This window comes from Brenneria tiliae (assembly GCF_023347575.1).
GTDB lineage: Bacteria > Pseudomonadota > Gammaproteobacteria > Enterobacterales > Enterobacteriaceae > Brenneria > Brenneria corticis.
Window position 1 is genome coordinate 56,524 of the sequence record NZ_JAKPCB010000091.1, and the last position, 57,671, is coordinate 114,194.

Genomic DNA, 57,671 nt, shown 5'->3' on the forward strand with positions numbered 1-57,671 from the left:
CGTGGTTCAGGGCGACAAGGAGGCGGTGGATGTGCTGTTGAGCGACCCCCGCGTACAGGCGGTAAGTTTTGTCGGTTCGACCCCGGTGGCGGAATATATCTATCAAACCGCCAGCGCGCACGGTAAGCGATGTCAGGCGCTGGGCGGGGCGAAAAACCACTGCATCCTGATGCCCGACGCCGATTTGGAGATGGCCGCCGGCGCCATTATGGGCGCCGCCTATGGCGCGGCGGGCGAGCGCTGCATGGCGCTGTCGGTGGTGGTGGCGGTGGGGGATGATAGCGCGGAGGCGCTGTGCCGGCGGCTGGAAAAACAGATCGCCGCGATGCGCGTGGGGCCGGGCCTGGTTGAAGGAGAGGAAAACGAAATGGGGCCGGTTATCAGCGCCCAGCATAAGGCTAAAATCGCCGATTATATTCAAAGCGGCGTGGATCAGGGGGCGGCGCTGCGGGTGGACGGCCGCGCGCTGGTGGTGAACGGCCATCACCAGGGGTATTTTATCGGCCCGACGCTGTTTGACGGCGTTACGCCGGAGATGAAAATTTATCGTGAAGAGATTTTCGGTCCGGTGCTGGCGGTGGTCAGAGTGCCGGACTACCAGACGGCGCTGACGCTGATCAACAGCCATGAATACGGCAACGGCACGGCGATTTTCACCCGCGACGGCGAGACCGCCCGCCAGTTCAGCGAGGATGTGCAGGCCGGCATGGTGGGCATTAATGTGCCGATCCCGGTGCCGATGGCGTTTCACAGCTTCGGCGGCTGGAAACGCTCCATCTTCGGGCCGCTGAACGTACACGGCAACGACGGCGTACGCTTTTATACCCGGATGAAAACCGTTACCAGCCGTTGGCCGGCCAGCGTTCGCCTGGAGCAGCACGCCAGCAGTTTTGTTATGCCGACGCTGGAGTAACTCCGGCTTACTTTCTTTGCGGGAGCAAAATGATGGATACGCGACGAATGACGATGGCGCAGGCGCTGGTTCGCTTTCTCAATCAGCAATATATCAGCGTGGATGGCGAGGAAGCGCCGTTTGTGCAGGGCGTGATGACCATTTTCGGCCACGGCAACGTGCTGGGCATCGGTCAGGCGCTGGAACAGGACGCCGGACATCTCCGGGTGCATCAGGGATGCAGCGAGCAGGGGATGGCGCATATCGCCATCGGTTTCGCCAAGCAGCATCAGCGCCGCAGGATCTACGCGGTGACCTCGTCGGTGGGGCCGGGGGCGGCGAATATGGTGACGGCGGCGGCGACCGCCACGGCAAACCGCATCCCGCTGCTGCTGCTGCCGGGAGATCTGTTCGCCTGCCGCCAGCCGGACCCGGTCTTGCAGCAGGTCGAGCAGTACCATGACGTTTCCGTCAGCACCAACGACTGCTTCAAACCGGTGTCCCGCTACTGGGATCGCATCAACCGGCCGGAGCAACTGATGAGCGCGCTGATCAACGCCATGCGGGTGCTTACCGATCCCGCCGATACCGGCGCGGTGACGCTGTGTCTGCCTCAGGACGTACAGGGCGAGGCGTGGGATTATCCGGCTTCTTTTTTCCGCAAGCGGGTCCATCATCTTGAGCGTCGCCCGCCCGATCCCGTCCGGCTGGAAGAGGCCGTGGCGCTGATCCGCCGCAAACGGCGGCCGCTGCTGATTTGCGGCGGGGGCGTGCGTTATTCCGGGGCGCACCAGGCGTTGCGGCAGTTTGCCGAGCGGTTCGCCATTCCTTTCGGGGAAACGCAGGCGGGTAAAGGGGCGATTGTCTCATCCCATCCGCTGAATTGCGGCGGTATCGGGGTCACCGGCGGGCTGGCGGCAAATCAGCTGGCGCGGGAAGCGGATCTGGTTATCGGCGTCGGCACGCGCCTGACCGACTTTACCACCGCCTCGAAATCGCTGTTCCAGCATCCCGAGGTGGAGTTTCTGCTGCTTAACGTCGCCGAGTTCGATGCGCTGAAGCTGGATGCCGTCCCGCTGATTGCCGATGCGCGCGCGGGGTTGCAGCTATTGTCGCAGCGTCTGGCGGCGGAGGACTACCGTAGCCGCTATCGCCACGAAATCGACGCGGTGCGCACCGCCTGGGAGGCGGAGCTGCGGCGCCTGGGCGCGGCGCGCGACGAAGGAGCGTTTGTGCCGGAGGTCGCCGACCGGCTGGAGTGCGAGCTGGATGAATACCGGGCGGTTCTCGGTACGCATCTGACGCAGACCAGGGTGTTGGGGCTGCTGAATCAAGAGTTGGAGGACGACGCCATTGTCGTCGGCTCCGCCGGCTCGCTGCCGGGCGACCTGCAGCGTCTGTGGCAGGTAAAAACGCCGGACGGCTACCATCTGGAGTATGGCTACTCCTGTATGGGGTATGAGATCGCCGCGGCGGTCGGCGCGCGTCTGGCCGCCCCCCATCGGCCGGTGTATGCGATGGTGGGGGACGGCTCGTATCTGATGCTGCATACCGAGTTGCAGACCGCGGTGCAGGAGGGGATAAAAATCACCGTGCTGCTGTTCGACAACGCCGGGTTTGGCTGTATCAACAACCTGCAAATAAGCCAGGGAATGGGCAGCTTTTGTACCGAGAATCGCCGGCGCAGCGCCGAATCGGGCTTGCTGAACGGTCCGCTGGTGGCGGTGGATTTCGCCAAAAACGCCGAAAGCTACGGTTGCCGGGCGTGGCGGGTGCATGACGAAGCGTCGCTGTTGCAGGCGCTGGAGGAGGCGCGGCAACATCCGGGGCCGACGCTGCTGGACATTAAAGTCCTGCCCAAAACCATGACCCACGGTTACGACGCCTGGTGGCGCACCGGCACGGCGCAGGTGGCCGACTCCCCGGAGATTGAGGAGGCGGCGGCGCAGATCCGCCGCAAGCTGGCCGCGGCGCGGCAGTATTAAGCGTTCCGATAGCAGATACGCCCAGACCCTTGACAAAGTACCGTCATTCCAGAGATCTCTGTCGTTCGCGCGGATATTCCCCGTCATCCCCGCGCAGGCGGGGATCTGCTTTACCAGACGACTCGGTGTTGCCTGAGATGCCCGCTTTCGCGGGCATGACGGAGGGCATTCGGGGATGACCATGGCCCTTGCGCTGTCAGCAATCGTTGACAGCGCAATTATTTTTTTTGAAACATATGTTTCATTTATGTTGGTTTCCCCGCTTGATCCGCCTCTCCGTTTCTTTCCCGCATGTTGCGCGCTTTATCGCCGATTTTTGTTTTTTTTTCTCATCTGTTGTGTGATTTTGATTACAAAAACGCCATTACGTGTCAAGAAAATGTTAACTGGCACTCAAAAACATAATTTCCAGTTTCTTATAAATTGAAATAAATGTTTTATTTGCTTTAATTTCACACATCAGGCGTTAGCGGTAAAAAAGCACGATGGAGGGCATGGGTCATGCCGTATCTTCTCGCCTTCCTGCCCACACCTAACCATGCACAAGATACTCAGGTATCAGGGGAGCATCTATGTTTAACATTGCCTTATTGGGTGCCGGCCGTATCGGCCAGGTCCATGCGGTGAACATTACGCAACACCAGGAAACCCGCCTTTATGCCGTGGTCGATCCCAATGCGCAAAATGCCGAAGCGTTAGCCGATAAATATCACGCCCGCATCCAGACGGCGGAAGAAGCGATGAGCGACCCGGCGGTGGACGCCGTGCTGATCGCGTCGGCGACGGATACCCACGCCGACCTGATTGAGCTGGCCGCGAAAAGCGGCAAGGCCATCTTCTGTGAAAAACCGGTCCATCTGGATATCGCCCGCGTCCGTGATTGCCTGACGGTGGTGGAGCAGCAGCAGGTGCCGCTGTTTATCGGCTTTAACCGCCGCTACGACCCGCAATTCCGCCGCGTCAAAACGCTGGCCGAGGAAGGGCGCATCGGCAAGGCGGAATCGCTGCTGATCATCTCCCGCGACCCGTCGCCGCCGCCGGCGGAGTATGTGCGCGTCTCCGGCGGCCTGTTCCGCGACATGACCATCCACGATTTCGATATGGCGCGTTTCATCATGGGCGAAGAACCGGTGTCGGTATTTGCCCAGGGCAGCAATCTGGTCGATCCGGCGATCGGCGAAGAGGGCGATATCGATACGGCGTTTGTGGTGCTGAAATTCGCCTCGGGCGCCATGGCGACCATCGTCAACAGCCGCCGCTCCGGTTACGGCTACGACCAGCGCCTGGAATTGCACGGCGCCAAAGGCGTGCTGAGCGCGGGCAATATCCGTGAAAACGCGGTGCAGCAATGGACCGACGACGGCTGTCTGGCGGCGAAACCCGAATATTTCTTTTTGCAACGCTACCGCGAGGCCTATGCCGCCGAGTGGGCGCATTTTGTCGCGGTGCTCAATGGGCGCGTGTCGCCGGAGTGCAGCGGCGCCGACGGCGAACGGGCGCTCTATCTGGCGGATAAAGCCTTTGAATCGCTGGCTCAGGGCAAAGAGATCAAGCTGTAACTTACCTGCAATTAATACCCCTACACCCTAACCCATGCAGAGAACAGACCATGAAAAAGCTAACCAACGTTACCGCTCTCTTCCTGGCGCTCGGCCTGGCCGGATTCGCTCAGGCCAAGAACGAGCCGATCGTTTTCAGTACTCCCAATCTCGCCATGCCGTTTGAGGTGCATATGCAGCGCACGGCGGTCAAAGCCGCCAAGGATCTTGAGGTGAACCTGCAGGTGCTCGACAGCCAGGGCAGTTCTCCGAAACAGGCCGCCGACCTGGAAAATGCCATTACCCGCGGCGCAAAGGGATTCGTGGTCTCGCCCAACGACGTCAATGCGGTATCCAGCGCCGTCACCGAAATTCAGCAGGCGGAGCTGCCGGTGGTCACCCTGGACCGCTCGGTGAAAACCGACGTGCCGGTGCCGCATTTCGGCGCCAATAACTACCAGGGCGGCCGGGCCATCGCCGAATATGTGAAAGCGCGCTTCCCGGACGGCGCCGACATCCTGCTGCTCACCGGGCAGCCGGGTTCCTCCTCAAATATCGAACGTACCCAGGGGATTCGCGAAAGCCTGAAGGAAGGGGGCGACAAGTACAAGATCGTCGCCGATCAAACCGGCAACTGGATGCGTTCCGAAGGGATGCGGATTGTGGAGAGCGTGCTGCCGTCGTTGCCCAAACGCCCGCAGGTGATCCTCTCCGCCAATGACGATATGGCGCTGGGGGCGATTGAAGCGTTGCAGGGGCAGGGGCTGAAGCCCGGCGAGGTGGTGGTGACGGGCTTTGACGCCGTGCCGGAAGCGCTGGCCCGCGTGCGCGACGGCTGGCTGGCGGTGACCGCCGACCAGCGTCCGGGCTATGCCGTCACCACCGCCTTGACCCAGTTGACCAACAATATCCGTAGCCAGGCGCCCATCACCGGGGCCGACTATCAGCCGACGATGATCACCAAAGATAACCTGAATGATGCGGAGCGCATCGGCGAAGCCGGCAAATAAACCACCGGTATACAGCAGGCCGTCCGCGGGCGGCCTGAAGCAAGGAGGATGGCAATGACAGAACCCTTACTGAACGTTACCGATCTGGCCAAGAGTTTTTCCGGCGTATGGGCGTTGAGCAAAGTACAGCTGACGGTACTGCCGGGGGAGATCCATGCCCTGCTGGGGGAAAACGGCGCGGGTAAATCGACGCTGCTGAAAGCGTTGGCGGGCGCGCAGCCGCAAACCAGCGGCGATATCTGGTTCGACGGCCGGACGCTGTCGGTGCAGGACACGCCGGTAGAGCGGCAGAACTACGGCATTGTGACCATTTATCAGGAGTTTAATCTGCTGCCGAATATGAGCGTGGCGGAAAACATGTTTCTCGGCCGCGAACCGCGGCGCGGCGGTCTGTTGGTCGACGCGGCGGCGGTGAACCAGGAGGCCAAAGCCGTTCTGGACTATCTGCAGCTGAATATCTCCCCGACCACCCAGGTGGCGCGGCTAAGCGTGGCGCAGCAGCAGATGGTGGAAATCGCCCGGGCGCTGACGCTCAACGCCCGGCTGATCGTGATGGACGAGCCCTCCGCGGCGCTCAGCGACAGCGAGGTGGAGAGCCTGCACCGCGTGGTGCGCGAACTGAAAGGGCGCGGCGTCAGCGTTATTTATGTGACGCATCGCCTGCATGAGGTTTTCCAGCTCTGCGATCGTTTCACCGTGTTGCAGGACGGACGCTATACCGGTTCGGGCAACGTGGCGGATATCAACGTCAAGGAGATTATCCGCATGATGGTCGGACGCGACGTGGTATTCAACCGGCGTCCGGCGACCGCCACCCACCATCAGGACAAACCGGTGCGCCTGGCGGTAAAGGGATTGACGCGCGAGAAGCCGCCTCTGGACGCGCACGGCATCGCCCTGAAAGACATCAGCTTTCAGGTCCATGCCGGGGAAGTGCTGGGCATCGCCGGTCTGGTGGGAGCGGGGCGCACCGAGATCGCCCGCTGCCTGTTCGGCGCCGATACCTTTGCGGCGGGCGAATTTATCCTCGACGGCCGGCCCTACCATCCCGTCGACCCGCGGCACGCGCTGGCGCAGGGCATTGCGCTGGTGCCGGAAGATCGCAAAAAAGAGGGGGCGGTGCTGGGGTTGCCCATCCGCGACAATATTTCGCTTTCCAGTCTCTCTTCGCTGCTGCACTGGGGCGGGTTCGTCAATACCCGCAAGGAAGACCGGCTAATCGAAACCTATCGTCAGGCGCTGCATATCAAGATGGTCGACAGCCAGCAGGAGGTGCGCAAGCTTTCCGGCGGCAATCAGCAGAAAGTCATTCTGGCCCGCTGCATGGCCCTGAATCCCAAGGTATTGATCGTTGACGAGCCAACGCGCGGTATTGACGTCGGCACCAAGTCCGAAGTGCATCAGGTGTTGTTCGATATGGCCGGCCAGGGGGTGGCCGTGATCGTCATCTCCTCGGATCTGCCGGAAATCATGGCGATTTCAGACCGCATCATCACCCTTAGCGAAGGCCGGGTGAGCGGGGAAATACACGGCGATGACGCTACGGAAGAGAAACTGATGACCATGATGGCCATCTGTCACGACGCCTTACACGCAGCATAACGGAGGTTACTCATGTCGCAGCCGCTTTCCAATACCAGCGCACCGTCCGGCAACCGCGGACGTTTTGATCCCATTGCGTTTTTCGAACGCTTTGGCGTGTTTATCTTTATGATTCTACTGCTGATTTTCTTTCAGTCGCAGAACGGCAACTTTCTGACCGAACGCAATATCACCAACATTCTTACCGAGGTTTCCATCTACGGCATCATGGCCGTGGGAATGACCTTCGTGATCCTCACCGCCGGCATCGACCTGTCGGTGGGCTCCATTCTGGCGGTGTGCGCCATGACCGCCGCCTCGGTAATCAAAGGGGATAATTTCACCACCGTCGATGCGGACGCCTGGTATGGCATGAGCTGGCTGGTCGGGCTGGCGATCTGCCTGGCGGTGGGAACGGTGATCGGGTTGCTGCACGGGCTGGGGGTGACCCGTCTGCGTCTGCCGCCGTTTATCGTCACGCTGGGCGGCATGACCATCTGGCGCGGGCTGACGCTGGTGATTAACGACGGCGCCCCCATCGCCGGGTTCGATCCCGGCTATCGCTGGTGGGGGCGGGGAACGCTGCTGGGTATTTCCATCCCCATCTGGATCTTTGCCCTGGTGGCGCTGGCGGGGTATCTGGCGCTGCATAAAACCCGCTGGGGACGCTTTGTCTACGCCATCGGCGGCAATATCGAAGCGGCCCGCCTGGCCGGGGTCAACGTGCAGCGGGTGCTGGTCAGCGTATATGTGGTGATCGGCTGTCTGGCCGGGCTGGCGGGATTTATTCTCAGCGCGCGGCTGGGCAGCGCGGAAGCGGTGGCCGGCATCACCTTCGAGCTGCGGGTTATCGCCTCGGTGGTGATTGGCGGCACCTCGCTGATGGGCGGCTACGGACGCATCGGCGGCACCATCATCGGCTCGATCATCATGGGGATCCTGATTAACGGGCTGGTGCTGATGAACGTTTCGGCCTACTACCAGCAAATCATCACCGGTCTGATCATCGTGCTGGCGGTGGCGTTCGACACCTATGCCAAGAGCCGGCGCGGCGCCATCTGACGGGGACATGAGGGGAAGCGCTTTCCCCTGAGAGGCGGATATGAAACAGGTACGTATTGGATTGATCGGATCCGGCTACATCGGGCGCGCCCACGCCGTCGCCTATGCGCAGGCGCCCGTGGTGTTCGCCTTGCAAGGACGGCTGGTGAAGGCGGCGCTGGCGGAGACGTCGCCGGAGCTGGGCGCCAGGCGGGCGCGGGAGCTGGGATTTTTACGCGCCGCCGCCGACTGGCGCGAACTGGTGGCCGATCCGGATATCGATGTGGTGGATATCTGCGCCCCCAATTTTTTGCACCATGAGATGGCGCTGGCGGCCATTCGCCACGGCAAGCACGTATACGCCGAGAAGCCGCTGGCGCTCAACGCCGCCGACGCCCGCGAGATGGCGGAGGCCGCCGGCCGGGCCGGAGTGAAAACCCTGGTCGGGTTCAATTATATGAAAAATCCCGTCGCCAAGCTGGCGAAAGAGATTATCGCCGGCGGGGAAATCGGCGAGGTGATCCATTTTTACGGCACCCATAACGAAGACTATCTGGCCGACCCGCGCACGCCGGCGGACTGGCACTGCTTTAAGCGGACCGCCGGTCTCGGCGCGCTGGGGGATCTGGCGGCGCACATCGTCAATATGGCGCACTACCTGGTGGGGGAGATCGACTACGTATGCGGCGATATGCAGACGGCGATCCCGCAGCGCCCGGCCAGGGCCGGCAGCGACGAGCTGGTGCGGGTGGAGAACGAGGATCAGGCGCACGCCATGGTGCGTTTCGCCAATGGCGCGCGCGGCGTGCTGGAGACCTCCCGCATCGCCTGCGGCCGCAAAATGGGGCTGACCTACGTGGTCACAGGCAGCAAAGGCGCCCTGAGTTTTACCCAGGAAAGAATGGCGGAACTGAAACTGTACCGGCAGGACGACCCGGCTAACCGCCAGGGCTTCCGCACCTTGCTGCTGGGGCCGCAGCACCCGGACTATGCGGCATTCTGCACCGGCGCCGGTCACGGCATTGGTTTTAACGATCAAAAAACGGTGGAAGTGCGCGACCTGATCGACGGCATCGCCGCCGATCTGCCGCTGTGGCCGGATTTCGCCGAGGGATGGAAGGTTTCGCGGGTGCTGGATGCCATTGTCTTGTCGCATCAGGCGTCGCGCTGGGTGGCGGTCGATGAGATTGGCTGAGCCGGGCGATTTAATTTCTTTTTTGTCTATAGGACGTGGTCGTTATGAGTCAGGAAAAGGCATTTGACGTGATTTGCATGGGGCGGGTGGCCGTCGATCTTTACGGTCAACAGATTGGTTCGCGACTGGAGGATATGGGCAGTTTCGCCAAATACCTGGGAGGATCGTCCGGCAACGTGGCCTACGGCGCCGCGCGGCAGGGATTGCGTTCTTCCATGCTGGCGCGCGTCGGCGATGAGCATATGGGACGCTTTCTGCGCGAGGAGCTGCAACAGGCGGGGTGCGACACCAGCCACCTGATCACCGATAAAACGCGGCTGACGGCGCTGGTGCTGCTGGGCATCAAAGACCGTGAAACCTTCCCGCTGATTTTCTACCGCGATAACTGCGCCGATATGGCCATCACGGCGGAGGATTTCAGCGAAGCCTATATCGCCTCGTCCCGCTGTCTGGCGGTCACCGGCACCCATCTGTCCCACCCCCGCACGCGGGAGGCGGTGCTGACGGCGCTGCGCTACGCCAGGCGCAACGGGGTGAAAACGGTGCTGGATATCGACTACCGCCCGGTGCTGTGGGGGCTGACCGCGCTGGGGGACGGCGAAACGCGCTTTATCGCCGCCGAGGAGGTGACCGCGCAGCTGCAGCAGGTGCTGGAACTGTTCGATGTGATTGTCGGCACCGAAGAGGAGTTTCATATCGCCGGCGGCAGCACCGACACCCTGCAGGCGTTGCGGCGGGTGCGGGAAAACAGCCGGGCGGAGCTGGTGTGCAAGCGCGGCGCGCTGGGGTGTTCGGTATTCAGCGCGGCGATCCCCGGCTCGCTGGATCAGGGGCTGACGATCCGGGGCGTGCGCGTCGAGGTGCTCAACGTGCTGGGCGCCGGCGATGCGTTTATGTCCGGCCTGTTGCGCGGCTATCTCGGCGGCGAGGGGTGGGAAAAAGCCTGCGCCTACGCCAATGCCTGCGGCGCGCTGGTGGTGTCGCGCCATGGCTGCGCCCCGGCGATGCCGACCCGCATCGAACTGGATAACTATCTGGCGCGGGAGCGCGAGGTTCCCCGTCCCGATCTCGATCGCGAGCTGAATCATCTGCATCGGGTGACCACCCGGCGCCGGCAGTGGCATGAGCTGTGCGTGATGGCGTTCGATCACCGCAGCCAATTGGAGGAGATGGCGATCGGCTGCGGCGCCGATATCGGCCGTATTCCCGAGCTGAAACGCCTGATCCTGCAGGCCGGCGTCGAAACCGCGCGCCAGGCCGGGCTGGACGATAAGGCCGGGGTGCTGTGCGACGGCACCTTCGGACAGGACGCGCTGAACGCCGTCAGCGGCAAAGGGTGGTGGATCGGCCGGCCGATTGAGCTGCCGGGGTCGCGCCCGCTGGCGATGGAACACGGCAATATCGGCTCGCAGTTGATCAACTGGCCGCTGGAGCACGTGGTGAAGTGTCTGGTGTTCTTCCATCCGGACGACGACCAGCGGCTGCGGCGCGAGCAGGAGCTGAAGGTGGCGGAAGTGTATCAGGCCTGCTGCCAATCCGGCCACGAACTGCTGCTGGAGGTGATTCTGCCGCCGGGCATGCCGCACGGCGATGAACACTACCTGCGGGTGATACAGCGCTTCTACAACCTGGACGTGCGGCCGGACTGGTGGAAACTGCCGCCGCTGACGGCGTCCGGCTGGCAGCGGCTGACCCAATTGTTGCACCAGAGCGATCCCTACTGCCGCGGGGTGGTGATCCTGGGGCTGGACGCGCCGCTGGAAAGCCTGCGCCAGGGCTTCAACGCCGCCGTCGGCTTCCCCATCGTCAAAGGTTTCGCCGTGGGGCGCACCCTGTTTGCCCAGCCGGCGCAACGGTGGCTGAAAAACGACATCGACGACGCGCAGCTTATCCGGCAAGTCAAACACAACTACCTGCAGCTGATCGCCTTATGGCGCCAGCGCGGGTAGCCGAACCTTGTTATCACTATGATTAAGGGAAAAGAGTATGGCCGTTCAACTTGGTATTAATCCGCTCACCTGGACCAATGACGATCTGCCCTCGCTGGGGGCGGACACGCCGCTGGAAACCTGTCTGAGCGAAGGCAAACAGGCCGGTTTCGCCGGCTTCGAGTTGGGAAATAAATTTCCCCGCCAGTCGGCGGTATTGGGGCCGATCCTCAAAGAGCACGATCTTCGGCTGGTGTCGGGGTGGTATTCCGGGCGGCTGCTTGAACGCTCGGTGGAAGAGGAAATCGCCGCGGTGCAGGATCATCTCAATCTGCTGCGCGATCTGGGGGCCGGCGTGATGGTATTTGCCGAGGTCAGCGGCGCCGTGCACGGCGACCGGCAAAAGCCGGTGCATCTGCGCCCGCGTTTTCCCGCCGACCGCTGGCGGGAGTACGGCGACAGGCTCAGCGAGTTTGCCCGTTATACCCACAGTCAGGGGGTGCGGATCGCCTATCATCACCATATGGGAACGGTGATTGAAAGCGCGCAGGACGTGGATAATCTGCTGGAGCACACCGGGCCGGAAGTCGGCCTGCTGCTGGATACCGGGCACCTGGCCTTTGCCGGCGCCGATCCGCTGGCGGTGGCCGAACGCTGGGTCGCGCGCATCAATCACGTTCACTGTAAAGACATCCGCGCCGATGTGCTGCGGGACGTCAAAAACCGCAAAACCAGCTTTCTCGACGCGGTGCTCAGCGGCGTATTTACCGTGCCGGGCGATGGCTGCGTCGATTATCCGCCGCTCTTCCGCCTGCTGAAAGCGCACGGCTATCAGGGCTGGCTGGTGGTGGAAGCGGAGCAGGATCCCGCCGTGGCGCATCCGCTGACCTACGCCACCCTGGGCTACAACAACCTACAGCGTCTGGCGTATCAGGCCGGGCTGATCTGATGGCCGGCATTTTCCGTCGTCGTCGGCTTATCCGTTATTCCCGGGCTTGACCGTTCACCGTTATTCCCGGACTTGACCGTTCACCGTCATTCCCGCACTTCACCGTCATTCCCGCGGTCGTCGGCGGGAATCTACCTTCACCGGCGTCATCAGTTAAGGAGCGCACCATGTCTTTGCTATCTCGCTACCGCACCCCGGACGATCAAGGGTGTATACAACGCATCACCCCGGCAAGCGCCGGCTGGAGCTATGTCGGCTTTGCCGCCTATCAGCTGGCGGCGGGGAAAACTCTGTCGCTGCCGGCCACGGATAACGAGCGCTGTCTGGTTCTGCTGGGGGGAAGGGCCAGCGTCGTCACCCCCGGCGAACGTTTTGAGGATATCGGCGATCGCCGGCAGCCGTTTGAGCGCAGAAAACCCTATGCGGTGTACGTCGCCGGCGGTGAAAGCGCGACGGTAACCGCCCATACGCCGCTGGAGCTGGCGGTGTGCTCCGCCCCGGGGCGGGGAACCTATCCGACCCGGCTGATCGCCCCGGCGGATATTGACGCGGAACAGCGCGGATACGGCCATAACCGCCGCTATGTGCATAATATTCTGCCGGAGGATAAGGCGGCGGACAGTCTGCTGGTGGTGGAGGTCTACACCGACGAGGGCTGCACCAGTTCGTATCCCAGCCACAAGCACGATAACGACAATCCCCCGCATGAAACCTATCTGGAGGAGACCTATTACCACCGGCTGAATCCCGCCCAGGGGTTTTGCCTGCAGCGCGTTTACACGGACGATCGCACGCTGGACGAAAGCATGGCGGTGTATGACAAAGATGTGGTGATGGTGCCGAAGGGATATCACCCGGTGGCCGCCATCGCGGGATACGATAGCTACTACCTGAACGTGATGGCGGGGCCGAAACGGCAATGGCGTTTCAGCTGGGAAGCCGACCACCAATGGATTAATAGCGAAGCCTACGCCGGAAAAACGAAGACCGGATGAGCAAGATATGCCCGCAACGCCAACGCTACATTCCGGGATAGCAGGCGATATCTCAGGAAGAGGGCGATCTGCGGTTCCAGGGCATCTTCAGCAGCAGACGGGCCAATCCGCAGAACCCCGAAACCCCGGCAAAGATCAGCCCGGCGCCGATAAATCCCGACAGGGCGTGGAACCAGGGTGAAACCGTGGCCCCCAGAACGGCGCCCAGCAGCACGATGGCGCCGGCGGTAATCTGCACCTGGCGGTTCAGCTCCAGCGGCTGTGACTTATCGACCACCGTGGGCAGCCCCGCCTGTTTCCAGGCCGCCAGCCCGCCGTCCAGAATATAGGCGTCGCCCGGCACGCCGGCGGCGAGCCTGTCGGCATTGGCCTGGGTGCGGTTGCCGGACTGACAGTGGAAGATAACGCCGGCGGCGGCGGTCAGCGGCGGCTGCGCCGCAATGTCGTTCAGCGGAATATGCCGCGCCTGGGCGATATGTTCGCGCGCGTACTCATCGGCCGCGCGGATATCGACCAGCAGGGCGCCGTTCTCGATCAGTTCGCGAGCGTTCTGGGGCTGGATAAGCTTGATGGGCATATTGATTTCCTGGGTGGCGGCCATATAGCTTCAGTATATCTCTTTGCGCGTGGAAATGATCCTCCGCGCAGGAAGAGATTTTGCCGCCGCGCCGCCTTATCCCCGATAGCGCATGCGGCCCGCCGCCGTTTTCTCCAGCCGTTGCGCCAGACTGTGGGCGATGGCCGCGAAGTCCGCTTCGTTTTTCCCCTGCCGCGTCATAAATTGCGTGCCGACGCGCAGCGCGAATTCATGCAGCGCGCGCGGATCGGCGCAGGTGCCGACCAGAATGCCGTGCCGTTCGAGCGCGGTAATGGTCGCTTTCGCCGACATCGACGAGTCCATCGGGATCAATAGCTGATGGGTGGCGGTCTCATGCGCCTGCGCGGCAATCACCGCCACGTCCTGTGCCCGCAGCGCTTCGGCCATGGCCGCGGTGTTGCGGCAAATTTGCCGCGCATAGCCAGCGCCATGCCGTCGGGTTTCCAGCAATGTCACCAGCAGCGACGGCAGGCAGCCCGCGTCGCAGTTGGCGATCATCCTGCTTTCGATCAGCTGCGACAGAAGCCGGCGATCGTCCGCATGACGGCCGGCGATAATGCCGTGGGGACGGCCCGGGAAGGTTTTATAGGTCGAACTGGTCATGATATCGACGCCCAGCGCCAGCGGATTGGGAAACATTCCGCCGGCGATAAGCCCCAATACATGGGAGGCGTCGAAAATCACTTTGGCGCCGACCTGGCGCGCGCCGGCGACCACCGGGGCGATATCGTCGGCTTTGATCATCACCGAACGGCCCAGCATCACCAGCCTGGGCCTGACGGTCAGGATCATCTCGGCGGCGGCGACGGCGTCCAGACGGTCGCCCCGCGCGTCGTACGGCAGATCCATCACCTTCAGCCCCGCCAGTTCAGGCGTTCCGCCGCGCCGCTGGCTTAAATGACCGCCGTGGGCGGCGGCCGGCGCCAGCAGCAGATCGCCGGGTTGCGAAAACGCGTGAAATACCGCCAGATTCGCCGTGGTGCAGTTCGCCAGACGCGTTTCCGCCCATTGCGAACCGAACAGCGCGTTCACTTCGTTTTCCACGGCGATTTCCAGTTTTGACACCAGATCGGTATCCGGCTGTTCCTTGGCGAAACGGGGCCCCATGGCCGGATAGGCGCTTAGCGCCGGGGAGTAGGCGGCCATCGCCGCTTCGCTGGGTAAATTGGCGCCGGCGTAGAGCACGATGCGATCGTTTTTCAGCGTATCGAGGCGCGCGGCGCACAGGCGTAACAGCGTATCGTTGTCCGTGGCGCTGGCAACGGCGTTATCGGCCTGGTCGTTATAGTGCGTTGTGGGCATTCAATTCACCAATCGGTTTGAAAAAGAGATAGCGCTTTCATCGCCTAACGGATAATGGCGGTGCGTTTCTGTAGCAGCCGCACGGCGTTGGACGCCAGATAGGAGATGATGAAATAAACGGCGGCGGCGAACAGATACATCTCCAGCAGGCGCCCGTCGCGCTGCGCGACCTTGGCGGCCGCGCCGAGGAAATCGGTAATCGACAGGACGTAGACCAGCGATGTGTCCTGAAACAGGATAATCGTCTGGGTCAGGAACAGCGGCAGCATATTGCGCATCGCCTGCGGCAAAATGACGTACATCATGGTTTGCCGGCCGTTCAGTCCCAAAGCCAGCGAGGCCTGTGACTGGCCGCCGGGCAGCGACTGAATGCCGGAGCGGACGATTTCACAAAAATAGCAGGCTTCGAACAGCGTAAAGGTGATGACCGACGACCAGAACGGATCGACCCTGACCGGAAAAGACGCGCCGGTGATCCATTGTAGGAGATAGGGCACCAGAAAATAGAACCAGAAGATCACCAGCACCAGCGGCAGCGAACGCAACAGGTTGACGTAGCCGGCGGCCAGCACGGCCAGCGCCCGAAAGCGCGACAGGCGCATGATCGCCAGCAGCGTGCCGAAAATAATCCCCAGAACCGTGGCGCAGAAGGTGAGCTTCAGCGTAAAGCTCATGCCGGTCAGAAACAGGTAGGGCAAGGCGTTGACGATGGTTTGAAAATCGAATCCCGTCAGCATCGTTTCACCCCTTCTTCCGGTGCTGAGCGATGCCGAAACCCGGCAGCGCCGCTCTTTTTTCCATGCCGCGCATAACGAAGACGATAATCAGGTTAAGCAGCAGATAAAGCAGGGTGGCGGCGGTAAAGGCCTCAAACACCTGGAAACTGTTTTCCTGCATGGCGCGCGCGCCGCCGGTGAGTTCCATCAGCCCGATCGCCAGCGCGACCGAGGTGTTTTTGGTGCAGCTGAGAAATTCCGAGGTGATTGCCGGCGTCACGATGCGAAACGCCACCGGCAGCAACACGAACCGATAGGTCTGCGGCAGCGTCAATCCCAACGCCTGACCGGCCATACGCTGTCCTCTGGACAGGCTTTCCAGCCCGGCGCGCACCACTTCCGCCATGCGCGCGCCGTGATAGCAGCCCAGACAGAGCGTGGCGGTATAAAACTGCGCGTCAGGCAGCTGTTTCATCCAGTCGCCCGCCGATTCGGGCAGCGCCTCCGGCAGGACGAAATACCAGAGAAACATTTGCATCAACAGCGGAATATTACGGAACAGTTCGACGAACGCGCTGCCGCAGCGGTTCAGCGCGGCGATCGGCGTATTGCGGGCAATGCCGGCCAAAGACCCCAGCAATAGCGCGATGGCAAAGGCGCAGACGGCCGTGGCGGCCGTCCAGCCAAGACCCATCATCAGCGTTTGCCAGTAGGTATGAGTGCCATCCAGCGACATATCGAAAAATATGCCCCAGTTCCAGTTATAGTTCATTGTCGCCCTGGTCAATCTGTTTTTTAGCGATAAAGCTCGGGGTTCGGATCGTCGGTTGGCTGGGCGATCGCTTTCTGCAACTGCGCCGATATCGGGAAGTTCATATTGACGTTTTTCGGCGGGATCGGCTGCGTGAACCATTTGTCGTAGATCGCGGTAATGGCGCCGCTGCTGTACAACCCTTCGATGGTGGCGTTGACCAGCGCCTTGAACTGCGCGTCGTTGCGGCGCAGCATAATGCCGTACGGCTCCACCGACAGCGGTTCCGTTGAAATCTGGTAATCGTCGGGGCTTCTGGCCGTTGCCCGGGCGCCGGCCAGAGAAACGTCATCGAAAATAAAGGCCGCGGCCCTGCCGGTTTCCAGCGTCAGCATGCCTTCGGCCAGATCCTTGGCGGAAAGGATCGTCAGGCCCAACTTCTGAGCGTTATTGGCGTCATTGATGATTCTGACGCTGGTGGTGCCCGCCAGCGTGACCACCGTTTTCCCTTTCACATCCGCCATCGACGCCACCGGCGCGGATTTTTTGGACAGAATGCGGACCGCGGCGACAAAATAGGTGGTGGAGAAGGTCACCTGTTTCTGGCGTTCGGCGTTGTTGGTGGTGGTGCCGCATTCCATATCAATAGTGCCGTTGGCCAGCAGCGGGATCCGCGTGGTGCCGGTGACCGCCAAGGTACTGACCGCCAGGTCGGGCTTGTTCAGCCTGGTTTTTACCGCGTCGACCACCGCGGCGCAGATATCCATCGCATAGCCGATCGGCCGTTGACTATCGTCGTAATAGGAAAAGGGCACCGCGCCGTCGCGGTGTCCCACGGTTATCTGACCGCTGTCGGCGATTTTTTTTAATGTTCCCGCCAACTCCTCGGCGCCAGCCGGTGCAGTCGTCAGAATGAGCGTGCATAGAGACGTAGCCAATATCTGTCGTTTCATGGTTTCTCCACGGAATGCCGTCGTTGATTGCTCTTTCGTACCGATGACCAGTCTGCGTTTCGCGGCGGATATGCGGCCCGCAAAGAGAAACGCAGCGGGAGTATGGCCGGTCGATAATCGTTCAATTTTGCGAAAGCGGTCAATGAAAATTAATAATGTATAATTAATTCATTTATCAGAAAGACGGAAAGCCACCCGCCGCTTTGAATTTAATGTTTTAAATTCAAAGGGCTATTGCGGATAACGCCAGGCGGTTAATTGAGAGCGATATAAGGAAATCTTATGCTATTGATGATGGACGATCGCGGCGGCGTTGACCGAGTTACGCACGGCGTTTGCCGTGCTCATTACATGCTTACGCAGCGTCGCGGCCAGTTTCCCGGCGTTTTTTTCCCGCAGCCACCGCAGGATCTCTTCATGCTCCTGCACGGCCAACTGCCAATCCTCGGGCAACTGCCGGATGGTGTGCCGGATATTTCTGATGCGCAGTTCAAGATTGTGGTACAGCGCAATCAGCGATTGGTTGCGCGTGGCGGCAAAGAGGGCTAAATGGATTTCCCGATTCAATCTGGAATACTCCAGCCTGTCGAGCCTCTGATACGCCAGCAGCATGGCGTGATGCAACTGCTCGATATTCGCCAGCTCGTCGCCGGTAATATGCTGGCAGGCTATCTCGCCGGCCAGTCCTTCCAGGCTGGCGATAATGGGAAAAATTTCGAACAGCTCGTCATCGGTCAGCGTGGCCACGCGGGCGCCGCGCTGGGGCAGCAGGACAATCATCCCTTCGGTAGCAAGAACCTTAAGCGCTTCGCGCAGCGGCGTGCGCGATATCTCAAACTGTTCGCACAGCGTTTTTTCAGGAATGCGGCTGCCGGGCTCCAGTTCGCCGCGGACGATCATTTCTCGAATAAGATCGGCAATCTCACTATGGAGCGTTTTGCGCGAGATGGACATTCCTTTGAGCATTGGGGAACCTTCTTTCGATGAATGGGCGCGTGGCGAAAGGGAAATCATGCCGGCGAGCTAACAGTAGCATAATGCATAGCGCTTTCAGACTTCAACCGCCCCAACGGCTGCCGTCGCTCTTGCCATGCCTGAGGCGGACATGATAATTTTCCCTGCGGGTGCCGGCTGTAATACCGCGGTCGAGCAGGTTATTATCATGCGTTGGTCGGGCCGCCGCGCGGAGTTTGAAGTAATGCAGCGCGATCTTTCTCAACGTCACGTACCCCGCGTTCGTCTTTTAGCCGAGCGGACTTTCGCCGCACTGGAACGTTTTGCCCATATTGAATCCGTTAGCGGCATCATATTGCTGGTCGCCGCGGCAATCGCCTTAATCTGGGCCAATTCTCCCTTTTCCGCCAGCTACCATCATTTATGGCATACGCCGCTTTCCTTCGCCGTCGGCTCGTTCGCCTTTTCCCAGTCCCTCCATTTCTGGATCAACGACGGGCTGATGGCGATCTTCTTTTTAGTGGTCGGCATGGAAATCAGATATGAAATTCACGCCGGGGCGCTGAGCAATATCCGGCAGGCGTCGCTGCCTATCGTCGCCGCTTTCGGCGGCGTGGCCGTCCCGGCGTTAATCTATATCCTGTTTAACCAGGATCCGGCGCGGCATCACGGCTGGGCGGTGCCCACCGCCACCGATATCGCCTTTGCCGTGGGCGTTCTCGCGCTGCTGGGGCGCTCCATCCCCGGGAACATCCGGGTGTTTTTGCTGACGCTGGCGATTATCGACGACATTATCGCCATTGTGATGATCGCCCTCTTTTATTCCGCGCAGCTCGACTATAGCGGGTTGGCGATTGCCGGCGCCGGCGTGCTGCTGGTCGCCGGTATGCAATTAATCGGCATTCGCTCCGCTGTGGTCTACCTTATTCCGGGCGTCGTCATCTGGAGCGGCCTGTGGATTATGGGCATACATCCGACGATAGCGGGAGTGATACTGGGACTTATCACGCCGGTGCTGCCGGCGCGCAGCCATCAGTCCGTGCGCGACAACATTTTACGCATCACCCATGAGTTGACGGACCCGGACACATCGGCGGACAGGCTGTCGCGGCCTTTCAAACAGCTGCGCGTGGCCCGGCGCGAACTGCTTCCGCCGGTGATGAGCGTGCAGATGGCGCTTCACCCCTGGGTCGCCTTTTTCATTATGCCGCTGTTTGCGCTCGCCAACGCCGGGGTGAGCGTAGATGGCGTCAATCTCTCCGCCGACGGCGCCCACTGGGTGATGACCGGCGTGATGGCGGGGCTGGTGCTGGGCAAACCTCTGGGCATTATCGCCGTAAGCTGGCTGACGGTACGGCTGGGATTATGCAAACTGCCTCCCGATGTGTCGTGGGGCGGGGTGGCGCTGATCGGGCTGCTGGGCGGGATCGGATTTACCATGTCGATCTTTATCGCCATGCTGGCGTTCTCCAGCGAGAATCAGCTGGGCGCCGCCAAACTGGGCGTTTTAGTAGGATCGCTCACCGCGGCTATTCTGGGTCTTGCCTGGGGGAAAATCTATGCGGGCCGGATGCGGATCGCCAACGCCGGCGGCGCACCGATTGGACGTTAGCCGCTAATTCGGCATCCTGAGGTAAAACGCGGGACTAAACTATAGGCTCTGTTACAGCTGTCTCTTATGCATAAATGTAGGGACTCTGACGGGTTTTGCCGTTACCCGGCGTAAGAAATTATGCTGAGGAGATAGCAGGCTTAGGATGAGCCGCACGGACGCGGCGAAAGCTTGCGTCACGTCGGACAAAAACGCCGGGAGCGTTTTTGAACAGCGCTTGCGCTGGCCCGCCAGGGCGAGTCTCATGGATGAGACGAGTATTCCGTGTCGCAAGCGGTCCGTTAAGCCTGATACCGACGAAGGCACCTGCGCAGCAGGCATAATTTCAGCCGGAAGCCAGGGTTCTTAGGGCTGCGGCGAGTGAGCGCCCTAAGTCGGGCGCGTGCTAGGACGTGGCATAAAAATACCTTTCTTTTCGCGCACGAAATAGCACTGAGCTCACATATACCGTTAACAGTAAATATGTGACTAAGAGACATATTACAGAGGGGTAGCGGATGCACAGGCATAGGCAACGGTGCCGCACTCGATTATGGTCCGACAGGATGCGCGGGGTTGCCGTATCCGCTATCGCTCTGCTTTTCTTATCGCTCGGCGCCTATGTGGCGCAGCCGGCTGAGTCCGTCACGCGGCTTCTCGATGAGGCGGAGGCGATTACGCCCCTTGAAACGGCGATTATCGCCAGAGACGGCCAAATCCTGGCCGAACGGGGCTATCGCGGACACGCCACGACGGCGGTCACCAATATCAAATCAGCCTCGAATCGGTGATATCGGCGCTGGTCGGCCCCTTTGACGACGGCAAATACGTTAATTAAAAAATGCATATAGAAAGCAAAAATCGATGTTTTTATTTCCCCCCCGCTCCGCGTTAACTATCAGCCACTGTTTTAACAATGTGGTGACAAAAACATGGGCGCAGCAAGACTATTATCGCAACTGGAAGAGAGCATCGAAAAACACAGCGAGGAATATATTACCGTCTCCAGGGATATTCACGCCCACCCGGAAACCGGCAATAACGAGTATTACGCCAATCAGCTGCTTACCACGCTGCTGGCGAAAAATCAGTTTCAGGTCACCTCCAACGTGGCGGGGCATGAAACCGCCTTTTATGCGCTAAAGGAGAGCGGCAAACCGGGGCCGACCATTGCTTTCCTGGCGGAATACGACGCGCTGATCGATATCGGCCACGCCTGCGGGCACAACATTATCGGGGTGACCAGCGTGGCGGCGGCGGTGGCCCTCGCCGAAGTTATCGGGGAGACCGGCGGGCGCGTGGTGGTGCTGGGCACGCCGGCCGAAGAGGGCGGGCTGCGCGGCAAGGGCGGACTGAACGGCAATGTGAAAGCGCGCTTTGTCGAGCACGGTTTTCTGCGGGACGTGGACGTCGCGCTGATGGTGCATCCGTCCGGCAAAACGCGGCTCACCGGCCCGTCGCTGGCCAACAACCATCTCTATTTCCATTTTTACGGCAGGCCATCCCACGCCGGCAGCGCGCCCCATAAAGGCGTGAACGCGCTGGATGCGCTGGTGCTGCTGTATAACGGCATCAGCGTGCTGCGCCAGCAGCTGCCAGACGGCGTGCGGGTACACGGCATTATCACCAACGGCGGCCAGGCGCCGAACGTTATTCCGGAATACGCCTCGGCCCATTACTACATTCGCGCCAAAACCCGTGAGGAAGTGATCGCGCTGGAGCCGCGCATTCGCGCCATTGCCGAGGGCGTGGCGCTGGCGACCGGCGCGACGGTAAAGATCGAGCATCAGGTCGGGCCGCGCGATTTTCTGATTAACCACCGGCTGAACGGGTTGCTGCTGGAGGAGTTTACCGCGGTGGGGGAAAGCGTCGATCTGACGGACAAACAGGGCATCGGCTCGACGGACGCCGGCGATATCAGCCACGCGGTGCCCACCGCGCATCCCACCATCAAGATCGGCCCGGACGACCTGATCGGCCATACCGTGCCGTTTCGGGAAGCGGCCGACTCGCCGCTGGGCTACACGGCGCTGATCGCCGGGGCGAAAGTGCTGGCGCGCAGCGGGCTGCGCCTGTTGACGGACGCCCGGTTGTTGCAGGAAGTCAAAGACGAGTTCTCCGGCCGGCGCGACGTAACGGACGCCGCCTGACCTCGGACATTAGCGACTGCATCATTAGATAACGCCGACTACAACAATAAGGGAGTTTCCCGTCGATGAAATTGTTTACCTTTCCGCTCGCCGCGCTGTTGCTGGCGGCGAGCTTGCCCTGGGGATTCGCGCAGGCGGAAACCGCCGACCGCAACGCGACGCTGAATATTGCCTACGGCAAGCGGCCGGGCACCCTCGATCCCTACCTGACCACCAACAGCGCCACCACCGATGTGGTGCGCCATATCTTTGAACAGCTGTTCACCATCAACGACAAGTTCGAACCGGTGCCGGAGCTGGTGAAAAGCTATACCCTCAGCGACGACCGCAAAACCTACACCTTTACCCTGCGCGAGGGGATTCATTTTCACGACGGCCAACCGCTGACGGCGGATGACGTGGTGGCGTCGATGAACCGCTGGCTGACGGTCTCCACCCAGGGGAAAGCCAATCTGCCCGGCGCGCAGTTCGCCAAAGTGGACGACGGCGCGGTGCGGCTGACGGTGCAGACGCCGTCGCTGATTACCCTGAACGTGCTCGCCGACTTGAAGAATCTCGCCGCCATCATGCCCAAGCGGCTGATAGAGGAAGCCAACGCCAGCAAGAAACCGGTCAGCCAGCTTATCGGCACCGGCCCCTATAAGCTGGCGGAGTTTAAACAGGGCGAATACCTGCACCTCACCCGCTACGACGACTACGTCTCGCGCAGCGAGCCGGCCAACGGGCTGTCGGGGCAGAAAAAGGCGGACGTCAAGGATATCTGGTTTCGCTATATCACCGATGAGTCCACCCGCCTCGCCGGGGCGCTGACCGGCGAATACGACGTGATTTTCGACCTGCCGAAAGACAATATCGATGCGCTCAACAATGCGCGCGACGTGCGGCTCTACCGGCCGGAGGCGGGCGGATCGCTGATTACCTATCTGTTTAACAAGAACCGCGGGCCGTTCGCCGACCTGAAACTGCGTCAGGCGTTCAATCAGGCGCTGGACGTGCATCAGGTGCTGCTGGCGGGTTACAGCGATGAGCGCTTTTTCAGGGAGGATTCCTCGCTGGGCTTTCCCGAACAGGTGGACTGGTACAGCGAGGCCGGCAAGCCGTACTGGAATCAGCATAAGCTGGACGAGGCGCGCCGCCTGGTGAAGGAGTCCGGCTACAACGGCGAAGAGGTGGTGATTATCGCCACCAAGGAGTACGCCGAGCTGTATAACCTGGCGATTGTGGCGCAGCAGGTGCTGAAGCAGATCGGGGTGAAATCCCGTCTTGACGTCTATGACTGGGCGACGGTGCTGCAACGCCGGCAGGATCCGAACAATTTCGATCTCTGCGCGCTGGAGTTCTCGATGCGTCAGGTATTGCACCAGTATCCTTTCCTCGACTCGCGGGCCAAATTCCCCGGACTGAGCAACAGCCCGGAGATCGACGCCACGCTGGACGCCATCAAACAGGCGTCGTCGCTGCAGGAAGCCAGACCGCTGGTGGATAAACTGCACGTCGAGACCTGGAGCTATCTGCCGGTGATCGTGCTGGGACGCACCACCCCGGACGCGGTGGCGATCAAACATAATATTCACGGCTATTACGACCTGATCGGGCCGGTATTGTGGAATGTCGGCATCGCGGCGCGCTAAGCGGGGAAGATGATGGGCTGGTATATATTCCATCGGCTGCTGGCGCTGCTGCCGGTACTGTTCGTGGTCGCGGTGGTGGTGTTTTTCCTGGTGCATCTGGCGCCGGGCGATCCGGTGCTGGTGATCCTGGGGAATGACGCCAACCCGGACGATATCGCCGCGCTGCGGCGGCAAATGGGGCTGGACAAACCGCTGCCGGTGCAGTTTTTCGTCTGGTTCGGCGCGGTGCTGCGCGGCGATCTCGGCCACTCGCTATTTATGAACGCCAGCGTGCTGTCGCTGTTTCTGCAGCACCTGCAGCCCACGCTGGCGCTGGCCGTTTACGCGCAGGGCATTGCGCTGCTGCTCGGACTAGGCGGCGGCATTATCAGCGCCTGGCGCCACGACCGGCTGGCGGATCGGCTGATTATGGGGCTGGCGACGCTGGGGATGTCCATTCCCGGCTTTTTACTCGGCCTGTTTCTGATCTTTTTTTTCGCCGTGCAACTGCGCTGGTTTCCGGTGGTGGGGTACAGCTCCACCCGCGGCGATACGCTGCTGAACCTGTGGTATTTAACCCTGCCGGCGCTGGCGCTGGGGTTTCGCATCTCGGCGCTGATTGCGCGTATGACCCGCGCGGTGATGCTGGACGTGCTGCAGGAAAACTTTATTACCACCGCCCGCGCCAAAGGAGTGCCGGAAGGGCTGGTGTTGCTGCGCCACACGCTGAGAAGCGGACTGCTGCCGGTGCTGACCATCTGCGGCGAGTCGTTCGGATCGCTGGTCACCGGCGCCATTGTGATTGAAAGCGTGTTCGGCATTCCGGGAGTGGGCTCGCTGGTGGTCGACTCCATCGAACGGCGGGATTTCACCGTGATTCAGGGCGCGGTGCTGCTGATCACCCTCAGCTATGTGCTGATCAACCTGGCGGTGGATATTTTCAGCTATCTGCTCGATCCCCGCCTTTCCGTCAGCGGTAAGCCGTCATGAAAAAATTACTGAGTCAGCCACAGCTGGCATTGGGCTGCGCATTGCTGTTGATCATCGTGCTGTTCTCCCTGCTCGGCGCCCTGGCAAGCCCGTTCGATGCTTACTCCATCAGTCCGCTGAGCCGGCTAAAACCGCCCGACGCCACCCACTGGTTCGGCACCGATAACTTCGGCCGCGACCTGTTTGTCCGCGTGGCGCTGGCGGTGCGCATTTCGCTCTCGGTCGGCGTGGCGGTGGCGCTGGTTGCGGGGATTGTCGGGATGGCGATCGGGCTGCTGTGCGCCTGGTATCGCTGGCTGGATCTGATCCTGATGCGCATCTGCGACGGGTTGTTCGCCTTTCCCTCGCTGCTGCTGGCGATCGCCATCGTCGGCATTCTGGGGCCGAACGTATCGAACGTGGTGCTGGCGCTGTCGCTGGTGTACGTTCCCTCGGTGGCGCGGGTGATCCGCTCCGCCGCGCTGGTGATCAAGGAAAAGAATTATATTGAAGCCTTGCGCGCCCAGGGGGCCACCGGCGCGCGGATTATCTGGCTGCACCTGTTGCCGAACGTCGTCTCCCCGCTGATCGTGCAGGTCAGCTGGATCTTCTCGGTGGCCATTCTTACCGAGGCGGCGCTGAGCTTTCTCGGCTCCGGTATTCCGGCGCCGATGCCCAGCCTGGGTAATCTGCTGCTGGAAGGGAAAAAGGTGATTTTCACCGCCTGGTGGATGACCTTTTTCCCCGGCATCGCCATCGTGCTGCTGATTCTGGCGCTGAATATCGTCGGCGATGGGCTGCGCGACGGGTCCGATCGCGGGCTGAAGCCCCTGACGCGCCGTCTGTTTCGCCAGTTGAAAAACGAGGCCTCAGGGCGATGAGCGAGTCTATTCAGTCGGATACGCTGCTGGCGGTGGATGGATTGCAGGTGAAGTTCGCCACCGAACAGGGCGTGGTGTCGCCGGTGCGCGATGTGTCGTTTACGCTAAAGCGTCATGAAACCCTGGGCATTATCGGCGAGTCCGGCTGCGGCAAAAGCGTAACGGCGCAGGCGCTGATGGGACTATTGCCGCCGCGCTACAGTCGCGTAAGCGGCGCAATGACCTTTAACGGCCAGGTGCTGGGCAGCCTGACGCCCGCGGCGTTACAGCGCTGGCGCGGCAGCCGGCTGGCGATGATTTTTCAGGATCCGCTCTCCAGCCTCAACCCGGTGTTTAGCGTGGCGTTTCAAATTGAGGAGAGCCTGAGGTTGCACACCGCGCTGACCCGCAGGCAGCGCCGGGCGGAGGTGCTCTCATTGCTGCGTCAGGTGGGCATTGACGATGCCGGGCGCTGCGCGGCGGCCTATCCCCATGAAATTTCCGGCGGCATGCGCCAGCGGGTGATGATCGCCATGGCTATCGCCAGCCGTCCGGCGCTGCTGATCGCCGATGAGCCCACCACCGCGCTGGACGTCACCATTCAGGCGCAGATTCTGGCGTTGCTGGAAAAGGTAAAGGCGGATAGCGGGATGGGGATCATCCTGATTACCCACGATCTGTCGGTGGTGGCGCAGCTGTGTCAGCGCGTGCTGGTGATGTATCTTGGCGAGGTGGTGGAGGAAGCGGAGGTGGTCAGCCTGTTCGACAACCCGCTGCATCCCTATACCCGCGCGCTGCTGCAGGCGGTGCCCCGGCTGGACGGCGCGCGCAAGATCGACCTGCCGGAGATCCGCGGCACGGTGCCGGCGCTGTCCGTTTCCATACCCGGCTGCGGTTTCGCCGATCGCTGCCCCTACGCCCAGGCCCGCTGTCGCGAACAGCCTCCCGTCCTGCGCGCCCTGGCGGATCCGGCTCACCGGGTGCGCTGCTGGCGCGCCGAAGAGATAGGCGGCCTGTCATGAGCGCGCCGCTGCTGACCGTTCGTCACTTAAGCAAAACCTTCCAGGGCAAGGGCTGGCGCGGTAAGCGTTTTACCGCGGTGCAGGACGTCAGCTTTTATATTATGCCGGGCGAGACCTACGCGCTGGTGGGGGAGTCGGGCAGCGGCAAAAGCACCACCGGGCGCAGCCTGCTGGGCCTGACCGCCGCGTCCGGCGGGGAAGTGCTGTTCGCCGGTCAGTCGCTGCTGACGCTTAACGGCCGGCAGTGGCGCCAGGCGCGCAAAGATATTCAGATGATTTTCCAGGATCCGCTCTCCTCGCTCGATCCGCAGCGCGCTATCGGTTACAGCATCGAAGAGCCGCTGATAATCCACGGCGTGCGCGACGCCCGCCGGCGCCGGCGGCAGGTGGAGGAAATATTGACGCGCGTCGGCTTCACGCCGGCGGATGCGCGGCGCTATCCGCACGAGTTTTCCGGCGGCCAGCGCCAGCGCATCGGCATCGCCCGGGCGCTGATCCTGGAGCCGAAGCTGATAATCTGCGACGAGCCGGTGTCGGCGCTGGATGTCTCCATCCAGTCGCAGATCCTCAATTTGCTGATGCGGCTGCAGCGCGAACAGGGGCTGGCGTACCTGTTTATCGCCCACGATCTCAGCGTGGTGCACCATATCGCCGACCGCGTCGGGGTAATGTCGCGCGGCGTGATTGTGGAAGAGGCCACCGTCCCGGAGTTGTTCGCCCATCCCCAGCACCCCTATACCCGCTATCTGCTTCAGGCCATCCCGCCGGCGCATCCGCGGCTGAAAAACCAGACGCGGGAATTACAGACCGCCAGCCATGACGCGGGGTGCGACTTCCGCGACGGCGAGCGCTGTATCCGCCACCCGGAACAGTATTACTGGTTAACGGATACCCATCGGGTGCGGTGCTGTTTGCCGGGATAAGAGGGATAACGGCAGGGGTTAAGGATTTGTCGCCAAACTCGTCAATGACTATTCAACGGTAACCATCGCAAATAACGCGATCAAACTCGCTCAGCGACATCGCCTCCAGGCCAAGCTCCGGCAGGATATTATTTTGCCGGCGTAAATCTTTTTTCCATATCGCCGCGACGACGTTAATCACCGAAGAGTGCAGCGTCAGCGTGATGCCCGCTTTCTGCGCAATCGCTTCGGCAAACGCCAGGCCGTAGGGGGTGTCTTCCAGAATAAAACGCGTATCCATGCTGGTGGGGCCGGCCGGGCCGCCTCGTCGACGGTGCAGTTCGGCGGCGATATCGGCCAGCTGATTTTGCGCAACGTTAAACGACTGCTGAAAATGTTCCTCGATGCCGTGGATCTGCAATCCGAACCGGCGCGCCAGGGTTTGCCGCTCTTGCTCCAGCGCGCCGATCAAATTGGCGACGCCCGGCGTCAGATAATAGTATTGCGGCCAGCTTTCCTGTCGTTCTATCCGCGTAATATTGCACAGCGCCAGCCCGAGATGGGCGATGGGGTTGATATTGATCAGCGAGGTGGCCAGCGTGTTGCGCTGCGCCTGAAAATGGTCGCCGAACAGGGCGCTGCATAGCGTAATCGCCTGCTGGTTGGCCTGCATCGGCAGCGTGGCGACATGAACAATCCGCCTGACCGCCATAATGGCGACGCCATATCCGCCGGCCTGACGCCGGGCGGTGAGCAGGGTGGTGCCCCAGGTGATAATCGGCGCGTCGATACGGCGTTCGGCCAGCCGTTTTGACAGGTACAGCGCGCTCAGCGAGCAGGCGCTGTTGATGATCACCGGCTGTGCGCCGCGAATATGGCGAACCAGGCGGTCGATCACCGTTTTGTGCCCGTAGCCCGGCACGCAGATAAAAAGCGCGTCGGCCGCGTTAACCGCGCAGGCGATATCGGTAGTGACTTCCGGTTGGCATGCGCCGTCAATGACGCCGCTAAACGACAGGCGGCGCTGGTTGGCCTGCAACGGCGCCAGATCTTCCGCCGCGGGCGACCACAGAATCGGCTGATGACCGCCGTGGGCCAGCCAGGCGGCGCTGGCGAAGCCGATATTTCCCGCCCCCAGAATGGCGACTTTCATCGTGACTCCCTTGTTCTGTCAGACAGTGTTTTTTTTCGCGTAGTCCCTGAAGCGGCGGGCCGCCCGCAATGGCCGCAGGCCTGTATCGTTTAATGGCTTAACGACAGCATGATTTTATGGTGGTCGTCGGAATGAAACAGGGTGAAATTCGGCAATAGCTCCCTGGCGCTGTTTTCCAGCGCTTCCACCAGCTGCAAGACCAGGGTGCGCGGGGTTTTGGCCTGGGGAGTAATCACGCCGAAATGGTACGGGATATCAATATCCAGCTCGCGGATCACCATACCGGCAAGGGGCAGGCCGTAGGCGGTAACCGGTTCGGTAATCGCCACCCCCAGTCCGGCGCGGACGCAGGCCAGCACATTGGCCGAAGAGTTGGTCTCAATAATGTAGCGCGGCTGAATGTCGGCTTTTTTCATCACCTGCTCAAAACGATGGCGCAGACGATAAGGGTTATAAAGGGTGATAATTTTACGCGCCGCCAGATCCTGCAGGGTAATTTCATGCTGCCGGGCCAGCGCGTCGTCTTCGCTCAGCACCACCACACAGCGCGTTTGGCCGATCCAGTGGCGGTGGGCGTTTTTATGATCCAGCGGCAGGCTGCTGATGGCGATATCCGCGCGTCCGTCGATCACCGCGTGCAGCGTTTGTTCCGCCGAGTAGCTCAGGATCTGCAGCGGCACGCTGATATCCACTTTGGCCAGCGCCGTCGGCAGCAGGCCCGCGGCCATGGCGGGCGTGGCGGCGATCACCAGCGGTTTCTCTTCCTCTCCGGCGATCTCCTGGGCGCGCAGCTGGACCTGGCGCAGCGAGATCAGCGCATGCTCAACGGACTCGTGCAGCTGGTAAGCCTGCTCGGTGGGGGTTATCCGCGGGCCGTTGCGCTGAAACAGCGGATAGCCGATCTTGTTTTCGAATTCCTGAATCAGCCGGGTGACGGCGGGCTGCGAGCGGCGGAGATTTTTTGCCGCCGCGGTAATGCTGCCGCAGGAAATCACCGCGGAGAACGCCTCCAGCTGGCGCAAATCCAGATCCTCTAACATCGCCGTCTTCGACATGCCGTCCGTTCCTTATCTGTTAATCCGTCCGTCGAAATTTTTTAAAAGCATGCGGCATCTCTTTTGCCTTGTACACGCAATTTTCCGCATAACGACATACGTAATTATCATTAAGAATTCACATATAAAGAGGGTAATAATGCGTTTTTAACATCATTGGTTTGTCTTATCGCACGCCCCGCGTCGGGATTGCTGAGGATGCGGGTTAAAAGATTTTCACTGGAGCCGGGGACTGATGACCACGTTGCATGGAAAAGTATTAGCCGCGCTGGAAACGCGTTTGCGGGAAGACCGGCAGCGGCATTACGGCGACCTGCCGGCTTGCGGTACGCCGGAGCCGACGGGCGATGAGTGGCGCGGCGCGGAAGCGAGGAATGATGACTAACGTCGCCGCACGCCGCATTGCGCTCAACGGCGCGACCTTCGCCTACAGGCTGGCGGGGGAGGAGCATCGGGAAACCATCGTGGCGCTGCACGGCGGCCGGGGCATCGGCGACCATCGCGGCGATTTCCGCGCCTTTCTGCCGCTGGCGGCGCGCTATCGCCTGCTGGCTTACGACCAGCGCGGCTGCGGGCAGTCCAGCCTGACGCCGCCGTTTACCTTTGCGCAACTGGTCGACGATCTCGAAGCTTTCCGCCAGCGGCTGGCCGGCGGTAAAAAAATCACCCTCATCGGCGGCTCGTTCGGCGGGATGATCGCCCTGAGCTATGCGCTGAAATATCCTCACGGCCTGAAGCATCTGATTCTGCGCGGCACCGCGCCCAGCCATCATCATGAAGCGCAGGCCATCGCCAATTTCAAGGCGCGCCTGCATAAAGCCCCTTCGGCGTCGCTGGGGATGATCGACAAGCTGTTTTCCGACCGGGTGACGGACGACACCGAACTGCGGCTGATCTGGCTGGCGTTGCAGCCGCTCTATTATGAACGTTTCGACGCCGATGCGGCGCTGGAGCGCACGCGAACGCTCTCGGTGCATGCGCAGACCCACAACGCGCTGTTCGCCGATAAGGCGTATGACCTGCGCGATCGGCTGGCGAGCATCAACACGCCCACGCTGGTTATCGTCGGCGGCAACGACTGGATTTGCCCGCCGTCGCAGTCGCGGCTGATTGCCGACGCCATTCCCGCCGCGCGCTATCTGGAGGTGGCCGGGGCCAATCATCCGGTACATATCGAGGCCAATCAGCGGGTGCTGGCGGAAATCGAGGCGTTTATTGCCGGGGATGCGCCCTGATGCCGCGCTATATCCTCACCCGGTTGCTGGAGGCGCTGGTGGCGGTCTGGGGCGTGGTCACCATCGTGTTCTTTGTGACGCGGGTGCTGGGCGACCCGACGGTGCTACTGCTGCCGCTGGGGGCCGGGCAGGCCGAACTGGAGGCGATGCGCCACAGCCTCGGGCTGGATCGGCCGTTGGCCGAGCAATATTTCCATGCCCTGTGGGATATGCTGCGCGGCGATTTCGGCACCTCTTTCCAGTATATGCAGCCCGCTTCCAGGGTGGTGTTGCAGCATATGCCCGCCACCGTCAGCCTGGCGGGCACGGCCCTGCTGTTCGGGGTGATTTTCGGCGCCGTCGCCGGCACCGTCGCCGCCCTGACGCGCGGCACGCCGGCGGAATTTATCGTCATGGTCGCCGCGCTGCTGGGGCAGGCCACGCCGGTGTTCTGGCTGGGCATCATGCTGATTCTGTTTTTCGCCGTCAACCTGGGCTGGTTTCCCACCGGCGGCGCCGGCGGCGTAGCGCACCTGGTCTTGCCGGGCGCGACGCTGGCGGTGTTCGTCACCGCGTCGATCGCCCGCCTGCTGCGTTCGTCGCTGCTGGATATTCTGCGCGAGGATTATGTCCGCACGGCGCGGGCGAAAGGGCTGCTGCCGCGTACGGTGTTTGTCTGGCACGTCGCCCGCAATGCGCTGATCCCGGTGGTGACCATGGTCGGCATTATCGCCGGCGAACTGCTGGGCGGCTCGGTGGTGACGGAGACGGTTTTCGCCTGGCCGGGAGTGGGGCGGCTGATTGTGCAGGCGATACAGGTCCATGATTTCCCGGTTATTCAGGCGGGCGTGGTGCTGATGGCGGTCATTTTTGTGGCGATCAATTTTATGGTGGATTTGCTGTATGGCGTTCTCGATCCGCGCATTTCCCGACGGCGCTAAGGAAACCCGGCGATGAAAGCGTTTTTCCTGGCGCTGGGCGGAAATCGCAGCGGGATGTTCGGTTTTATTCTGCTGGTTATCCTGCTGCTGGCGGCGGCGTTCGGCCCCTGGCTCGGCCTGATGCCGCCGACCAAATCCAATTTGCTGCTGCGCATGCAGCCGCCGACCTGGAGTGGGCTGTTTTCGCCCGGCGCGCATCCCTTCGGCACCGATGAACTGGGGCGCGACGTGCTGTCGCGCATTATTCACGGCAGCCGCATCACCCTGACCATCGCCTTTATCGCCGTGGTCCTGGGGGGCATGGTGGGGGTGCTGTGCGGCATCGTGGCGGGGTATCACCGCGGCATAATCGACCGCATCCTGATGCGCATCGTCGATATCCAGCTGGCGCTGCCGCTGATGCTGCTGGCGTTGCTGGTGGTCGCCGCGTTTGGGCCGTCGATGCGCAACCTGATTCTGGTGCTGGCGCTCACCAGCTGGATCCGCTATGCGCGCATTATTCGCGGGCAGGTGTTGTCGCTGCGCGAGCAGGAATTCATCCTCTCCGCCCACGCCATCGGCGCCGGCGGCTGGCGCATTATGTGGCGCCATATTCTGCCCAACGTGCTGACGCCGGCGCTGGTGGTGGCTACGCTGGAACTGGCGCGGTTGATTATTATGGACGCGGCGCTGTCGTTTCTCGGGCTGGGCGTGCAACCGCCCGATCCCAGTTGGGGGCGGATGCTGGCCGACGGGCGCGTCTATATCTCTTCCGCCTGGTGGATCGTCACCTTTCCCGGTCTGGCCATTCTGTTTACCGTGTTGAGCGTCAATCTGCTCGGAGACTGGCTGCGCGACTATTTTGACCCGAAACTGAGGACGCAACGATGAACTCACCGCTTCACCCGGCATCCGGGACATCTTCTTCGCCGCCTGCCCGCCTCGGCCGCGTGCAACGCCTGATGGCGCGGCAGGGGGTGGAGGTGATGGTGTGTTTTAAGCCGGAAAACAGTTTTTACCTCAGCGGCTTCAACCCGATTATCTATTCGCACCCGGTGATCGCCATCGTGGCCGCCGGGCGCGATCCCATTATGTTGGTGCACGCGCTGCGCGACGATCACGGCCGGGCCAGCGCCTGGGTGGCGGATATCCGTCTATACGGCGCCTGGTCGAACAAAGTCACGCTGGGGCCGAACTGGCTGGATGCGCTGGCGTCGATACTGCGCGAGCTGGGTGTTGCGTCCGGGCGGGTGGGCATCGAAGAGGATTTTCTGCCGCTGCGGCGTTTTGCCCAACTGAAACAGGCGCTGCCGCAGGCGACGTTCAGCGATGTGACGCCGCTGATCGAGCAGGCGCGGCTGATCAAGGACGCGGATGAAATCGTTCAGGCGCGCATTGCCGCGCGCATCGCCGATTGCGGCATGGCGGCGGCCATTGAGGCGACGGTCGGCGGCGGCAGTGAACGCGAGATCAGCATTGCGTCCATGGAGGCGATGAACCGCCTGTGGCTGCGGCGCTATCCGCAGGTGGAGGTGTGCGATTTCGGCTCGCTGGAAGGGGGCGTGCAGAACGGCCTCTGGACCTGGGCGCTGGCGGGGGATCGCCTGTTCTATAACTGCGATAACCCGACGCTGCGCAAGCCGCGGCGCGGGGAGACGGTGGCGGTGTTTATCTGGAGCATCGCCAACGGCATTCATGCGGAAAATGAACGTATCATCGCCTACGGTCCGCTGCCCGCGGAGCACCGGCGCGCCATCGACGCGATTCTGGCTATCCGCGCGGAGGTGGATGCGCTGATCCGCCCCGGCATGCCTTATCGCGAGCTGTTCGAGCAGGTCAAATCCCGACTGGAAGCCCGCGGATACGGCAACTATATCCCCGGACGCATCGGCCACGGCATCGGTATCGGCGCGCATGAGCATTCGTCGCTGGACGCCCATTCGCCGCTGGTGCTGGAGCCGGGAATGATCTTCACCTTTGAGCCCAATCTGCGTATTCCCGGCGTGGGCGGCACCCAGATTTCCGACACCGTTCTGATCACCGACACCGGGCGCGAGTACCTGACGCAATCCCCCGGCGGCTACATTGAGGTATAACCCGTGACGACGCTGCTGGAAGTGAAAAACCTGTCGGTGGTGTTTGATACTCCCGCCGGGCCGGTGTACGCGGTTAATGATATTTCCTACTCGCTGCAGGCCGGGGAAACGCTGGGCATTGTCGGCGAGTCCGGCTCGGGCAAGAGCGTGCATGCGCTGGCGATGATCGGGCTGATCGCTTCGCCGCCCGGCCGGGCGGTGAGCGGCGAGGTGTGGTTTAACGGCCGCAACCTGCTGGCGCTGTCGTCACGGGAAATCATGGAACTGCGCGGCCGGGAGATTGGCTTTGTATTTCAGGACCCGATGACCTCGCTGAACCCGGTATTGACCGTCGAACGGCAGATCGCCGAACCGCTGCGCCGCCACCTGGGGCTGTCGGCCAGGCAGGCGCGCGTCCGGGTGCTGGAGCTGTTGGATCTGGTGGGGATTGTCGATCCTCATAAAAGGCTCGGACACTATCCGCATGAGTTTTCCGGCGGTATGCGCCAGCGGGTGATGATCGCCATCGGCGTGGCCTGCAATCCGGCGCTGCTGATCGCCGATGAGGCGACCACCGCGCTGGATGTCACCATCCAGGCGCAAATCCTGGATATGGTGCGCCGGCTGAAAAAACAGATCGGCACCACCGTTATCTGGATCACCCACGATATGGGGGTGGTCGCCGGGCTGGCGGATAGCGTTCAGGTGATGTACGGCGGGCGCATTATGGAGCGCGGCCCGGCCGAGGCGCTATTCGCCGCGCCGCGCAGCGCCTACACCTGGGGGCTGCTTAAGTCGTTGCCCACCAACGCCCGGCGCGGCGCCGGACGTCTGTATCAAATTCCCGGCAATCCGCCGGATCCGACCCGGCCGCCGGTCGGCGATCCCTTTGCGCCGCGGAATCCCTTCGCCACGCCGCGCTGTTTTGCGCAGATGCCGCCGCTGCGTGCGGTGGCGGACAGCGCGCCCGGTCACCAGGTCGCCGCCTGGTATGACCTGCCGGCGCTGCTGGCGCAGCAGGAGCAACGATCGTGAACGCCGGCGAGCCGTTGATCCGGGTGGAAAATCTATGCAAAACCTACGCCGGCGAGCGGCGCTGGCCGGACGGCGGCGCGGCGGCGCTCAAGGCGGTCAATAACGTCAGTTTCGCCATCGGCGCGGGGGAAACGCTGGGGCTGGTGGGGGAGTCGGGATCGGGAAAAAGCACCACCGGGCGTACGCTGTTGCAGCTTGAGCCGCCCACCAGCGGCGAGATCCTGTTTCAGGGCGTCAATCTTGCCGGTTTGTCGTCGCGTCGGCTCAAGCCCTACCGGCGCGAGATGCAGATTATCTTTCAGGATCCCTATTCCTCCCTCAATCCGCGCATGACGGTGGGCGATTTTGTGGCGGAGCCGCTGATTGTGCATCGGCTATGCGCGGCGAAACAGGAACGGGAAGCGCGGGTGGAACAACTGTTCCGGCAGGTCGGACTGGAGCCGGGAATGATGCGCCGTTTCCCGCATCAGTTTTCCGGCGGGCAGCGGCAGCGGGTGAGCATTGCCCGCGCGCTGGCGCTGAAGCCGCGTTTTATCGTCGCCGACGAACCCATCACCGCGCTGGACGTGTCGATTCAGGCGCAGATTGTGAACCTGTTTCAGGATTTGCAGGAGGAGCTGGGGCTGACTTATCTGTTTATCGCCCACGATCTGTCGATGGTGCGTTACCTGTGCCATCGGGTGGCGGTGATGCTGCGCGGCCGCATTGTGGAAATCGGCCCCACCGAGGCGATTTTCAGCCATCCCCGGCACCCTTATACCCAGGCGCTGCTTTCCGCCATCCCGGTGCCCGACCCGCGCATTGAGCGTTACCGTCGTCCGCTGGCGTTTGATGTGAACAGCAACTTACCCGCGGAACAGGCGGAATTACAGGCCGTTGGCCCGCAGCATTTTGTGCTGGGCCAATAATAATTAATCACCTTGTGGAGGCATTATGACTAAAAAAACGACCGGGCTGTTGCTGGCCTCCGTGGTCTGCACCGCCCTGGCGGCGCCGGGATTCAGCGCGGCGGCCACCGCCAATATCGCCTTGAACACCACGGTAAATACCTTCGACCCGCATATGACCGCTTCCGTCGGCAGCGATCTCAGCGTGCTCAGCCATATTTATCCCGCTCTGGTGTTGCGCGGGCCGGATCTGAAATTGCATCCCGAACTGGCGACCTCCTGGGAGGCGGTAAACGACACCACATGGCGCTTCAAACTGCTGCCGGGGGCCACCTTCGCCAACGGCGAGCCGATCGACGCCGCGGCAGTGAAGTGGAACTTGGATCGGGTGCGCGACCCCAAGGTGAACGCCCGCATCAAAGCCTGGTTTGCCCAGGTCGCCGAGGTGAAGGTGATTTCGCCCACCGAGCTGGAGGTGGTTACCTCGTCGCCCTATCCCAGCTTTGTCGATCAGATATCGATGTTCCTGCTGCTGCCGCCCAAATGGGCCGCCAGCCATAATCCGGCCACCGAAACCCTGTCGGGCGGGCGCTATATCCTGCAAGAAAACGTGCCGGGCAACCGTATTACGCTGCAGGAAAACCCCGGCTACTTCGGTAAGAAACCGGCGTTCGATACCGTGGTGTTCCGGGTGATTCCCGAACCGGCCAGCCGCATTGCCGCCTTGCTGGCCGGCGAGGCCTCGCTGATCACCGCGATACCGCCGTCCGAGCTGACGCGGGTCAACGGCAGCGGCAAGGCCAGCGCCGGATCGGTGCCTTCCATGCGCAGCGTCATGATCAAATTCAATACCGAAAAAGCGCCGCTGGATAATAAGGCCGTTCGGCAGGCGCTTAATTACGCCATTGATAAAGAAGGGATTTCTCAGGCGCTCTTTAACGGTCAGGCGGCGGTATCGCAGTGTCAGGTGCTGACGCCGTCCTACTTTGGCTATAACCCGGCGCTGCAAGGCTACGCTTACGATCCCGACAAGGCGCGCGAACTGCTGAAAAAATCCGGCGCCGACCTGGCCAAACCCATTGCGCTGGATGTGCCGACCGGCACCTATCTGCAAGGCAACGAGGTGGCGCAGGTGGTGGCCGCGCAGCTGTCGGAAGTGGGCTTAAAGGTATCGATCAATGAGATGGAGTTCAGCAGCTATATGAACAAGTACCTCAAAACCCGCGAGCTGGCCCAGACGTCGCTGCTGGCTCAGGCCTGGCCGACGCTGGATGCGGACGGGCTATTGACCCTGTTTGCTCCCGGCAACAACTATGCCTACTGGGATAACGCCGCCTTCGGGCAGGCGCTGACGGAAGGGCGCGCCAGCGTCGATCCGGCGGTGCGTCTGGCGGCGTACCGTAAGGCGACGCAGATTATGTGCGACGAGGCGCCGGCCATTTTCCTCTATACCCAGCCCGCCACATACGGCGTCGCCAACGCGGTGCGCTGGAGCCAGCGCGGCGATGACTGGGTGCGCGCCTTTGATATGATCCCGGCGGATAAGTAGGGACGAGGATGCATCTTTTCGCCAGCCATTTCGGCACCTACGAAGTGGCGCGGGACGCGCGCGGCGAGCCGGTTTTGCGGCCGTTTCGCCACGATCCCCGGCCGTCGCACGTCGGTTTGCGCTATCTGGAACTGGCGCAGAGCGCGGCGCGGATAACGGCGCCGATGGTGCGGCGCAGCTGGCTGGAGCAGGGCGCGCTGGCGTGCGACCGGCGGCTGCGCGGTCGCGAGGAGTTTGTCGCCGTCGACTGGCCTACGGTCAGCCGGCGGATTGCCGATGAAATTATCCGCGTCAGGGAACGGCACGGTAATCAGGCCATTTTCGGCGGCTCCTACGGTTGGGCCAGCGCCGGACGCTTTCATCACGCGCAGAGTCAACTCAAGCGGTTATTGAGTCTGGCGGGGGGTTTTACCTCATCGGTCAATACCTACTCCTACGGCGCCGCCGCGGTGCTGCTGCCCCATGTGCTGGGGAAGGAGTATCAGGACGCCTGCGCCACCGCACCCTCATGGAGCGATATCGCCGGCCACTGCCGTCTGCTGGTAAGTTTCGGCGGGCTGCGGCTGAGCAACGCCCAGGTGGAAGCGGGAGGCACAGGCGCCCATCGGGTTGCACCCTGGCTTGACGGCGCCAGAGCCAACGGGATGCGTCTGGTGATGATCTCGCCATCCGGCCGCGATGCGCCGCCGGGCGGGCAGGTTGAACATATTCCGCTGCGCCCCAATACCGACGCCGCCGTGATGCTGGCGCTGGCGCATACGCTGCTAACGGAAGGACGGGCCGATCGGGCGTTTATCGCCCTCTGCTGCGTCGGCTTCGCCGAATTCGAAGCCTACCTGTTAGGGCGGGACGACGGCGTGGTCAAAGACGTCGTCTGGGGGGAGGCCATTTCCGGCGTTTCCCGCGATCGGCTGTATCGGTTAGCCCATGAATTGGCCGGGCAGCCCTGTCTGATTAACGTGGCCTGGTCGCTGCAACGGGCGCGCTATGGCGAACAATCCTATTGGGCCGCTATCGCTCTGGCCTGTATGACCGGCGGCGTCGGACGTCCCGGCTGCGGTTTTTCCTTCGGCCTCGGTGCGGTGAATTCGGTGGGGCAGCCGGTGCGCAGCTTGCGCGGGCCGGCGGTGGATCAGGGGGTGAACCCGGTCAGGCGGGTGATTCCGGTGGCGCGGCTTACCGAGCTGCTGGAAAACCCCGGCGGAACGCTGCGCTATAACGGCACCACGCTGCCGCTGCCCGATATTCGCCTGATCTGGTGGGCGGGCGGTAATCCTTTTCATCATCATCAGGATTTGCACCGTCTGGCGCGGGCCTGGCAACGGCCGGAAACCATCATTGTCTCGGAGCAGGTATGGACGGCCACCGCGCGTATGGCCGATATCGTATTGCCCGCCGCGCTGCCGTTTGAGCGGGATGACCTGGCGGCCTCGTCCAGGGATAACTGGCTGATCTATAGCCGCAAGGTCAGCGCGCCGCCGCCGCAGGTGCTGACCGACCATCAGGCGTTGACGCGGGTGGCGCAATGCCTGGGGATCGCCGACGCCTTTACGGCAGGATTAAGCGAAGCGCAGTGGATTGAACGTTTGTATCAGGGGTATCGGCAGCGTTTCCCAGAATTGCCCGACTGGCGCACATTTCGTCAGCGCGGCTTTGCGGTATTGGACGAAGGCGAAGACGCGCCGCATCCGGCCGATCATTTTAGGCGTTTCGCCGCCGATCCGCAGGCGCATCCGCTGGGTACTCCGTCAGGGAAAATAGAGATTGTCTCCCGGCGGCTGCAAGCGTTTGGGCATGAGGATCTGGGGGCGTTCCCGCACTGGCGCGCTCCTGAGGAGTGGCTGCTGGCGCCGTTGACGGCGCAATATCCGCTGCATCTGCTCTCGCCCCAGCCCGCGACCCGCTTGCACAGCCAGCTGGACGCGGTGGGGGAAAGCGCCCGCGCCAGACGCCGCGGCTATGAGGTCGCCAGCCTCTCCCCACGGGACGCGGCGCGGGAAAACGTCGCGGAAGGGGATATCGTCGAACTTTACAACGCCCGCGGGCGCGTGCGGGTCAGCGCCCATATCGATGACCAACTCATGCCCGGCGTGGTGGTGTTGCCCACCGGCGCGGGTTTCCGTCTGGACGAGCAGGGATGCGACGTGGGAGGAAACCCGAATACGCTGACCGCCATCCTGCCGGCCTCGTCATTTTCACAGGCCGCCGCGCCGAATTCCTGCCTGGTGGCGCTGAAGCGCTGCGATCAACGCTCGGTTGTTTGAGGAACTTTGAAAGCCAGCGCTGCGTTGGCCCGTTGAGGCTCATCATCTCCGGCAAAAAGCCGAGCTTGCATAAATACGGGTGACCAGGAGACAGGTTGTTACCGCGAAAAGCAGCGCTGCAAATTACGGATGGCCACGGCCAGCTGCGCGCGGGGCAAGGCGAAGTTTAAGCGCATAAATCCCGCTCCCTGGCTGCCGAAATGGAGACCGCTTTCAAGTATTAACCCGGCCTCATGGCGCAAACGGCGCGCCAGTTCCGGCTGGGATAAGCCGGTTTTTCTGAAATCCAGCCAGGCAAGGTAGCTGCCCTGATTTTCGAACAACTCGACGTCGGCGATGCTATCCAGCCCTTGCTGCAACAGGATGTAATTCATCTTTAAGTAATCAATCAGGGCATCCAGCCACTGCGCGCCGTAGCGGTAGGCGGCATCGCCGCCGTACAGCGCAAACATATTCGGCTTGTGCACCATGCGTTGCCGCAGGGCACTGGCGATCTTTTCCCTGATGGACGGGTTGCGGATAATCAGGTTGGCAATTTGCAGGCCGGCGAGATTAAAGGTTTTTTCCGGTGAGGTGAAGGTGACGGCGAGATCGGCGAATTGATCGCTCAGCCCGGCCAGCGGCGTATAGGGCACATCCCCCAAAACCAGATCCTGATGGACGTCATCGGAGAGCAACAGCAGGTTATGCTGCCGGCAGATCTCGCCGATCGCCGTCAGTTCATCCGCCCGCCAGACCTTACCGATAGGGTTATGCGGATTACACAGGATCATCAGGCGGGTTTTGGCGCTAATACGGCTTTCAAGCCGCCGGAAATCCAGCGTATAGTTTCTCTCCCCCTCGTCCAGCGCCACCTCGATGATATTCCTGCCGGTCTGCTCGATGACCTGGGCGAAGGCGCCGAAGCCCGGCGAGAGGATAACGATATCATCCTGTGGTTCGGTCAGCGTGTGGATAACCGCATCCATGGCGCTTTCGACCGAGATGCAGGGAAGCACCCACTCCGGTTTAATCCGCCAGCGATGTCTGGCCGCCAGCCAGTCGCAGAGCGGGTCGATAACCAGACCGGCGTACTCGGTATAGCCGAACACGCCGTGGGTGACCAGGTCCTGCAGCGCGTGCGCCACCGCCGGCGGCGATGCGAAGTCCATGTCGGCGATCGATAAGGGGAGCGGCGGCGGCCCGGCGGAGGTCGCCTGGTTTTCCGCCGCCAGCCATTTGCTGGAATTCCTGATTCGCCGGTCAATGATACGGTCAAAGTCATAAGACAACGTCTTGTTCCTCAGCGGATAAGCCTACAGCACCGGCAGCGCCGCGCCCCGGCGGCGCAGGCGCGGATTGAGGGCGGTATGCAGCGCGTCGCTCAGCAGGTTCAGCGCCATTACCGTCAACATAATCGCCACGCCGGGCAGGGCGGTCATATACCAGCCGGTGCGCAGCGCGTCCCGCCCGGTGCCGATCATCGACCCCCAGCTCACCACGTTGGGATCGCCCAGCCCGAGGAACGACAGACCGGCTTCGGACAGAATGGCGTTGGCGATCAGCAGAGCGGTGGAAACCACCACCGGCGTCCAGGCGTTGGGGAGTATTTCACGAAAAATCAGATGCATATCGCTGGCTCCCAGCGATATGCTGGCGCGGACGAATTCCCGCTCGCGCAGCGCCAGAAATTCCGTGCGCACCAGCCGGGCGATGCTGGTCCAGGAGGTGATGCCGAGGGCGAAAATAATGGTGTTGATGGAAGGCTGCAACACCGCCACCAGAATAATCGCCAGCAGAAAGGCCGGGATGGTTTGAAACAGCGTGGTGACGGCGGTCAGCACGCTATCCACCCGCCCGCGGTAAAAGCCGGACGCCACGCCGACGGCGATGCCGATAAGCAGGGAGATGACCGTCGAGGCGACGCCCACCAGCAGCGAGACGCGGGCGCCGTGCAACAGGCCGGCCAGAATATCCCGCCCCATCAGGTCGGTGCCGAGCGGAAACTGGGGATCCTGCCCCGGCCACAGATAGGGAACGCCCACCATATTCATCGGGTCGTCGGGGAAAAACCAGGTCGCCGCGCCGGCGGCGGCCAGCACCGCCAGCAGAATGGTGAGACCGATGGCGGCGGAAGGTTGTAGTAACCAGCGCATTTTACCTCCAGGGCTTAACGCCCGCGATTAACAACGCGTACCCGTGGGTCGAGCCAGGCGTGCGCCACGTCCACCAGCAGATTCGACAGCACCACCAGTACGCTGCTGAACAGCAAGACGCCCAGCAGAACGGGAATATCCCGGCTGCGGATGGCGTCGAACGACAGTTGCCCCAGTCCCGGCCAGGCGAAGACGGTTTCCACCACGATCGAGCCCCCCAGCAGGGCGCTGCTCTGCAGGCCCAGCATGGTGATCACCGGCAGCACGGCATGGCGCAGCGCGTGGGCGAAAATCACCCGCTTTTCGCGCGCGCCCTTGGCCCACGCGGTGCGGATAAAATCGTCGGACAGGGTTTCAATCATCGAGGCGCGGGACAGCCGGGCATATACCGCCATGTAATAGATCGCCAGCGTCAGCACCGGCAGTACCAGGTGCGCCGCGATATCCCCCAGCCGGCGCCAACCGACGTAGCCGGCGTTGATATCCTGCCAGCCGCTGGCCGGCAGCCAGGGCAGCTTAACGGCGAACAGCACGATCAGCATCAGGGCGACCCAGAACATGGGGGCCGAATAGCCGATGGTGGAGAGCATGGATATCACCGTGTCGGCCGCGCCGTGCGGCCGCCGCGCCGAAGCGACGCCCAGCAGCACGCCGCCGGTCACCGACAGGATCAGGGCGACCCCCACCAGCAGGATGGTGGCCGGCATTCTGTCGAGGATCAGATCCAGCACCGGTTCGCCGAAACGGAACGAGAACCCCAGATCTCCCTGCGCCAGCGTCCCCAGATAGGCGAACAGCTGGGTAAACAGGTTGCGATCCAGTCCGAACAGTTCGCGCAGATGCTGGATTTGCTCCGGCGTGGCGCTGCCGCTTTCACTGGCGATAACGTCCACCAGATCGCCCGGCAGCGCCTTCAGCAAGAAGAAGTTCAGCGTGGCGACGGCAATCACCACGCCGGCCAGCTGAAGCAATCTGAAAACCATTCGTTTCGTCATGGCGCCATTTTCCCGCTGCCGATCCTCATTTTTTGTCAAACCAGACATGAGCGAAATTATTCTGACTGTGGTTAAAGGTATCCGTCACGTTGCGCAGATTCCTGGCCCAGATGCCAAACCACTTGAATTCAAAAATATTAATCTGCGGCAGATCGCGCTGCACAATTTGCTGCAACTCATGGTAGAGCGCCACGCGTTTTTGCGGATCCACCTCGATTTGCGCCGCTTCGATAATGCGGTCGGCCTCCGGGCTGGCGTAGCCGGAGGCGTTGGTCCACGGGGTGCCCTTGCTTTCCGATTTCGACCAGTACAGCTGTTCCACGCCCAGTTGCGGATCGGTCCAGTTTACTCCCCAGGAGCTGGCCAACTGGTAGTCGTAATCCTTGAAAACGTTTTTGCTCCAGGTGGCCAGATCGAGCGCGCGCAGCGTCACATCGATGCCGATGGCGCGCAGCGCCTGACGCACGAATTCGCCGGTACGGCGATAGTCGTCGCCGAAGGGAATAAAGTCATGATTGAGTTTAAAGCGCCAGCCGTCGGCCTTTTTCGGGAAACCCGCTTCATCCAGCAGCGCCTGCGCCTTTTTCGGATCGAAAGGATACTGCTGGGTATCGTCGGTATAAAAGGTGCTTAACTGCGAGGAGACCGGCCCGGTGGCGGGGTTGGCGTAGCCGCCCCACACGGTTTTGACCAGCAGATCTTTATTGACGGCATGGGCGATGGCCTGGCGCACCTTCAGATTGCCGAGAATCGGATCGCGCAGGTTGGGCAGCAGCCAGAACGAGGTGGCGAAGCCGTTGTAGCCGGCGGTATCCAGCGTCAGGCCCGGCAGTTTCGCCAGCCGGTCCGCATCGGCGAAGGTAACCGGATTGCGCTCGCCGTACTGAATCGCGCCGGTTTCAAAGGCGGTGGCCCGGCCGGAAACGTCGGGAATGATTTTGAATAGCAGCTTGTCGAGGAAAGGTCTGTCGGGCTGCCAGTATTTATCGAAGCGCTCCAGCGCGATATGGCTGCCGCGCTGCCACTCCTTGAACACGAACGGACCGGTGCCGACGGGTTTGTTGTTATACGGGTTATTGGGAATGTCGGTGCCTTCATATAAATGTTTGGGCAGGATCGGCGTCGCCACCACGTCCAGCGCGTTGAGCACCACCGGCGTCGGTTTGGACAGCGTGAGGATCACCGTATGCTCGTCGGGAGTTTCCGTGGCGGTCAGATACTGAAATACCCGGCGGGCGACGGGGGAGTACTGCAGCCAGACATTTTCCGCCGAGAACTTCACATCCGCCGAGGTGAACGGCCGGCCGTCGTGCCAGAAGACGTTTTTACGCAAATAGAGCGTCACCTTCAGGCCGTCGTCGGAGAGCGCCACCTTTTCCGCCAGCTGCGGGCGGGGCGACAGATCCGGCGCGTAATCAAACAATCCGTCGAAAATTTTACTGACCACCGCCCGTCCGGGGGTGGAGGTATTGATAAAGAAAGCCAGCGTCGGCGGTTCCGGGTGCACCACCGCTTCCAGCGTGCCGCCGCGCACCGCGCCGCTCAGCGTATTCGGCAGGCTGCCGACTTCCGCCGCGCTCTCGCTCGGCCATACGCCGCCGAACACCCCGGAAACCAGGATGGCGCCGGAGATGCCGAGAAATTTTCGACGGTTGATTTCGTAGTCGATAAGCGCATCCGCGGCGCTGTCGGAGGAGTGCTGCTGATCGGTCGGATGAGTTGGCATAGTGTGTATTCCCTGTGTCTGTCGTTAATCGGTTTGAGGTTGGTTTTAGAAAATTACCGCCGGCGTCTGGGGATTTCTTCTGCCCGGCACGGCGTTCAGCAGCGTACGGGTATAAGGGTGCTGCGGCTGCTGCCAGATGCGCTGGTGGTCGCCTTCCTCCACGATGCGCCCGCCGTTCATCACCAGCACGCGATCGGCGATGTAGCGCACCACAGCCAGATCGTGGGAAATAAACAGATAGGTCAGCCCCAGCTCGGCCTTTAAATCCACCAGCAAATTCAGCACCTGAGCCTGCACGGAGACATCCAGGGCGGAAACCGGCTCATCGCAAATCAGCAATTGCGGACGCAGCACCAGCGCCCGGGCGATGCCGATGCGCTGGCGCTGGCCGCCGGAAAATTCGTGGGCGTAGCGGCTGCGCGCCGTACGGGGCAGGCCGACGTCATCGAGAATGCGCACGATGCGCCGTTCCCGCTCGCGCTTGTCCTTGAGACCGTGGATAGCCAGCGCGTAACCCAGAATCTCCTCAACGCGCTGCCGTGGATTGAGCGAGCTGTACGGATCCTGGAAAATCATCTGTATCCGTTTGCGCCACGGCAGCAGCTCTTTGCGGGATAACGGCAGCAAATCCTGCCCGTTAAACAGCACCTGTCCCTGCTGCGCCGTCTCCAGTTGCATAATGGCGCGCGACAGCGTCGATTTGCCGCAGCCGGATTCCCCCACCAGACCCAGCGTTTCTCCGGCCTGAATATGCAGCGAAACGTCGTTAACCGCCGCCGCCTCGGTCCCGTCGCCTTGGTACTTTACGGTGAGGTTCCTGACCGACAGCATCGGCGCGGCATCCGGTTGCGCGGCGGAAAATTGGCGCGGACGCGGCGGGGGCGGCGCGAGCGTAAATCCGTCCTTATCGCTGTAATGGATTTCCGCCAGCCGCGAGTGGCGATAGTGCCGATCCTGCTCCATATGCAGCGAAGCGCGCAGCAGGCCTTGCGTATAGGTATGCTGCGGGTTGCCCAGCACCTCATCCACCGTGCCCTGTTCCAGTTTGCGTCCGTTGTGCATTACAGCCACCCGATCGGCCCACTGGGCGACCAGGCCTAAATCGTGGGTGATCAGCAGCACCGCCATATTTAATTCGCGGCGCAGTTCGTCCAGCAGCGCCAGGATTTGCGCCTGGATGGTGACATCCAGCGCGGTGGTCGGCTCATCGGCAATCAGCAGGCGCGGCTGGCAGGCGATGGCGATGGCGATCATCACCCGCTGGCGCTGGCCGCCGGACAGGCTGTGCGGATAATCGTTAAAGCGCCGCGCGGGGTCGGGCAGCCTGACCTGCTCCAGCAGCGCAATCGCCCGTTCCCGCGCCTGCGCCCGGCTTAGCCGCTGGTGCAGGGTCAACGCCTCGGCGACCTGCTGGCCGATGGTCAACACCGGGTTCAGCGAGGTCATCGGCTCCTGAAAAATCATCGAGATATCGTTGCCGCGCAGCGCGGCGAGCTGTTTTTCGCTCTGGCGCAGCAGCGGGGTTTCCCCCAGCAGAATGGCGCCGCTCAGCGAAGCCTGTTTGGGCAACAGCCGCATAATGCTCAATGCGGTGGTGGACTTGCCGCAGCCGGATTCCCCCACCAGCGCCAGCATCTCTCCCGCGTCTATTTGCAGGTCAAGATTATCCACCGCCGTGTGGGCGCCGAAATGAACGCTCAGCCCTTTTATGTCTAGTAATGCCGTCATCCAGATACCTTGGTTGCAGGTCGTTGGCCGCCAAATAATTCGATACTTTAATCGCATTGGCCGCCGGTTCTTTAGGACAGTTTGATATTAGTTATATTGCGTAATTATATGGCGGTTAGCTTAATTGACGGCGCGGGCGAACCCTTCCGGCAGGCGAAAACGGTGGAGGGAGCCAATGCTTTTATCCCGTTTATAAAGTTTGATTTTCTGCATTATATTTTAAACCGTGATGATATAAAAATATGATGTCGATCAATTTTACTCTTTAAATTAAAATCAGAAGCTATCGGCATAAAATAATTTTTATAAAAATCGCCGTTGGTCGGTAATTAAATAAATATTGCAATCAAAAATGATTTTTCTCATTAGGTCATGAAATATTGATATTTATATGGCGGATAATCTTTCTGCCATAGTAAGCGCGGTCGAGAGAATAAATTCAGGCCGCCGGTGGTTAAATAATTCTTTAACGGTTGGGGAAATACTTATCACTGAACTCAACCGGCCGCCTATACCGTAAATAATAAAAATTTGCCAATTTTAACGAGGTATTTATGACGGATGCGATTCATTTTGATGAACTTTCATTGGATCAAGCGATTGAAAGCGCCGAGACGCGCGGAATAATCATTCTTCCGGTGGCGACCACCGAAGCGCACGGCACCCATCTGCCGCTGGGAACGGATATCTTTACCGCCGAATGGATCGCGGAGGAATTAAGCCGTAAAACGGGTTTGCCGGCGCTGCTGCCGACGCCGATAAGGGCCGGGGCGTCGCCCACCTTCCATTACGACGTCAACGGCGATCCTATCCCCGGCACGCTGGCCATCGGCCACGCCACCATGCATGCGCTGATCAAGGATATCGTGCGCGGGCTGTGGGCGACCGGTTTTCGTAAAGTCATTATCATCCAGGGGCACGGGCAACAGCCGAATTTCCAGGTTATCGCCCATGAGGTGGCGACCGAACTGCGCCGCGAAGGGAAGGCGATCTTTATCGGCGGCGCCACCTATTGGGAGCTGGCGGCGCAAACGCTGCGCGACGAACTGAATACGCCGTTCTATCACGCCGGGGAAGAGGAAACCAGCAACGTGCTGTTTGTCCGGCCCGATCTGGTGAAACTGGATACGGTGACCGGGCATGAATTGAAACCGCTGCTCGATCGTGATTTGCTCAAGCGCTCCGTTACCCACGATGAAACCGAGACATTCGGCGTAATGGACATCGCCACCTGGATCCCGATCCCCGCAGCGGGCCATAAAAGCCTCGGCGGGCTGGGGCGCACCGAGGATATCCTGACCGCCAGCGCCGAAAAAGGGCGCAAGATATTAAGCAAGGCGGCGGACCGCTATCTGGCGCTGATCCGCGATTTGGAAACCCACTACGCGCCGGCGGAAGTCCCGGGAGTGGATGTCAAAACCCGCCCAGAGAAACCGCGCTTCAGCGTTGACTATTAACCGCGATAATCGATCGTCGGCGCCGCTGGCGGGGTAAAGCTCAACAACGCCCTGCGCGCTTAGCATTTTTATTGGTTATTATTCCCGCCAGTCAGAAATGACTGGTACGGAATAATCCGTTCCCGGCAAGACCTCTTGGACGCGCCGCGCTGGAAAATATGATGCCGATCAATTTTCATCTAAGGTAATAAGACTGGTTATCAGATAGGGTAAATCATCGGCGGGGGATTATTTCAGGTAAGTTTTTATATCCTATAATATTTTTCTGGATAAAAAATCCGACAAGAGGGTTTATCGGATTGCGGTTATCATAAAAACGGCGTTTTTTAACAAAGGAGTAACGAGAATATCTAATTCCATTTTTTATCTAATGATAGCTGATTAAGTGATTTATATTTCCCCGCGTTTGTTGATAGCGTTTTTTTTGTTGAATATCTATTTTGTGACGCCTACTCCGTAAAGCGGGTATCTATTTAATTTATTTGGGAAGGAATTAAATGATTTCAGGAAAGTACACCCGGTATTTATATTTGCTGCTGTCCTTATTGGCCGGCGTTATTTTTATGCATTCCCATACGGCGCGGGCGCAGCAGCAGACGATAGTGTTCGGCGTGGCGCCCGGCCCATACGGCGATATGATCAAATTCGCCATCAGACCGGGGCTTGAGCAGAAAGGTTATAAAGTCAGGGTCACCGAATTCAGCGATTACGTGCAGCCCAACCTGGCGCTGGCGAACGGCAGTATCGATGCCAATTTATTTCAGCATCGTCCTTATCTGATCAAGTTTTCCGCCGACAAGGGACTGAAGCTGTCGCCGCTGATTAATGTGCCCACCGCCGGGCTGGGCCTGTATTCAAAACGGATTAAAAGCCTGGATGAACTCAAGCGCGGCGATGTGGTGACCTTATCGAACGACCCCACCAATCTGGCGCGCGGCATCCGTTTTCTGGAGACGCTGGATCTGGTCACCCTGAAAGGGGATATCGACCCGACCAAAGCCACGATAAGAGATATCGGCGGCAATCCCAGAGGGCTGGAGTTCAGACCGCTGGAGGCGGCGCAATTGCCAAGAACGCTGGAGAGCTCAGCCGCCTCGCTGGTGAACGGCAATTTCGCCATTGCCTCAGGCCTGAAACTGTCGGAAGCCATTGCGCTGGAACAGCTTGATGAAGAGCTTAAAAACCTGGTGGCGGTGCGTACCGAAGATTTGAACAAGCCGTTCGCCGCCGATATCAAGGCGGTTATCGAATCCCCGGAGTTCGCCGCGGTGATACAGGATCCGCAATATATTTTCCGCGACTTCCAGAAACCGCAGTGGCTGCAAACGAAGCTGGGACAGAAATAAGGGTAGTGTGATGACGAAGACGAGCTATCGGCGTTACTGGGATGAGGTGGAAATATTACCCCGTCATGAACTTGAGGCGCTGCAACTGCAACGGTTAAAAAGCACCGTCGCCCATGCCTATGCCCATTCTCCTTACTACCGGGAGGCGTTTGAGCGGGCGGGCGTCCATCCCGATGATTTACACCGGCTGGACGATCTGCGCCGTTACCCCTTTATCGACAAGCAGATTGAAAGAGAGCGGCAGGACGCCGCCCCCTTGCTGGGGGATATTCTGGCCGTGCCGGAAGAACAGGTGGTGTTTGTCTCCGCCTCGTCGGGCAGCACCGGCGTGCCGACGCTGAGTCCGTTCAGCGCGGACGACTTCGAGCGCTATCAGGACATTCAGGCGCGGCTGTTCTGGGCGGTGGGGATGCGCCCGCACGATCGTTACGTGCACGCCCTCAATTTCACGCTGTTTGTCGGCGGGCCGGATGTTATCGGCGCCCAGAAGCTGGGAGCGCTCTGTTTCTGGGCCGGCACCATTCCCTCAGATCGCCTGCTGTATATTATGAAAACCTTCCAGCCCACCGTGACCTGGACCACGCCATCCTACGCCTGGCATCTGGGGGAAACCGCGATCGCCCAGGGGATCGATCTGCATCGGGATCTGGCGATGAAGCGCATTATCGTCTGCGGCGAACCCGGCGGCTCGATTCCGGCGACCCGTCAGGCCATTGAAGAGCGCTGGGGCGTTCAGGTATATGATTTTTACGGCATCTCCGATATTTACGGCGCCTGCGCCGGTTCCTGCGAGGAGAGGGACGGGCTGCATCTGGTGGAAGACGATATCCTGCTGGAAGTGCTGGACCCGGCCACCGATGAGCCGGTGGCGGATGGCCAGCCCGGCGAAATGGTGCTGACCTCGCTGACCAAACAGGCGCGCCCGATGATCCGCTTCCGCACCGGGGATATCATCGTCGCCGACCACTCCCCCTGCGCCTGCGGCCGAACCCACGTGCGCATTACGGTCACCGGACGTAAAGACGATATGTTTATCGTCTCCGGGGTGAATGTTTTCCCCGGCGATCTGGAAGCGATCGTGCGCGCCACGCCGGAACTCAATGGCGAATACCGCATTACGCTGTATGAAGAAGATCACCTGACGCGCTTTGACCTTGAAGTTGAACGTAACGTCCATACGGACGAAGACGATAGTCAGTTGGCGGCGCGTTTGCACCTGGAGATTAAAACCCGGCTGGGCGTACGTCCCAAACGGGTGGTGCTGCTGGCGCCGGAAACCCTGCCGCGCCACACCCATAAAGCGAAACGCGTGATTGATACCCACAGCGCCTGCGCGCTGTAGATTTTATTTACCACTATCATGCCCAATAGATTTCAGGGGCAAGAAGGCGTCATGTCCGGATTCAGTCAGCACCTTTCGTTAGGGGATAACCCTCCTTCTTTTAATCATGTCCGGGATCGCAGCCATGCTTGATATTCTCTGGCTGGGGCGCGGCGGTCAGGGGGCGTTTACCGCCGCCCGGCTGCTGGGGCTGGCGGCGGTGCGTTTTGCCGATCTGGAAGCGATGGCCTTTCCCTCTTTCGGCCCGGAACGCCGGGGCGCCCCGGTCTATGCCTATACCCGATTGTCCCGCTCGCCGATCCGCGATCGCAGCCCGGTGCGCCAGGCTCAGGTGGCGGTGGTGATGGATGAAACCCTGCTGCCGCAGCTGCGCGCCGAGCAGCTTTCCGCCGGCGCGTTGATTCTTATTGACGCAAAACAGGAGCAGGGGGTTCAGCGCCTGCCGATCGGTCTGGGGTGGCGAGTGCCGGCGCGTGCGCTGGCGGAGCATCATCTGGGCAGCCCGCATGCCAACACCGTGCTGCTCGGCATACTCAACGGCGTGCTCTCCCTGCTGCCGCCCGCGGCGCTGGAGAAGGCGATTATTTCCGAATTCGCGCCGCACTGGCAGGCGCCCGCTCCGCTGCCGGAGCGGGTGCGCCGTAATCTGGCGGCGTTCGCCGCCGCCGGCCGGTTCGCCCAGGCGCGGGAAAACATCGCCGCTCCGCTGGCGGCGTGGCTGGCCGAGCATCATCGAGCGGCGGCGATCCAGGAGGCGGCGCATGGCTGATTCGACCAAAGACCCCGACGTGAACGACGGCGCCGCCGAGCGGCCGCGCCGCGCCCGGCGCGGCGGGACCAGCCAGGATCCGCTGCCGGTAGCCTTATCCGGCCCCTGCCGGCGGCGAGAACACCACAAGCCCGATCTGGCGCGATGGCCCGCTTCGCCCCAGCTTGCCTCCGGCTATCTGGTGGCGGAAAACAGCGGCTGGCGCACCTCGCGGCCGAAAATAGAAGACAGCGCCTGTATCTGCTGCAACCTGTGCGTATTGCTCTGCCCCGACGGGGCGCTGGCCAATACCCGGGACAACTATCCCCGCCTGCTGGCGGAGTGGTGCAAAGGCTGCGGCATCTGTGCGCTGGAATGCCCTAAAGACGCCATCACTATGGTGAGCGAGTCCGACGCGCTATCGGCGGATAGCCGGCGCGATGCCGTTACGGGAGAACCGCGATGAGTCAATCTTCAACCGGTAGCGACGGGTTGAATACCAACCACGAACGCCTGTTCCTGTGCGGCAATGAGGCGGTGGCCCACGGCGTGCGTCTGTGCCGCCCCGCGGTGATCGCCGCTTATCCCATTACGCCGCAAACGGTGGTGGTGGAGCGGCTGGCGGAAATGGTGGAGGAGGGCGAGCTTGACGCCGAATTCGTCCATGTGGAATCGGAACATTCGGCGCTGTCGCTGGTGATGGGCAGCGCGGCGATGGGCGTGCGCACCTTTACCGCCACCTCTTCCCAGGGGCTGCTGTATATGGCCGAGTGTCTGCCTTACAGCGCCGGCGGGCGTTTCCCGCTGGTGATGATGAACGCCAACCGGGCGCTGGCGCTGCCGTGGAATATCTATGGCGATCAAAGCGATTCGCTGTCCCAGCTCTCCAGCGGCTGGATCCAGGTTTACGCCGAAACGGCGCAGGAAAGTCTGGACCTGATTATTCAGGCCTATGCGCTGGCCGAACACCCGGCGGTGCGTACGCCGGTGTTGATCAATCTGGACGGTTTCGTGCTGACCCATACCTATGAACCGGTGCAACTGCCGCAACAGGCGCTGGTGGATTCGTTCCTTGCGAACCGCTTTTTTGCCGAGGGTACGCCGGGAACCTTCAGCCTTGAGCATCCGCAGAGCCTGGCGATCACCGCCGGGCCGGGGGAGTATACCGAGTTCAAATATCTGCAACACCGGGCGATGCGCGGCGCGTTAGATGAAATCGCCGCCATCGGCCGGCGTTTCCGCGCCCATTTCGGCCGCGGCGAAGAGGGGATTACCGACGGCGTTATCGAAAGTTATCAACTGGACGACGCCGAACGGGTGGTGATTACGCTCGGCAGCGTGGCCGGTACGGTGCGCGCCGCCGTGGATGCGCTGCGCGCGCGGGGAGAGGCGGTCGGGCTGCTGCGTTTGCGTTACCTGCGTCCTTTCCCGCAGGGCGCATTGCTCGACGCACTGTTTGGCGCCCATCGAACCCGCAGGGTACAGGCCGTCGCCGTGCTGGAGAAGGACATTTCCTTTGGTCAGCAGGGCGCGGTGGCGGTGGAGATCAAGTCCGCTCTGTTTGATTACGCCAGCGTGACCGGCGGGCGGGTGCCGCGCTTGCTCAACCAGATCGCCGGGCTGGGGGGGCAGGAGATCGGGCTGGAGGATGTGATCCGTCTGTATGGCGAATTAACCCGGCCGGCCGGGCGCTCGGCGCAGGAGCCGGATTTGCGTTTTCTCGGCATTGACCCGCCGGAGTCCGATCGGCCGCCGTCAACGGCTGCCGCTCAACGGGAGGACACCCATGTCCATATCGATTAAAAACCTGCCGCCGGAAGAGTACTTTGTCGGCCATAAAGCCTGCGCCGGCTGCGGCGGCAGTCTGGTGGTGCGTCTGGCGCTGAAGGTTTTCGGGCCGAAAACCCATGTGGTGATCCCGGCGGGCTGTATGTCGGCGGTCGGCTTTATCTATCCGCAAATGGCGGTGGGGGTGAATGCGATGATCGCGCCGTTCGCCGCCACCGGCGCGGTGCTTTCGGGGCTGGCGGCGGCACTGCGCGCCAAAGGCATCCGCGATATTCCGGTGGTGGGGTTCGCCGGCGACGGCGCCACGGCGGATATCGGCCTGCAATCCCTGTCCGGCGCCTTCGATCGCCAGGAGCGCATTATCTATATCTGCTACGACAATGAAGCCTATATGAATACCGGCATTCAGAAGAGCGGCGCAACCCCCTGGGGCGCCAGAACCACCACCTCGCCGACCGGTTTCACGCCGCGCCGGCTTAACGTCAAGAAGGATTTGCTGCAGATAGCCGCCGCCCATCATGTGCCCTACGCCGCCACCGCCAGCGTGGGGCAGCCGTCCGATCTGCTGAAAAAGCTGGAGAAGGCGGCGTCCGTCGACGGACCGGCGTTTCTGCACGTGTTCGCCCCCTGTCCCACCGGCTGGGGCTGCGCCAGCGACAGCACGATAGCGCTGGGGAAAAGCGTGGTGGATACCGGGCTGTGGCCGCTGCTGGAATACCAGCACGGCGTGCTGACCATTAACCGCAATCCCAACCGTTTTGCGCCGCTGGAAAGCTATTTTTCCTCTCAGGGCCGCTTCAAATCCCTGACGCCGGACGTGCTGGGCGAGCTGGCCGACGCGCGGGACGAGCGCTGGCGCGAACTCAGAGCCTGGGCGAACGCCACCGCGCCGGCGGTAGCGTGAAAGCTATCGGCCGCGGTATTTGCCCGGCGTAACGCCGATAATGCGGCGGAATGCCCGATTGAAAGCGGCGATGGATTGGTAGCCGACCATTTCCGCCGTTTGTTGCAGCGTCTTGCCCTGCTCGATGTAGCGGCAGGCGAGCGACATGCGCAGCTGGCAGACCATTTCCGCCGGGGGAACCGCCGAGACCTGGCTGAAGCGTTGAATGAACCACGAACGGGACATGGCCATCGCGTCGGCCATTTTCGGGATGGTCCACTCCCTGGCGGGGAACAGTAAAATGGTGGCGATCAGGTTGAGAAATTCGGGCATGTTTTTGGCGGTTTCCAACGGCGGCGCCAGAGGGTGCTGGTGCAAATATTGCCGGATACCGATAAAAAGCAGCGCCTCCGCCAGTGAAGAGATCAATTTATGGCTGCACATCTCTTCTTTGGCGGCTTCATGATGAATTACCTCGGTGATCTTTCTCACCGCTTCGAATTCATCCTTCTGCTTTCTTATTATTATTTTTGGCGGCAGAAACGACAAAATCATATGGCTGATTACGCTGTGAAAAGTAAGAAAACCGCAGACCAGGGCGGTTGATGAGCGATCGTGGAAATGCAGCGGCTGCATTTTTTTGCCGGGCGCCCGCAGGGCGGCGTCTTTTTCCCGGTGATTGGAAAGGACAAATGGACAATCCTGGAAAATAAACACCATATCGCCGCGCTCAAGCGCTATCGGTTCGGGATCCTGCTCGGCGTGCAGCCAGCAGTCGCCCTCCATAACAATGTGATAGCTTGATTTACCTTGTCCTGCGGTGCTGCCTTGCCAGGAGCCGCAATATTTGCCGATATGAAAAACCGAGCTTTCCACCCGCAGGTTTTCTAATAACCATTCGTTATCACGCATAATGTAATGGAATATAAACCGGACGATTGAGCAATAAACTGTTTTGTACCAGCATTGATGGAGAGAGGCAATGGCAACATAATTCTTCTCAATGTTTACAGGAGAGAAGCCATGACCCGAGTCACCATCCAGACCATTGAATCCGCCCCGGCGGAAAGCCGGCCCTATCTGGAAAACGCCAGGCGTACTTCCGGTTTTATTCCTAATTTATTAGGCGTGCTGGCGAATTCGCCGGCGGCGCTTAAAACCTATCTCACCGTAACGGATATTAATAACCATAACAGCCTGAGCGCGGCGCAACGGGAAGTGGTGCAACTGGTGGCGGCCACCACCCACGGCTGCGCGTTTTGCGTCGCGGGGCATAGCGCGACGGTGGAAAAGAAGGCGATTCTGGCGCCGCAGGATCTGGCGGCGCTGCGTGAGGGCGCCGGGCTGGCGGATGCGCATCTGCAGGCCGTTGCCGATTTTACCCGCGCGGTGATTGCGCAGCGCGGCGCGGTGAGCGACGACGCCTGTCAGGCGTTTTACGCGGCGGGCTTTACGCAACAGCAGGCGCTGGACGTGATACTCGGCGTCAGCCTGGCGACGCTGTGCAATTTCGCCAACGGTTTTGCGCAAACGCCGTTAAACCATGAACTGCGGCAATGGGCCTGGGCGGAATAATGACGCTCCCTGTTACGCGCCGCTACCCACGAGGGCTCTGAATGCTGAATGATACCCTGCGCCGCTGGCTGAGCGAGGAGGCCAACGATCTGGACCAATCCGCCGCGCAGTCCGCCGTTTTGCCGTCACGCCTGGGCGACGCCGGTCTGTTTCGCATCGGCGTGCCGGACGATCTCGGCGGCAGCGGCGGCGCCATTATCGACGCCATAGAGGCGGTGAGCGAGGTGGCGCGCTACTCGCTCACCGCCGCGTTCGTTTTCTGGGGGCATCGCACCTATATCGAGCTGCTGCTGCAATCCCCCCAATCGGCGCTGCGCGAAAGCCAACTGCCCGATCTGCTGGCGGGAAAAACCGCCGGCGCCACCGGGTTGTCCAACGCGATGAAGTTTCTCTCGGGGCTTGAGGAACTCCAGGTCACCGGCCGCGAGGATGAGAAGGGCTGGACGGTGGACGGGCGGCTGCACTGGGTGACCAATCTGCAGCGCGACGGATTTCAGGTGATGACGGTGGTGCGTCCGCTGGACGATCGGCCGCCGTTTATCGCCGCCATCGCCTCCGATCTTGACGGCGTGCGGCGTTCCGAGGATCTGAGCCTGATGTCGATGCGCGGGAGCGCCACCGCGGCGCTGGATTTTGCACAGGTCAGGCTGGACCGGTCCGCCATTGTGCATCCTGGCGCCGAGACGTTTTTGCCGCAGGTGCGCCCGCGCTTTCTGGGCCTGCAATGCGGCATGGCGCTCGGTCTGACGCGGCAGGTACTGGAAAACTGCCGTGAGCGCCTGGACCACGGCCACTTATTGTATGAGGAGTGGCGGCGGCTGCATCGAAGCTATGACGATACCCGAACACAATTACTGCGCGGAGTAAGCCAGGAGCGCTTTACCCAGCGGCCGGCCGAGATGTTCCGCCTGCGCATCGCGCTGATCGAGCTGGCGCTGCAAGGGATACAGCTGGAACTGGTGCTGCGCGGCGGCAAAGCCTACCTCTCCCCTGAGGGCGACCACTTTGCCCGGCGCTGGCGGGAAAGCGCCTTTTTACCGCTGATCACCCCGAGCATTATGCAGCTCAGGCACCAGCTGGCGGAGAGCGCCCGATGAGCGCGCTGCTTGACGCGCAAGGGCTGGTGGTCGGCTACCGCCAGGGCGCCGCCGCCACCGTGCTGCTGGACGGCATCGATTTTTCGCTGCGCGACAATGAGATTGTGGTGGTGGTGGGCAGCAGCGGGGTAGGGAAATCCAGCCTGTTGCGTATTCTGGCCGGTTTGGAAAAAGCGCTTTCCGGCCGGGTCGCCTATCGGGGGGAGCCGTTGAACGGCCCGCATCCGCATCTGTCGGTGGCTTTTCAGGATCCCACGCTGCTGCCGTGGCGCACCCTGGAGCAAAACGTGGCTTTCGGGCTCAATTTCCGCCATCAGCCCAGGCTGAGCGCCGGCGAGCGCCGGGAGCGCATCGCCCAGGCGATCGAGGCGGTGGGGCTACAGGGGCACGCCGGCAAACTGCCGGCGCAGCTTTCCGGCGGCATGGCGCAGCGGGCGGCGCTGGCGCGCTGCCTGGCAAGGCGGCCGCGCGTGATGCTGCTTGACGAGCCGTTCAGCTCGCTGGATGAGATAACCCGCCATGAGATGCAACGTTTGCTGGTATCGGTGCTGCGCCGGCACCGCATGTCGGCGCTGATGATTACCCACGATATCGATGAAGCCTTGCTGATCGCCGATCGGGTGATTTTACTCGGCGGCAGTCCGGGCCATGTGGCGGGCAGCTGGAGCCTCGACCTTCCTCATCCGCGCGATGACGCGCTGGAGGCGCTGGCCCGCTATCGGCTGGATATTGTGAAAAAACTGCGCGATTCGCGCGCGATTGGAAAAACAACGGAGGTAGCCGATGTGTCGGACCTGTAATGCAATGTCGCGCCGCGATTTCCTCAGGCTGAGCGCGTTGCTCAGCGCGGGCGCCGCGCTGCCGCTGGTGATGCAGCAGCAGGCGCGCGCCGCCGCCGAGCCCGACGCGCCGGTGCGCATCGGCTATCTGCCGATCACCGACGCCTCGCCGCTGCTGGTGGCGCATGCCCGCGGCCTGTTCAGCCAGTCCGGGCTGGAGGCGGAGCGCCCGGTGATGTTTCGCAGCTGGTCGCAGCTGATTGAGGCGTTTATCGCCGGCAAGGTCAACGTCATCCATATGCTGTCGCCGGTGACGGTATGGGCGCGTTTTCAGGCGCGCATCCCGGCGAAGGTGGTGGCCTGGAACCATACCAACGGTTCGGCGCTGACCGTGGCGCCGCAGATCGCGCGCTTAGCCGATCTGGCCG

General features: G+C 61.4%; 52 protein-coding genes (2 of these 52 only partly in view). 38 read left to right on the plus strand and 14 right to left on the minus strand.

What is annotated here, in order from left to right; all coding sequences use genetic code 11:
- The 10 genes from MFP24_RS05700 to iolB form a co-directional block, all read left to right on the plus strand.
- Positions 1 to 913, plus strand: partial view of a CoA-acylating methylmalonate-semialdehyde dehydrogenase gene (locus MFP24_RS05700; RefSeq protein WP_249229610.1) — the 3' portion only. Its footprint begins 599 nt before the window's first position; the window shows 913 of its 1,512 coding nt (coding positions 600–1,512); the start codon falls outside the window, past its left edge; its stop codon occupies positions 911 to 913.
- Between the two features lie 32 nt (positions 914 to 945).
- On the plus strand, positions 946 to 2,877 hold the full coding sequence (iolD, locus tag MFP24_RS05705) for a 3D-(3,5/4)-trihydroxycyclohexane-1,2-dione acylhydrolase (decyclizing) (RefSeq protein ID WP_249229611.1): 1,932 nt from the start codon (positions 946 to 948) through the stop codon (positions 2,875 to 2,877).
- Between the two features lie 572 nt (positions 2,878 to 3,449).
- A complete protein-coding gene (iolG, locus tag MFP24_RS05710) occupies positions 3,450 to 4,436 on the plus strand; it encodes an inositol 2-dehydrogenase (RefSeq protein WP_249229612.1) in 987 nt (328 codons plus the stop codon).
- Between the two features lie 50 nt (positions 4,437 to 4,486).
- Positions 4,487 to 5,425 (plus strand): substrate-binding domain-containing protein, encoded by a 939-nt coding sequence (locus tag MFP24_RS05715; protein WP_249229613.1) that lies wholly within the window; start codon positions 4,487 to 4,489, stop codon positions 5,423 to 5,425.
- 54 nt (positions 5,426 to 5,479) lie between these two features.
- Positions 5,480 to 7,027 (plus strand): sugar ABC transporter ATP-binding protein, encoded by a 1,548-nt coding sequence (locus MFP24_RS05720; protein WP_249229614.1) that lies wholly within the window; start codon positions 5,480 to 5,482, stop codon positions 7,025 to 7,027.
- Between the two features lie 12 nt (positions 7,028 to 7,039).
- Positions 7,040 to 8,068: an ABC transporter permease gene (locus MFP24_RS05725; protein ID WP_249229615.1), complete on the plus strand. Its 1,029-nt coding sequence runs from the start codon at positions 7,040 to 7,042 to the stop codon at positions 8,066 to 8,068.
- A gap of 40 nt (positions 8,069 to 8,108) precedes the next feature.
- Complete coding sequence (locus tag MFP24_RS05730; RefSeq protein WP_249229616.1) at positions 8,109 to 9,242, plus strand: Gfo/Idh/MocA family protein; 1,134 nt, start codon at positions 8,109 to 8,111, stop codon at positions 9,240 to 9,242.
- A gap of 44 nt (positions 9,243 to 9,286) precedes the next feature.
- Complete coding sequence (locus tag MFP24_RS05735; RefSeq protein ID WP_249229617.1) at positions 9,287 to 11,191, plus strand: bifunctional 5-dehydro-2-deoxygluconokinase/5-dehydro-2-deoxyphosphogluconate aldolase; 1,905 nt, start codon at positions 9,287 to 9,289, stop codon at positions 11,189 to 11,191.
- 37 nt (positions 11,192 to 11,228) lie between these two features.
- Positions 11,229 to 12,119 (plus strand): myo-inosose-2 dehydratase, encoded by an 891-nt coding sequence (iolE, locus tag MFP24_RS05740; RefSeq protein WP_249229618.1) that lies wholly within the window; start codon positions 11,229 to 11,231, stop codon positions 12,117 to 12,119.
- Between the two features lie 167 nt (positions 12,120 to 12,286).
- Complete coding sequence (gene iolB / locus MFP24_RS05745; protein WP_249229619.1) at positions 12,287 to 13,114, plus strand: 5-deoxy-glucuronate isomerase; 828 nt, start codon at positions 12,287 to 12,289, stop codon at positions 13,112 to 13,114.
- A 52-nt stretch (positions 13,115 to 13,166) separates the two neighbouring features.
- Here the strand turns inward: iolB and MFP24_RS05750 are convergent, their stop codons facing one another.
- From MFP24_RS05750 to MFP24_RS05775, 6 genes are all read right to left on the minus strand, one after another.
- Complete coding sequence (locus MFP24_RS05750; RefSeq protein WP_249229620.1) at positions 13,167 to 13,691, minus strand: rhodanese family protein; 525 nt, start codon at positions 13,689 to 13,691, stop codon at positions 13,167 to 13,169.
- Positions 13,692 to 13,787: 96 nt separating this feature from the next.
- Positions 13,788 to 15,014 carry a glycine hydroxymethyltransferase gene (locus MFP24_RS05755; RefSeq protein WP_249229621.1) on the minus strand — a complete coding sequence of 409 codons (1,227 nt, stop codon included), beginning with the start codon at positions 15,012 to 15,014 and terminating at the stop codon, positions 13,788 to 13,790.
- Positions 15,015 to 15,058: 44 nt separating this feature from the next.
- Complete coding sequence (locus tag MFP24_RS05760; protein WP_249229700.1) at positions 15,059 to 15,748, minus strand: amino acid ABC transporter permease; 690 nt, start codon at positions 15,746 to 15,748, stop codon at positions 15,059 to 15,061.
- Between the two features lie 7 nt (positions 15,749 to 15,755).
- Positions 15,756 to 16,502 carry an amino acid ABC transporter permease gene (locus tag MFP24_RS05765; protein WP_249229622.1) on the minus strand — a complete coding sequence of 249 codons (747 nt, stop codon included), beginning with the start codon at positions 16,500 to 16,502 and terminating at the stop codon, positions 15,756 to 15,758.
- A 23-nt stretch (positions 16,503 to 16,525) separates the two neighbouring features.
- A complete protein-coding gene (locus tag MFP24_RS05770; protein ID WP_249229623.1) occupies positions 16,526 to 17,434 on the minus strand; it encodes a transporter substrate-binding domain-containing protein in 909 nt (302 codons plus the stop codon).
- A 285-nt stretch (positions 17,435 to 17,719) separates the two neighbouring features.
- Positions 17,720 to 18,400: a GntR family transcriptional regulator gene (locus MFP24_RS05775; RefSeq protein WP_249229624.1), complete on the minus strand. Its 681-nt coding sequence runs from the start codon at positions 18,398 to 18,400 to the stop codon at positions 17,720 to 17,722.
- A 139-nt stretch (positions 18,401 to 18,539) separates the two neighbouring features.
- On the opposite strand from MFP24_RS05775, the gene nhaA reads away from it, so the two are divergent.
- The 8 genes from nhaA to MFP24_RS05815 all read left to right on the plus strand — a co-directional run bounded on the left by nhaA (position 18,540) and on the right by MFP24_RS05815 (position 27,513).
- A complete protein-coding gene (gene nhaA / locus MFP24_RS05780; protein ID WP_249229625.1) occupies positions 18,540 to 20,000 on the plus strand; it encodes a Na+/H+ antiporter NhaA in 1,461 nt (486 codons plus the stop codon).
- Between the two features lie 545 nt (positions 20,001 to 20,545).
- Positions 20,546 to 20,770, plus strand: a complete 225-nt coding sequence (locus MFP24_RS05785; protein ID WP_249229626.1) for a hypothetical protein — start codon at positions 20,546 to 20,548, stop codon at positions 20,768 to 20,770.
- Between the two features lie 141 nt (positions 20,771 to 20,911).
- Positions 20,912 to 22,129, plus strand: a complete 1,218-nt coding sequence (locus MFP24_RS05790) for a M20 family metallopeptidase (RefSeq protein WP_249229627.1) — start codon at positions 20,912 to 20,914, stop codon at positions 22,127 to 22,129.
- Positions 22,130 to 22,194: 65 nt separating this feature from the next.
- Complete coding sequence (locus MFP24_RS05795) at positions 22,195 to 23,760, plus strand: ABC transporter substrate-binding protein (protein WP_249229628.1); 1,566 nt, start codon at positions 22,195 to 22,197, stop codon at positions 23,758 to 23,760.
- A gap of 12 nt (positions 23,761 to 23,772) precedes the next feature.
- Positions 23,773 to 24,729 (plus strand): ABC transporter permease, encoded by a 957-nt coding sequence (locus MFP24_RS05800; protein WP_249229629.1) that lies wholly within the window; start codon positions 23,773 to 23,775, stop codon positions 24,727 to 24,729.
- Positions 24,726 to 25,589 (plus strand): ABC transporter permease, encoded by an 864-nt coding sequence (locus MFP24_RS05805; RefSeq protein ID WP_249229630.1) that lies wholly within the window; start codon positions 24,726 to 24,728, stop codon positions 25,587 to 25,589. The genes MFP24_RS05800 and MFP24_RS05805 overlap by 4 nt, the downstream gene beginning before the upstream one ends.
- Positions 25,586 to 26,590, plus strand: coding sequence for an ABC transporter ATP-binding protein (locus tag MFP24_RS05810; protein WP_249229631.1), 1,005 nt, complete (start codon positions 25,586 to 25,588; stop codon positions 26,588 to 26,590). Before MFP24_RS05805 ends, MFP24_RS05810 begins: the two co-directional genes overlap by 4 nt.
- Positions 26,587 to 27,513, plus strand: a complete 927-nt coding sequence (locus MFP24_RS05815) for an ATP-binding cassette domain-containing protein (protein ID WP_249229632.1) — start codon at positions 26,587 to 26,589, stop codon at positions 27,511 to 27,513. Before MFP24_RS05810 ends, MFP24_RS05815 begins: the two co-directional genes overlap by 4 nt.
- Before the next feature lie 52 nt (positions 27,514 to 27,565).
- Here MFP24_RS05815 and MFP24_RS05820 read toward each other — a convergent pair whose 3' ends face one another.
- Positions 27,566 to 28,645, minus strand: a complete 1,080-nt coding sequence (locus tag MFP24_RS05820; RefSeq protein WP_249229633.1) for an NAD/NADP-dependent octopine/nopaline dehydrogenase family protein — start codon at positions 28,643 to 28,645, stop codon at positions 27,566 to 27,568.
- Between the two features lie 89 nt (positions 28,646 to 28,734).
- A complete protein-coding gene (locus MFP24_RS05825) occupies positions 28,735 to 29,700 on the minus strand; it encodes a LysR family transcriptional regulator (RefSeq protein ID WP_249229634.1) in 966 nt (321 codons plus the stop codon).
- Between the two features lie 235 nt (positions 29,701 to 29,935).
- Here MFP24_RS05825 and MFP24_RS05830 point away from each other — a divergent pair, with 235 nt between their 5' ends.
- Genes MFP24_RS05830 through MFP24_RS05870 form a run of 9 tightly spaced genes read left to right on the plus strand, consistent with a single transcriptional unit; the run spans position 29,936 to position 39,644 of the window.
- Entirely contained in the window at positions 29,936 to 30,085 is a 150-nt protein-coding gene (locus tag MFP24_RS05830; RefSeq protein ID WP_249229635.1) for a hypothetical protein, read from the plus strand.
- The gene (locus MFP24_RS05835) at positions 30,075 to 30,935 is read left to right on the plus strand and encodes an alpha/beta fold hydrolase (protein ID WP_249229636.1); all 861 of its coding nucleotides are present in this window, start codon (positions 30,075 to 30,077) and stop codon (positions 30,933 to 30,935) included. Before MFP24_RS05830 ends, MFP24_RS05835 begins: the two co-directional genes overlap by 11 nt.
- Positions 30,935 to 31,855: an ABC transporter permease gene (locus MFP24_RS05840; RefSeq protein WP_249229637.1), complete on the plus strand. Its 921-nt coding sequence runs from the start codon at positions 30,935 to 30,937 to the stop codon at positions 31,853 to 31,855. Before MFP24_RS05835 ends, MFP24_RS05840 begins: the two co-directional genes overlap by 1 nt.
- Before the next feature lie 12 nt (positions 31,856 to 31,867).
- Positions 31,868 to 32,725, plus strand: coding sequence for an ABC transporter permease (locus MFP24_RS05845; RefSeq protein ID WP_249229638.1), 858 nt, complete (start codon positions 31,868 to 31,870; stop codon positions 32,723 to 32,725).
- Positions 32,722 to 33,930 carry a M24 family metallopeptidase gene (locus MFP24_RS05850; protein WP_249229639.1) on the plus strand — a complete coding sequence of 403 codons (1,209 nt, stop codon included), beginning with the start codon at positions 32,722 to 32,724 and terminating at the stop codon, positions 33,928 to 33,930. The genes MFP24_RS05845 and MFP24_RS05850 overlap by 4 nt, the downstream gene beginning before the upstream one ends.
- A gap of 3 nt (positions 33,931 to 33,933) precedes the next feature.
- Positions 33,934 to 34,944, plus strand: a complete 1,011-nt coding sequence (locus MFP24_RS05855) for an ABC transporter ATP-binding protein (RefSeq protein ID WP_249229640.1) — start codon at positions 33,934 to 33,936, stop codon at positions 34,942 to 34,944.
- Complete coding sequence (locus MFP24_RS05860) at positions 34,941 to 35,852, plus strand: ABC transporter ATP-binding protein (RefSeq protein WP_318011321.1); 912 nt, start codon at positions 34,941 to 34,943, stop codon at positions 35,850 to 35,852. Before MFP24_RS05855 ends, MFP24_RS05860 begins: the two co-directional genes overlap by 4 nt.
- A gap of 25 nt (positions 35,853 to 35,877) precedes the next feature.
- Entirely contained in the window at positions 35,878 to 37,380 is a 1,503-nt protein-coding gene (locus tag MFP24_RS05865) for an ABC transporter substrate-binding protein (RefSeq protein WP_249229641.1), read from the plus strand.
- An 8-nt stretch (positions 37,381 to 37,388) separates the two neighbouring features.
- On the plus strand, positions 37,389 to 39,644 hold the full coding sequence (locus MFP24_RS05870; protein WP_249229642.1) for a molybdopterin-dependent oxidoreductase: 2,256 nt from the start codon (positions 37,389 to 37,391) through the stop codon (positions 39,642 to 39,644).
- 98 nt (positions 39,645 to 39,742) lie between these two features.
- Here the strand turns inward: MFP24_RS05870 and MFP24_RS05875 are convergent, their stop codons facing one another.
- Genes MFP24_RS05875 through MFP24_RS05895 form a run of 5 tightly spaced genes read right to left on the minus strand, consistent with a single transcriptional unit; the run spans position 39,743 to position 46,228 of the window.
- The gene (locus MFP24_RS05875; protein WP_249229643.1) at positions 39,743 to 40,915 is read right to left on the minus strand and encodes a MalY/PatB family protein; all 1,173 of its coding nucleotides are present in this window, start codon (positions 40,913 to 40,915) and stop codon (positions 39,743 to 39,745) included.
- Positions 40,916 to 40,939: 24 nt separating this feature from the next.
- Positions 40,940 to 41,779: an ABC transporter permease gene (locus MFP24_RS05880; RefSeq protein ID WP_249229644.1), complete on the minus strand. Its 840-nt coding sequence runs from the start codon at positions 41,777 to 41,779 to the stop codon at positions 40,940 to 40,942.
- A 14-nt stretch (positions 41,780 to 41,793) separates the two neighbouring features.
- Complete coding sequence (locus MFP24_RS05885) at positions 41,794 to 42,774, minus strand: ABC transporter permease (RefSeq protein WP_249229645.1); 981 nt, start codon at positions 42,772 to 42,774, stop codon at positions 41,794 to 41,796.
- A 25-nt stretch (positions 42,775 to 42,799) separates the two neighbouring features.
- Positions 42,800 to 44,500, minus strand: coding sequence for an ABC transporter substrate-binding protein (locus MFP24_RS05890; protein ID WP_249229646.1), 1,701 nt, complete (start codon positions 44,498 to 44,500; stop codon positions 42,800 to 42,802).
- A 45-nt stretch (positions 44,501 to 44,545) separates the two neighbouring features.
- Positions 44,546 to 46,228: an ABC transporter ATP-binding protein gene (locus MFP24_RS05895; protein WP_249229647.1), complete on the minus strand. Its 1,683-nt coding sequence runs from the start codon at positions 46,226 to 46,228 to the stop codon at positions 44,546 to 44,548.
- A gap of 554 nt (positions 46,229 to 46,782) precedes the next feature.
- Between MFP24_RS05895 and MFP24_RS05900 the strand changes: the two genes are divergently transcribed.
- The 7 genes from MFP24_RS05900 (at position 46,783) to MFP24_RS05930 (ending at position 53,813) form a co-directional block, all read left to right on the plus strand.
- Positions 46,783 to 47,685: a creatininase family protein gene (locus tag MFP24_RS05900; protein ID WP_249229648.1), complete on the plus strand. Its 903-nt coding sequence runs from the start codon at positions 46,783 to 46,785 to the stop codon at positions 47,683 to 47,685.
- A gap of 563 nt (positions 47,686 to 48,248) precedes the next feature.
- Positions 48,249 to 49,031, plus strand: a complete 783-nt coding sequence (locus MFP24_RS05905) for a MetQ/NlpA family ABC transporter substrate-binding protein (protein ID WP_050815655.1) — start codon at positions 48,249 to 48,251, stop codon at positions 49,029 to 49,031.
- Between the two features lie 10 nt (positions 49,032 to 49,041).
- Entirely contained in the window at positions 49,042 to 50,373 is a 1,332-nt protein-coding gene (locus tag MFP24_RS05910) for a phenylacetate--CoA ligase family protein (RefSeq protein WP_249229649.1), read from the plus strand.
- Positions 50,374 to 50,497: 124 nt separating this feature from the next.
- Positions 50,498 to 51,142 carry a 2-oxoacid:acceptor oxidoreductase family protein gene (locus MFP24_RS05915; RefSeq protein ID WP_249229650.1) on the plus strand — a complete coding sequence of 215 codons (645 nt, stop codon included), beginning with the start codon at positions 50,498 to 50,500 and terminating at the stop codon, positions 51,140 to 51,142.
- Positions 51,135 to 51,587, plus strand: a complete 453-nt coding sequence (locus tag MFP24_RS05920) for a 4Fe-4S dicluster-binding protein (RefSeq protein ID WP_249229651.1) — start codon at positions 51,135 to 51,137, stop codon at positions 51,585 to 51,587. Before MFP24_RS05915 ends, MFP24_RS05920 begins: the two co-directional genes overlap by 8 nt.
- A complete protein-coding gene (gene porA / locus MFP24_RS05925) occupies positions 51,584 to 52,924 on the plus strand; it encodes a pyruvate ferredoxin oxidoreductase (protein ID WP_249229652.1) in 1,341 nt (446 codons plus the stop codon). Before MFP24_RS05920 ends, porA begins: the two co-directional genes overlap by 4 nt.
- On the plus strand, positions 52,908 to 53,813 hold the full coding sequence (locus MFP24_RS05930) for a thiamine pyrophosphate-dependent enzyme (protein ID WP_249229653.1): 906 nt from the start codon (positions 52,908 to 52,910) through the stop codon (positions 53,811 to 53,813). The genes porA and MFP24_RS05930 overlap by 17 nt, the downstream gene beginning before the upstream one ends.
- Positions 53,814 to 53,816: 3 nt before the next feature.
- On the opposite strand, the gene MFP24_RS05935 is transcribed toward MFP24_RS05930, so the two are convergent.
- The gene (locus MFP24_RS05935; protein WP_249229654.1) at positions 53,817 to 54,704 is read right to left on the minus strand and encodes an AraC family transcriptional regulator; all 888 of its coding nucleotides are present in this window, start codon (positions 54,702 to 54,704) and stop codon (positions 53,817 to 53,819) included.
- Between the two features lie 111 nt (positions 54,705 to 54,815).
- Here MFP24_RS05935 and MFP24_RS05940 point away from each other — a divergent pair, with 111 nt between their 5' ends.
- The 4 genes in view from MFP24_RS05940 to MFP24_RS05955 are tightly spaced (at most 41 nt apart) and all read left to right on the plus strand, a layout consistent with a single transcriptional unit that may run on beyond the window.
- Positions 54,816 to 55,367: a carboxymuconolactone decarboxylase family protein gene (locus tag MFP24_RS05940; protein WP_249229655.1), complete on the plus strand. Its 552-nt coding sequence runs from the start codon at positions 54,816 to 54,818 to the stop codon at positions 55,365 to 55,367.
- Positions 55,368 to 55,408: 41 nt separating this feature from the next.
- A complete protein-coding gene (locus MFP24_RS05945; RefSeq protein ID WP_249229656.1) occupies positions 55,409 to 56,464 on the plus strand; it encodes an acyl-CoA dehydrogenase family protein in 1,056 nt (351 codons plus the stop codon).
- Positions 56,461 to 57,264, plus strand: coding sequence for an ABC transporter ATP-binding protein (locus MFP24_RS05950; protein WP_249229657.1), 804 nt, complete (start codon positions 56,461 to 56,463; stop codon positions 57,262 to 57,264). The genes MFP24_RS05945 and MFP24_RS05950 overlap by 4 nt, the downstream gene beginning before the upstream one ends.
- Positions 57,248 to 57,671, plus strand: partial view of an ABC transporter substrate-binding protein gene (locus MFP24_RS05955; protein ID WP_249229658.1) — the beginning only. Its footprint extends 767 nt past the window's final position; only the first 424 of its 1,191 coding nucleotides appear in the window; its start codon is at positions 57,248 to 57,250; its stop codon lies off the right edge, out of view. The genes MFP24_RS05950 and MFP24_RS05955 overlap by 17 nt, the downstream gene beginning before the upstream one ends.

Coding starts and splice junctions, on each gene's coding strand:
- iolD (WP_249229611.1), top strand. CDS start 946: ATGGATACGCGACGAATGACGATGGCGCAGGCGCTGGTTCGCTTTCTC.
- iolG (WP_249229612.1), top strand. CDS start 3,450: ATGTTTAACATTGCCTTATTGGGTGCCGGCCGTATCGGCCAGGTCCAT.
- MFP24_RS05715 (WP_249229613.1), top strand. CDS start 4,487: ATGAAAAAGCTAACCAACGTTACCGCTCTCTTCCTGGCGCTCGGCCTG.
- MFP24_RS05720 (WP_249229614.1), top strand. CDS start 5,480: ATGACAGAACCCTTACTGAACGTTACCGATCTGGCCAAGAGTTTTTCC.
- MFP24_RS05725 (WP_249229615.1), top strand. CDS start 7,040: ATGTCGCAGCCGCTTTCCAATACCAGCGCACCGTCCGGCAACCGCGGA.
- MFP24_RS05730 (WP_249229616.1), top strand. CDS start 8,109: ATGAAACAGGTACGTATTGGATTGATCGGATCCGGCTACATCGGGCGC.
- MFP24_RS05735 (WP_249229617.1), top strand. CDS start 9,287: ATGAGTCAGGAAAAGGCATTTGACGTGATTTGCATGGGGCGGGTGGCC.
- iolE (WP_249229618.1), top strand. CDS start 11,229: ATGGCCGTTCAACTTGGTATTAATCCGCTCACCTGGACCAATGACGAT.
- iolB (WP_249229619.1), top strand. CDS start 12,287: ATGTCTTTGCTATCTCGCTACCGCACCCCGGACGATCAAGGGTGTATA.
- MFP24_RS05750 (WP_249229620.1), bottom strand. CDS start 13,691: ATGCCCATCAAGCTTATCCAGCCCCAGAACGCTCGCGAACTGATCGAG.
- MFP24_RS05755 (WP_249229621.1), bottom strand. CDS start 15,014: ATGCCCACAACGCACTATAACGACCAGGCCGATAACGCCGTTGCCAGC.
- MFP24_RS05765 (WP_249229622.1), bottom strand. CDS start 16,502: ATGAACTATAACTGGAACTGGGGCATATTTTTCGATATGTCGCTGGAT.
- MFP24_RS05770 (WP_249229623.1), bottom strand. CDS start 17,434: ATGAAACGACAGATATTGGCTACGTCTCTATGCACGCTCATTCTGACG.
- MFP24_RS05775 (WP_249229624.1), bottom strand. CDS start 18,400: ATGCTCAAAGGAATGTCCATCTCGCGCAAAACGCTCCATAGTGAGATT.
- nhaA (WP_249229625.1), top strand. CDS start 18,540: ATGATAATTTTCCCTGCGGGTGCCGGCTGTAATACCGCGGTCGAGCAG.
- MFP24_RS05785 (WP_249229626.1), top strand. CDS start 20,546: ATGCGCGGGGTTGCCGTATCCGCTATCGCTCTGCTTTTCTTATCGCTC.
- MFP24_RS05790 (WP_249229627.1), top strand. CDS start 20,912: ATGGGCGCAGCAAGACTATTATCGCAACTGGAAGAGAGCATCGAAAAA.
- MFP24_RS05795 (WP_249229628.1), top strand. CDS start 22,195: ATGAAATTGTTTACCTTTCCGCTCGCCGCGCTGTTGCTGGCGGCGAGC.
- MFP24_RS05800 (WP_249229629.1), top strand. CDS start 23,773: ATGGGCTGGTATATATTCCATCGGCTGCTGGCGCTGCTGCCGGTACTG.
- MFP24_RS05805 (WP_249229630.1), top strand. CDS start 24,726: ATGAAAAAATTACTGAGTCAGCCACAGCTGGCATTGGGCTGCGCATTG.
- MFP24_RS05810 (WP_249229631.1), top strand. CDS start 25,586: ATGAGCGAGTCTATTCAGTCGGATACGCTGCTGGCGGTGGATGGATTG.
- MFP24_RS05815 (WP_249229632.1), top strand. CDS start 26,587: ATGAGCGCGCCGCTGCTGACCGTTCGTCACTTAAGCAAAACCTTCCAG.
- MFP24_RS05820 (WP_249229633.1), bottom strand. CDS start 28,645: ATGAAAGTCGCCATTCTGGGGGCGGGAAATATCGGCTTCGCCAGCGCC.
- MFP24_RS05825 (WP_249229634.1), bottom strand. CDS start 29,700: ATGTCGAAGACGGCGATGTTAGAGGATCTGGATTTGCGCCAGCTGGAG.
- MFP24_RS05830 (WP_249229635.1), top strand. CDS start 29,936: ATGACCACGTTGCATGGAAAAGTATTAGCCGCGCTGGAAACGCGTTTG.
- MFP24_RS05835 (WP_249229636.1), top strand. CDS start 30,075: ATGATGACTAACGTCGCCGCACGCCGCATTGCGCTCAACGGCGCGACC.
- MFP24_RS05840 (WP_249229637.1), top strand. CDS start 30,935: ATGCCGCGCTATATCCTCACCCGGTTGCTGGAGGCGCTGGTGGCGGTC.
- MFP24_RS05845 (WP_249229638.1), top strand. CDS start 31,868: ATGAAAGCGTTTTTCCTGGCGCTGGGCGGAAATCGCAGCGGGATGTTC.
- MFP24_RS05850 (WP_249229639.1), top strand. CDS start 32,722: ATGAACTCACCGCTTCACCCGGCATCCGGGACATCTTCTTCGCCGCCT.
- MFP24_RS05865 (WP_249229641.1), top strand. CDS start 35,878: ATGACTAAAAAAACGACCGGGCTGTTGCTGGCCTCCGTGGTCTGCACC.
- MFP24_RS05870 (WP_249229642.1), top strand. CDS start 37,389: ATGCATCTTTTCGCCAGCCATTTCGGCACCTACGAAGTGGCGCGGGAC.
- MFP24_RS05880 (WP_249229644.1), bottom strand. CDS start 41,779: ATGCGCTGGTTACTACAACCTTCCGCCGCCATCGGTCTCACCATTCTG.
- MFP24_RS05885 (WP_249229645.1), bottom strand. CDS start 42,774: ATGACGAAACGAATGGTTTTCAGATTGCTTCAGCTGGCCGGCGTGGTG.
- MFP24_RS05890 (WP_249229646.1), bottom strand. CDS start 44,500: ATGCCAACTCATCCGACCGATCAGCAGCACTCCTCCGACAGCGCCGCG.
- MFP24_RS05895 (WP_249229647.1), bottom strand. CDS start 46,228: ATGACGGCATTACTAGACATAAAAGGGCTGAGCGTTCATTTCGGCGCC.
- MFP24_RS05900 (WP_249229648.1), top strand. CDS start 46,783: ATGACGGATGCGATTCATTTTGATGAACTTTCATTGGATCAAGCGATT.
- MFP24_RS05905 (WP_050815655.1), top strand. CDS start 48,249: ATGCATTCCCATACGGCGCGGGCGCAGCAGCAGACGATAGTGTTCGGC.
- MFP24_RS05910 (WP_249229649.1), top strand. CDS start 49,042: ATGACGAAGACGAGCTATCGGCGTTACTGGGATGAGGTGGAAATATTA.
- MFP24_RS05915 (WP_249229650.1), top strand. CDS start 50,498: ATGCTTGATATTCTCTGGCTGGGGCGCGGCGGTCAGGGGGCGTTTACC.
- MFP24_RS05920 (WP_249229651.1), top strand. CDS start 51,135: ATGGCTGATTCGACCAAAGACCCCGACGTGAACGACGGCGCCGCCGAG.
- porA (WP_249229652.1), top strand. CDS start 51,584: ATGAGTCAATCTTCAACCGGTAGCGACGGGTTGAATACCAACCACGAA.
- MFP24_RS05930 (WP_249229653.1), top strand. CDS start 52,908: ATGTCCATATCGATTAAAAACCTGCCGCCGGAAGAGTACTTTGTCGGC.
- MFP24_RS05935 (WP_249229654.1), bottom strand. CDS start 54,704: ATGCGTGATAACGAATGGTTATTAGAAAACCTGCGGGTGGAAAGCTCG.
- MFP24_RS05940 (WP_249229655.1), top strand. CDS start 54,816: ATGACCCGAGTCACCATCCAGACCATTGAATCCGCCCCGGCGGAAAGC.
- MFP24_RS05945 (WP_249229656.1), top strand. CDS start 55,409: ATGCTGAATGATACCCTGCGCCGCTGGCTGAGCGAGGAGGCCAACGAT.
- MFP24_RS05950 (WP_249229657.1), top strand. CDS start 56,461: ATGAGCGCGCTGCTTGACGCGCAAGGGCTGGTGGTCGGCTACCGCCAG.